Source organism: Rhodococcus sp. OS5 (assembly GCF_056837585.1).
The window spans coordinates 3,237,880-3,295,550 of record NZ_CM166368.1; the positions used below are offsets into that span (position 1 = coordinate 3,237,880).

57 protein-coding genes and 1 riboswitch (2 of these 58 only partly in view) are annotated in these 57,671 nt (G+C 63.5%); of the genes, 21 read left to right on the top strand and 36 right to left on the bottom strand.

Going from position 1 to position 57,671, the window contains the following annotated elements; genetic code table 11:
- Positions 1-774, bottom strand: the start of a protein-coding gene (locus ACVZUB_RS15110; RefSeq protein WP_482627489.1) for a non-ribosomal peptide synthase/polyketide synthase. Its footprint begins 25,803 nt before the window's first position; only the first 774 of its 26,577 coding nucleotides appear in the window; its start codon is at positions 772-774; the stop codon falls past the left edge of the window.
- Positions 775-1,068: 294 nt separating this feature from the next.
- On the bottom strand, positions 1,069-1,425 hold the full coding sequence (locus tag ACVZUB_RS15115; RefSeq protein WP_042450945.1) for a hypothetical protein: 357 nt from the start codon (positions 1,423-1,425) through the stop codon (positions 1,069-1,071).
- A gap of 189 nt (positions 1,426-1,614) precedes the next feature.
- Here ACVZUB_RS15115 and ACVZUB_RS15120 point away from each other — a divergent pair, with 189 nt between their 5' ends.
- Positions 1,615-1,953 (top strand): RNA polymerase-binding protein RbpA, encoded by a 339-nt coding sequence (locus ACVZUB_RS15120; protein ID WP_003944971.1) that lies wholly within the window; start codon positions 1,615-1,617, stop codon positions 1,951-1,953.
- Between the two features lie 429 nt (positions 1,954-2,382).
- On the opposite strand, the gene ACVZUB_RS15125 is transcribed toward ACVZUB_RS15120, so the two are convergent.
- From ACVZUB_RS15125 to ACVZUB_RS15150, 6 genes are all read right to left on the bottom strand, one after another.
- Positions 2,383-3,561 carry a PrsW family intramembrane metalloprotease gene (locus ACVZUB_RS15125; RefSeq protein ID WP_003944910.1) on the bottom strand — a complete coding sequence of 393 codons (1,179 nt, stop codon included), beginning with the start codon at positions 3,559-3,561 and terminating at the stop codon, positions 2,383-2,385.
- Positions 3,558-4,211 (bottom strand): hypothetical protein, encoded by a 654-nt coding sequence (locus ACVZUB_RS15130; RefSeq protein ID WP_482627490.1) that lies wholly within the window; start codon positions 4,209-4,211, stop codon positions 3,558-3,560. The genes ACVZUB_RS15125 and ACVZUB_RS15130 overlap by 4 nt, the downstream gene beginning before the upstream one ends.
- Positions 4,212-4,347: 136 nt before the next feature.
- Complete coding sequence (locus ACVZUB_RS15135; RefSeq protein WP_007729819.1) at positions 4,348-5,178, bottom strand: hypothetical protein; 831 nt, start codon at positions 5,176-5,178, stop codon at positions 4,348-4,350.
- Positions 5,179-5,270: 92 nt separating this feature from the next.
- The gene (gene lnt / locus ACVZUB_RS15140; protein WP_276116978.1) at positions 5,271-6,839 is read right to left on the bottom strand and encodes an apolipoprotein N-acyltransferase; all 1,569 of its coding nucleotides are present in this window, start codon (positions 6,837-6,839) and stop codon (positions 5,271-5,273) included.
- A gap of 37 nt (positions 6,840-6,876) precedes the next feature.
- Positions 6,877-8,511, bottom strand: a complete 1,635-nt coding sequence (locus ACVZUB_RS15145; protein WP_003944830.1) for an amidohydrolase — start codon at positions 8,509-8,511, stop codon at positions 6,877-6,879.
- Between the two features lie 12 nt (positions 8,512-8,523).
- A complete protein-coding gene (locus tag ACVZUB_RS15150; protein ID WP_003944915.1) occupies positions 8,524-9,084 on the bottom strand; it encodes an FxsA family protein in 561 nt (186 codons plus the stop codon).
- A gap of 250 nt (positions 9,085-9,334) precedes the next feature.
- Between ACVZUB_RS15150 and ACVZUB_RS15155 the strand changes: the two genes are divergently transcribed.
- Positions 9,335-9,994 carry a hypothetical protein gene (locus ACVZUB_RS15155; RefSeq protein ID WP_003944837.1) on the top strand — a complete coding sequence of 220 codons (660 nt, stop codon included), beginning with the start codon at positions 9,335-9,337 and terminating at the stop codon, positions 9,992-9,994.
- Between the two features lie 37 nt (positions 9,995-10,031).
- Here the strand turns inward: ACVZUB_RS15155 and ACVZUB_RS15160 are convergent, their stop codons facing one another.
- Positions 10,032-10,691, bottom strand: coding sequence for a response regulator (locus ACVZUB_RS15160; protein WP_003945024.1), 660 nt, complete (start codon positions 10,689-10,691; stop codon positions 10,032-10,034).
- 57 nt (positions 10,692-10,748) lie between these two features.
- Positions 10,749-11,912: a sensor histidine kinase gene (locus ACVZUB_RS15165; RefSeq protein WP_482627491.1), complete on the bottom strand. Its 1,164-nt coding sequence runs from the start codon at positions 11,910-11,912 to the stop codon at positions 10,749-10,751.
- A 38-nt stretch (positions 11,913-11,950) separates the two neighbouring features.
- On the opposite strand from ACVZUB_RS15165, the gene ACVZUB_RS15170 reads away from it, so the two are divergent.
- The 4 genes from ACVZUB_RS15170 to ACVZUB_RS15185 are packed head-to-tail and all read left to right on the top strand — an operon-like array spanning position 11,951 to position 16,529.
- A complete protein-coding gene (locus ACVZUB_RS15170; RefSeq protein WP_003944875.1) occupies positions 11,951-12,718 on the top strand; it encodes a TSUP family transporter in 768 nt (255 codons plus the stop codon).
- Between the two features lie 30 nt (positions 12,719-12,748).
- Positions 12,749-14,269 carry a TldD/PmbA family protein gene (locus ACVZUB_RS15175; protein WP_003944822.1) on the top strand — a complete coding sequence of 507 codons (1,521 nt, stop codon included), beginning with the start codon at positions 12,749-12,751 and terminating at the stop codon, positions 14,267-14,269.
- A complete protein-coding gene (locus ACVZUB_RS15180; RefSeq protein WP_003944802.1) occupies positions 14,266-15,624 on the top strand; it encodes a metallopeptidase TldD-related protein in 1,359 nt (452 codons plus the stop codon). The genes ACVZUB_RS15175 and ACVZUB_RS15180 overlap by 4 nt, the downstream gene beginning before the upstream one ends.
- The gene (locus tag ACVZUB_RS15185; protein WP_482627492.1) at positions 15,624-16,529 is read left to right on the top strand and encodes a TIGR01777 family oxidoreductase; all 906 of its coding nucleotides are present in this window, start codon (positions 15,624-15,626) and stop codon (positions 16,527-16,529) included. Before ACVZUB_RS15180 ends, ACVZUB_RS15185 begins: the two co-directional genes overlap by 1 nt.
- A gap of 7 nt (positions 16,530-16,536) precedes the next feature.
- Here the strand turns inward: ACVZUB_RS15185 and ACVZUB_RS15190 are convergent, their stop codons facing one another.
- Positions 16,537-16,917: a PPOX class F420-dependent oxidoreductase gene (locus ACVZUB_RS15190; protein WP_042450954.1), complete on the bottom strand. Its 381-nt coding sequence runs from the start codon at positions 16,915-16,917 to the stop codon at positions 16,537-16,539.
- A gap of 203 nt (positions 16,918-17,120) precedes the next feature.
- Between ACVZUB_RS15190 and ACVZUB_RS15195 the strand changes: the two genes are divergently transcribed.
- On the top strand, positions 17,121-18,776 hold the full coding sequence (locus tag ACVZUB_RS15195) for a GMC oxidoreductase (RefSeq protein WP_275231647.1): 1,656 nt from the start codon (positions 17,121-17,123) through the stop codon (positions 18,774-18,776).
- Positions 18,777-18,815: 39 nt separating this feature from the next.
- On the opposite strand, the gene cobN is transcribed toward ACVZUB_RS15195, so the two are convergent.
- Positions 18,816-22,436 carry a cobaltochelatase subunit CobN gene (gene cobN / locus ACVZUB_RS15200; protein ID WP_275231646.1) on the bottom strand — a complete coding sequence of 1,207 codons (3,621 nt, stop codon included), beginning with the start codon at positions 22,434-22,436 and terminating at the stop codon, positions 18,816-18,818.
- 39 nt (positions 22,437-22,475) lie between these two features.
- Positions 22,476-22,608, bottom strand: a riboswitch (cobalamin riboswitch).
- Between the two features lie 51 nt (positions 22,609-22,659).
- On the opposite strand from cobN, the gene cobG reads away from it, so the two are divergent.
- The 7 genes from cobG (at position 22,660) to ACVZUB_RS15235 (ending at position 27,623) form a co-directional block, all read left to right on the top strand.
- Positions 22,660-23,802 (top strand): precorrin-3B synthase, encoded by a 1,143-nt coding sequence (cobG, locus tag ACVZUB_RS15205; protein WP_275231645.1) that lies wholly within the window; start codon positions 22,660-22,662, stop codon positions 23,800-23,802.
- Positions 23,803-23,821: 19 nt separating this feature from the next.
- Positions 23,822-24,448, top strand: a complete 627-nt coding sequence (locus ACVZUB_RS15210) for a precorrin-8X methylmutase (RefSeq protein WP_007729839.1) — start codon at positions 23,822-23,824, stop codon at positions 24,446-24,448.
- A complete protein-coding gene (gene cobJ / locus ACVZUB_RS15215; protein ID WP_030536355.1) occupies positions 24,445-25,932 on the top strand; it encodes a precorrin-3B C(17)-methyltransferase in 1,488 nt (495 codons plus the stop codon). Before ACVZUB_RS15210 ends, cobJ begins: the two co-directional genes overlap by 4 nt.
- A 26-nt stretch (positions 25,933-25,958) precedes the next feature.
- Positions 25,959-26,318, top strand: coding sequence for an HNH endonuclease (locus tag ACVZUB_RS15220; RefSeq protein WP_065455757.1), 360 nt, complete (start codon positions 25,959-25,961; stop codon positions 26,316-26,318).
- Entirely contained in the window at positions 26,315-26,719 is a 405-nt protein-coding gene (locus ACVZUB_RS15225; RefSeq protein WP_482627493.1) for a nuclear transport factor 2 family protein, read from the top strand. Before ACVZUB_RS15220 ends, ACVZUB_RS15225 begins: the two co-directional genes overlap by 4 nt.
- Positions 26,716-26,955, top strand: a complete 240-nt coding sequence (locus tag ACVZUB_RS15230; protein WP_054188254.1) for a PLDc N-terminal domain-containing protein — start codon at positions 26,716-26,718, stop codon at positions 26,953-26,955. Before ACVZUB_RS15225 ends, ACVZUB_RS15230 begins: the two co-directional genes overlap by 4 nt.
- A 77-nt stretch (positions 26,956-27,032) precedes the next feature.
- A complete protein-coding gene (locus ACVZUB_RS15235; RefSeq protein ID WP_116056728.1) occupies positions 27,033-27,623 on the top strand; it encodes a dihydrofolate reductase family protein in 591 nt (196 codons plus the stop codon).
- Positions 27,624-28,036: 413 nt separating this feature from the next.
- Here the strand turns inward: ACVZUB_RS15235 and ACVZUB_RS15240 are convergent, their stop codons facing one another.
- The 9 genes from ACVZUB_RS15240 to dprE2 all read right to left on the bottom strand — a co-directional run bounded on the left by ACVZUB_RS15240 (position 28,037) and on the right by dprE2 (position 35,330).
- Positions 28,037-28,819 (bottom strand): alpha/beta hydrolase family protein, encoded by a 783-nt coding sequence (locus ACVZUB_RS15240; RefSeq protein WP_007729845.1) that lies wholly within the window; start codon positions 28,817-28,819, stop codon positions 28,037-28,039.
- Positions 28,820-29,020: 201 nt separating this feature from the next.
- A complete protein-coding gene (locus ACVZUB_RS15245) occupies positions 29,021-29,536 on the bottom strand; it encodes a DUF1990 family protein (protein ID WP_007729847.1) in 516 nt (171 codons plus the stop codon).
- Positions 29,536-29,895: a VOC family protein gene (locus ACVZUB_RS15250; RefSeq protein WP_482627494.1), complete on the bottom strand. Its 360-nt coding sequence runs from the start codon at positions 29,893-29,895 to the stop codon at positions 29,536-29,538. Before ACVZUB_RS15250 ends, ACVZUB_RS15245 begins: the two co-directional genes overlap by 1 nt.
- A gap of 10 nt (positions 29,896-29,905) precedes the next feature.
- Positions 29,906-30,547: a ScbR family autoregulator-binding transcription factor gene (locus ACVZUB_RS15255; RefSeq protein WP_019748499.1), complete on the bottom strand. Its 642-nt coding sequence runs from the start codon at positions 30,545-30,547 to the stop codon at positions 29,906-29,908.
- 159 nt (positions 30,548-30,706) lie between these two features.
- A complete protein-coding gene (locus tag ACVZUB_RS15260) occupies positions 30,707-31,627 on the bottom strand; it encodes a HAMP domain-containing protein (RefSeq protein ID WP_007729850.1) in 921 nt (306 codons plus the stop codon).
- Positions 31,628-31,772: 145 nt separating this feature from the next.
- Positions 31,773-32,546, bottom strand: a complete 774-nt coding sequence (locus ACVZUB_RS15265; RefSeq protein WP_162113644.1) for a cobalt-precorrin-6A reductase — start codon at positions 32,544-32,546, stop codon at positions 31,773-31,775.
- Positions 32,543-33,292, bottom strand: a complete 750-nt coding sequence (gene cobM / locus ACVZUB_RS15270; protein WP_003944967.1) for a precorrin-4 C(11)-methyltransferase — start codon at positions 33,290-33,292, stop codon at positions 32,543-32,545. Before cobM ends, ACVZUB_RS15265 begins: the two co-directional genes overlap by 4 nt.
- Entirely contained in the window at positions 33,289-34,572 is a 1,284-nt protein-coding gene (gene cbiE / locus ACVZUB_RS15275; RefSeq protein WP_162113513.1) for a precorrin-6y C5,15-methyltransferase (decarboxylating) subunit CbiE, read from the bottom strand. The genes cobM and cbiE overlap by 4 nt, the downstream gene beginning before the upstream one ends.
- Positions 34,569-35,330, bottom strand: coding sequence for a decaprenylphospho-beta-D-erythro-pentofuranosid-2-ulose 2-reductase (gene dprE2 / locus ACVZUB_RS15280; protein WP_083291701.1), 762 nt, complete (start codon positions 35,328-35,330; stop codon positions 34,569-34,571). The genes cbiE and dprE2 overlap by 4 nt, the downstream gene beginning before the upstream one ends.
- A gap of 30 nt (positions 35,331-35,360) precedes the next feature.
- On the opposite strand from dprE2, the gene ACVZUB_RS15285 reads away from it, so the two are divergent.
- Complete coding sequence (locus tag ACVZUB_RS15285; RefSeq protein WP_007729859.1) at positions 35,361-35,786, top strand: PPOX class F420-dependent oxidoreductase; 426 nt, start codon at positions 35,361-35,363, stop codon at positions 35,784-35,786.
- On the opposite strand, the gene ACVZUB_RS15290 is transcribed toward ACVZUB_RS15285, so the two are convergent.
- Complete coding sequence (locus ACVZUB_RS15290) at positions 35,787-36,923, bottom strand: M24 family metallopeptidase (protein WP_064114375.1); 1,137 nt, start codon at positions 36,921-36,923, stop codon at positions 35,787-35,789.
- Positions 36,924-36,960: 37 nt separating this feature from the next.
- Between ACVZUB_RS15290 and ACVZUB_RS15295 the strand changes: the two genes are divergently transcribed.
- Positions 36,961-37,926, top strand: a complete 966-nt coding sequence (locus ACVZUB_RS15295; RefSeq protein WP_162113511.1) for a 5'-3' exonuclease — start codon at positions 36,961-36,963, stop codon at positions 37,924-37,926.
- Between the two features lie 4 nt (positions 37,927-37,930).
- On the opposite strand, the gene ACVZUB_RS15300 is transcribed toward ACVZUB_RS15295, so the two are convergent.
- From ACVZUB_RS15300 to pafA, 7 genes are all read right to left on the bottom strand, one after another.
- Positions 37,931-38,755, bottom strand: a complete 825-nt coding sequence (locus ACVZUB_RS15300) for a DUF4333 domain-containing protein (RefSeq protein WP_003944884.1) — start codon at positions 38,753-38,755, stop codon at positions 37,931-37,933.
- Positions 38,756-38,807: 52 nt separating this feature from the next.
- Positions 38,808-41,519, bottom strand: a complete 2,712-nt coding sequence (locus tag ACVZUB_RS15305) for a DEAD/DEAH box helicase (RefSeq protein ID WP_064074799.1) — start codon at positions 41,517-41,519, stop codon at positions 38,808-38,810.
- A gap of 48 nt (positions 41,520-41,567) precedes the next feature.
- Positions 41,568-42,596, bottom strand: coding sequence for a twin-arginine translocase subunit TatC (gene tatC, locus ACVZUB_RS15310; protein ID WP_124568552.1), 1,029 nt, complete (start codon positions 42,594-42,596; stop codon positions 41,568-41,570).
- A 73-nt stretch (positions 42,597-42,669) separates the two neighbouring features.
- The gene (tatA, locus tag ACVZUB_RS15315; protein WP_003944836.1) at positions 42,670-42,945 is read right to left on the bottom strand and encodes a Sec-independent protein translocase subunit TatA; all 276 of its coding nucleotides are present in this window, start codon (positions 42,943-42,945) and stop codon (positions 42,670-42,672) included.
- Positions 42,946-43,079: 134 nt separating this feature from the next.
- A complete protein-coding gene (locus ACVZUB_RS15320) occupies positions 43,080-44,057 on the bottom strand; it encodes a helix-turn-helix transcriptional regulator (protein WP_030536343.1) in 978 nt (325 codons plus the stop codon).
- Positions 44,057-45,067, bottom strand: coding sequence for a helix-turn-helix transcriptional regulator (locus ACVZUB_RS15325; protein WP_003944939.1), 1,011 nt, complete (start codon positions 45,065-45,067; stop codon positions 44,057-44,059). The genes ACVZUB_RS15320 and ACVZUB_RS15325 overlap by 1 nt, the downstream gene beginning before the upstream one ends.
- A gap of 110 nt (positions 45,068-45,177) precedes the next feature.
- Positions 45,178-46,536 (bottom strand): Pup--protein ligase, encoded by a 1,359-nt coding sequence (gene pafA / locus ACVZUB_RS15330; RefSeq protein ID WP_007729869.1) that lies wholly within the window; start codon positions 46,534-46,536, stop codon positions 45,178-45,180.
- A gap of 144 nt (positions 46,537-46,680) precedes the next feature.
- Between pafA and ACVZUB_RS15335 the strand changes: the two genes are divergently transcribed.
- A complete protein-coding gene (locus ACVZUB_RS15335; RefSeq protein ID WP_197487743.1) occupies positions 46,681-48,099 on the top strand; it encodes a bifunctional phosphatase PAP2/diacylglycerol kinase family protein in 1,419 nt (472 codons plus the stop codon).
- 37 nt (positions 48,100-48,136) lie between these two features.
- Here ACVZUB_RS15335 and prcA read toward each other — a convergent pair whose 3' ends face one another.
- The 4 genes from prcA to dop form a co-directional block, all read right to left on the bottom strand.
- A complete protein-coding gene (gene prcA, locus ACVZUB_RS15340) occupies positions 48,137-48,904 on the bottom strand; it encodes a proteasome subunit alpha (protein ID WP_003945006.1) in 768 nt (255 codons plus the stop codon).
- On the bottom strand, positions 48,901-49,779 hold the full coding sequence (gene prcB / locus ACVZUB_RS15345) for a proteasome subunit beta (RefSeq protein WP_054187394.1): 879 nt from the start codon (positions 49,777-49,779) through the stop codon (positions 48,901-48,903). The genes prcA and prcB overlap by 4 nt, the downstream gene beginning before the upstream one ends.
- Positions 49,776-49,970 carry a ubiquitin-like protein Pup gene (locus ACVZUB_RS15350; protein WP_003944925.1) on the bottom strand — a complete coding sequence of 65 codons (195 nt, stop codon included), beginning with the start codon at positions 49,968-49,970 and terminating at the stop codon, positions 49,776-49,778. Before ACVZUB_RS15350 ends, prcB begins: the two co-directional genes overlap by 4 nt.
- Before the next feature lie 148 nt (positions 49,971-50,118).
- Positions 50,119-51,618, bottom strand: coding sequence for a depupylase/deamidase Dop (gene dop / locus ACVZUB_RS15355; RefSeq protein ID WP_003944852.1), 1,500 nt, complete (start codon positions 51,616-51,618; stop codon positions 50,119-50,121).
- A gap of 58 nt (positions 51,619-51,676) precedes the next feature.
- On the opposite strand from dop, the gene ACVZUB_RS15360 reads away from it, so the two are divergent.
- Positions 51,677-52,234 carry an NUDIX hydrolase gene (locus ACVZUB_RS15360; RefSeq protein WP_007729886.1) on the top strand — a complete coding sequence of 186 codons (558 nt, stop codon included), beginning with the start codon at positions 51,677-51,679 and terminating at the stop codon, positions 52,232-52,234.
- 51 nt (positions 52,235-52,285) lie between these two features.
- Here the strand turns inward: ACVZUB_RS15360 and ACVZUB_RS15365 are convergent, their stop codons facing one another.
- Together ACVZUB_RS15365 and arc are read right to left on the bottom strand one after the other, a co-directional pair.
- On the bottom strand, positions 52,286-52,963 hold the full coding sequence (locus ACVZUB_RS15365) for a TIGR00266 family protein (protein WP_003944961.1): 678 nt from the start codon (positions 52,961-52,963) through the stop codon (positions 52,286-52,288).
- A gap of 118 nt (positions 52,964-53,081) precedes the next feature.
- Entirely contained in the window at positions 53,082-54,857 is a 1,776-nt protein-coding gene (gene arc / locus ACVZUB_RS15370) for a proteasome ATPase (protein WP_003944870.1), read from the bottom strand.
- A gap of 195 nt (positions 54,858-55,052) precedes the next feature.
- On the opposite strand from arc, the gene ACVZUB_RS15375 reads away from it, so the two are divergent.
- Positions 55,053-55,577 (top strand): WKL family lipoprotein, encoded by a 525-nt coding sequence (locus tag ACVZUB_RS15375; protein ID WP_003944789.1) that lies wholly within the window; start codon positions 55,053-55,055, stop codon positions 55,575-55,577.
- 64 nt (positions 55,578-55,641) lie between these two features.
- On the opposite strand, the gene ACVZUB_RS15380 is transcribed toward ACVZUB_RS15375, so the two are convergent.
- Positions 55,642-56,565 carry a tRNA (adenine-N1)-methyltransferase gene (locus ACVZUB_RS15380; protein WP_225320401.1) on the bottom strand — a complete coding sequence of 308 codons (924 nt, stop codon included), beginning with the start codon at positions 56,563-56,565 and terminating at the stop codon, positions 55,642-55,644.
- Positions 56,566-56,703: 138 nt separating this feature from the next.
- Between ACVZUB_RS15380 and ACVZUB_RS15385 the strand changes: the two genes are divergently transcribed.
- The gene (locus tag ACVZUB_RS15385; RefSeq protein WP_371748328.1) at positions 56,704-57,594 is read left to right on the top strand and encodes a RecB family exonuclease; all 891 of its coding nucleotides are present in this window, start codon (positions 56,704-56,706) and stop codon (positions 57,592-57,594) included.
- 1 nt (position 57,595) lies between these two features.
- Positions 57,596-57,671 carry the beginning of a thioesterase family protein gene (locus ACVZUB_RS15390; protein WP_065352494.1) on the top strand. 734 nt of this gene lie beyond the right edge of the window, so the window shows 76 of its 810 coding nt (coding positions 1-76); it begins with the start codon at positions 57,596-57,598; its stop codon lies off the right edge, out of view.

The following is a 57,671-nucleotide window of genomic DNA, read 5'->3' on the forward strand; positions in this document are numbered from 1 at the left end:
TGCACCGGAACGTGAATTCCACTCGTCCAAGGCAGCAAGGCTGTTCGCCGACATCGCGGCACTGACGAGTTCACTGCGTGCAGTCGGGGGTCCCTCACGGGTGGCCAACGTCGAACCGTGTTCGACGCCCGACACACGCTGGGCCCAGTACTCGCGGTCGGCTTCGAATCGGCTCGATTCGCGGTACTTCTGGTCGAGCTCGGACAGCGTCGTGACGTCGAGCGCCTTGTTCACCGCAGGTTCTCGACCTTCGACGGCTGCGGTGTAGATCGCCGCAATCCGATTGACGATCGTCATACCGCTGTAACCGTCGAGAGCGACGTGATGAATCCTGGTGTACCACAGGTAATCCCGATCACCAGTTTGAAGAATTGTCATCTCGACGAGACGATCGCGAGTCAGATCGAGCGTCGTCGCGTAATCGTTGTCCATCCACTCCGAGGCAGCCTGCCGAGGGTTCTCACGCTCGCGGAAGTCGAAGTAGTCGATGCCCGGGTCGATCGTGAAGTCCACGATCTGGCAGGGCTCCCCATCCGGGTACATCAACCGTAGAAACGGAGATTCGAACTCGTGGGCAGCCTCCACCGCGGCGCGACTGAGCAGTTGCATGTCCAAATCGCCGTGGAACTCGATGTACTGCGCGATGAAGTACGGGACCGTCGGGTGAAGTTGCTGCGCAAACCACATGCTGCGCTGCACCGCAGACAGGGGGAACGCTCCTGCCGGCAGGCTTCGCGATCCGGTGAGCGGGTCGATCCTCTTGTCGGTATCCATCACGACCACCCCCACACAGCGTTGTGACGATCAGCGTTGTCACGATCAGCGCCGGGAAGTGTGGCTCGGGGATTGAAGAGAAACATCGCACCGCCTCGATATCGAGTGGAAACCATGTGGCGATCCTGAGAGAGCGCAGCCGAAGGTCATCGACCTCGACGAAGGGTCGCTTCGAAGTCCGAACCTCCCCGAAGGTCCGAACTCAGGATCAAAATTTGTCGTCGTCAGGCGTCAGGAGCACCGCAGTGTTGCAGTGCTCGACGCAAGGCTAGAAACCGGTTGCCCACACCTGCTCTACCGGAAACGTTCGGCTTCGCGGGCAAGCTCGGTCAACCGTTCACACAACTGTGTGAGCTCTGAACTCTCTGCGCCCTCGGCAACTGCTGTCGCCACATCTTCGGCAGCGCATCGGACCTCGAACATCCGATCCACGAGTTCGACCGCTTCGACTGCGGTCAAGATGACGGCGTCAGCCGGGATCGACGTGCCCTTGACGGCATTGCGCTGCTCGTACGCACGCTGTCGACAAGACTGGCTGCAGTACCGGCGTCGACGACCGACACCGGTCACCGCGACCTCTCGACCACACCACACACACGGGTTTCCCGAACGCGCAGACTGCGGTGATCCGACGCGTGTGCTCTCAGCCATGAATCGACACTGTACTCGAGATTCGGACGCCTTCGATGAACGCGCACGGTACCCGGTAAGATGGAGAGGTTGCGTCTTCTCGCCACACGGGAACCAATCGGGTGCTCGTGGCGTTGTAGATGAGTGTGAGCGTCTACTCCCCAAGTCAGGGCGCCCACCAGCGGTGACGAACGAAGAGAGGACACCACCATGGCAGATCGCGTACTTCGAGGTAGCCGACTCGGAGCTGTGAGCTACGAGACCGACCGTGACCATGACCTCGCGCCCCGTCGTATGGCCAAGTACAAGTGCGAGAACGGCGAGATCTTCGACATCCCGTTCGCGGACGAAGCCGAGATCCCCGGCACCTGGTTGTGCCGAAACGGCCTCGAAGGCACCCTCATGGAGGGGACTGCTCCCGAAGCCAAGAAGGTCAAGCCTCCCCGCACCCACTGGGACATGCTGCTCGAGCGTCGCTCGGTCGAGGAACTCGAAGAGCTCCTCAAAGAGCGTCTCGATTTGCTGAAGGCCAAGCGTCGCGGCGCATGAACTAGCACTTCGATCAAGACCGTCCGGTTCTACACCGGGCGGTCTTTCTCGTTCTTCGGGGAGTGATCGTTCACAAGTCGACGTCATACTTCGGCCCTTCTTCGACGTGGCAACTTCAGGATGCTTCGCGGTCCTCAAAGACACTTCAGGGCAACGTCATTGAGCATCCAGGCGCACTTGCGGGCCGACAGTGCGCACATCCTGGACTTGCGCTGAAGAACCATCGGCACTGCGTCGTGCACCAGTGTGAGCTGTATCCCCCACCCCGCGACACACCAAACTTCGGTACACCAAACTTCGATACGGAGTGAACTGGTAGCCCAGTCACTCGGCCGGGTTGCTTGCCAAGTGACGATGGCAAGCAACCCGGCCGACTGGGGTGTGGGTGAATGATTTGCGGTGCTGAACGGTTCTTCCGCTACTTCCCGGTCAGCGAGTGATGCTCTGTGCCGCGGTTCCTTGGCGGAGGCGGGTGATTTCGTTGCGTGATTCGACGACCTGGGGGCTGTCGTCGCCCTTGCTGACAGCTAGGTCGCTGCACAGATCCAGCGCGGCACGAACGATATGTCGTCGTTGGCGACGTTCGGTACGAGTGGGTGCGGCTTTCGCGTAAGTGCGTTGTTGTCGCCATCCGCCGGCGGCTGTCACCTCGGCGTCGGTCAGGACGCCGGACTCGATTTCCGGGGCGAGAATGTCACGGACGAAGTGGGATTCACGTGGGTGCGCCCAGACGAACGCGATCCACAAGGCAGTGAACGCGAAGACGATGTCGCCGATCATGATGACGAACACGAGCGAACTGCTGCCGCCGGCGATCGCGAGCATGGAATCCCACACGCCGTGGATCAGGATGGGTGCCACGATCAACGCCAATCCGCGTCCGATCCGCCGGGGCTGGGCCGGGGTGCCGATCAGATAGATCACGCCGGCGCAGAAAAGGGCGGTGAAGAGGGGATGAGAGACGATGTCGGAGTAGGTGCGGGTGGCGATGGAACCGAGCAGGCCGTCGGTTTGGTGGGCGCCGAAGCCCTGTGTTGCGCCGGCAATCGAGTACAGAAAGTCTTCGCTGGTCTGAAATCCCAAGCCGATGAAAGCACCGAGGAGCAGGCCGTCGGTTGCGGTGCGCACCAGGCGTGGTGCAAGCGCGAGGAGGACTACGATGCCGATGCCTTTGGCGGTTTCCTCCACGAAGGGTGCAGAGAGGCCCGCATGCCAGTCCTGAGCCCATACCTGCCCGAAAATCTTCGAGTAGAGCGAACCGACTGCTCCGTTCGCGGGTACTGCGATAGTGAACGTTGCTGCGGTGGCGCCCCAGATGAAGCCGGTGACCACTAGTCCTACGGGTTGGCGTTCGTAGCGGTCGATGTGCCGGAACCACCATGTCCAGACCGCGGCGCTGATGACGCCGACGATGCCGGCCACGAGGAGTGCGCGCCCGAAGTATCCGGCGAAGGGAGCAAACATCTGCCAGCCTTTGACGAGGCCGAATCCGCACATCCACAGGTATATCCAGAACACGACGTTGCGTGGCTGGAAGAAGTGAAATTTCTCGCCCCAGGCCGTCGTATCGAATGCGCGGGAGCGGGTTTCGAGGAGATCGGTGCTCACTTGGTGTCTCCCTCGTGTGTGCCGATAGAGGCGATCATGTCGGTGATTTCTCGACTGCGGGCGGCGATCTGATCGGGTGGGCCGACTACCTGTACCCGAATTCCCTTGCCGTCGACGACGAATGTGGTCACCGATCCGGCGGACCGCGGAGTGTCAAAGCTGACCTGGACGCCGCTCAGACCCCCGGCGGTGCTGATCGGCTGGCGCGCACCGGAGACCGCAAGCACGGAACTGCCGTTCGTCGCAAGACTCACGGCATCTGTTTGGGAGAGGAGCTCGTCGGCAGTTCCACTGAATGTGTCGGCGTCGACGCTCAAGGTGACGGTGCCATCGGTCAACGTCACACGTGGGAGCGAATCGGACGCGCCATGTTGGTCGGTTCGGAAACCACTGTCGACATTCCAGCCCGCAGGTGCGGCGAAGGAGACCGTTTCGGTCACGGCCATCCGGTCTCCGGCGCCGGTTGGATCTTCGGAGGAGACAGCGGAATCGATGGCGGGCACGATCACGGTCCAGAGCATCCACACCGCCAAGATCGCGAGGGCGTGTGGGAAGACTCGTGTGTCGAATCCGAGGAAGCGGTGATCCGCTGGTGGACGTCTTCCGTGTAGGGGCTCGTGCTTGTGTGCAGTACTCGAAGTAACGCTCAACTTCCCTCGTTTCCATTGCACGGCAGGTGCACTGACTATCGCAGAAACGGACAAATTCCGTGCATCAGCTGGCACCTGCCGGTCATCGAGACGATCGTGCACCAAGTTCCCGTAGGCGCGAGATCACCGAGAGCTCCTAGTCGACGGTGAACCGTCGCATCGCCAGATGTCCGAACACGCCGACCAGAATCAACGTGACGCCTGCGGTCACGGAAACGGAGTCGGTCACCAACCCCGCGATGCCGGTCACGGCTACGAACACCGGCAAAAAGTCGAACAGCCTGAAAATCGACTGCGGTGGTTCGGTTTCGAGGCCCTGAGCCTGAGCGGCCTTGTTCGGCGCATACTCGGGGTACCACTCGGTGAAGGAGATCGCGAAGAAGGTTCCGAGCAACTGCAGAATCCATCCGGTCCAGAAGTTGTCACCGTCGTGCAGCAGTGCGTCTCCGAACAGGCCCACTACGGCCGACCAGGTGAAGGCGAGAGCCCACACCGCCGTAATGACGTAGTTGATGTGCAGAAACAGAGGCGTCGCCCAATACTCCTCGGGCGTCGACTCTTTCGCGTACTGCAAAGTGAAAGGATTGCGGAGCAGGATCGATCCGAAGGCAAAGACCACCAGCGCGATGTTGGTCAGTTCGCCTCCCCAGAGTTCGAACCACCGAATCGTGTTCGCCGACGCGAGGAGGCCGATGGCCGCCAGAACGCCGAAGAACACGACGTCGAAGACCTCCAACAGCTTCACGGTGCCGCCGCGCCGGTGACTGGCCGCCAAGATCAGCAGCGACAACCCGAGGGCTGCGGCCGCGGATTCCTCGAACCTTCCCGGCCCGGAGAGCAAGGACAGCAAGATCCACGGTGACAGGCCGGCGAGCGGTGACTGCAGAACCGCGTCGACGACACTGGTTTTGTGAACTGCATCCCGGGGCTCGGACTTGTCTGGCTCGGTTTTCTCAGGCTCGGTCACAAGAAGCCGCCTTACGCAGGAACGGGTGGCACAGCGAGTACCCGCGTAGGCGCTCCTCGGAACATCGGCAGCCCTAATATCCGATGCTCGGCTCAGATTGCCGCAGTCTCCTCGGGTGAGTGCTCAGCCTGATCTCGGCGCCGGGCCAGCACTGCCATGGCAATCGCGCCGACCGCGATGATGCTGAGCACGATCTCCGGCACCGGACCTACTCGGCTGGCAAGGGTGGAGCTGGTCGAGAGCGGCACCTTCGCCACCAGGGCCGCCGGCACGAACAGGTCGGTTTGCGAAGTCACCGCACCGTCGGGAGCGATGATGGCGCTGACACCACTGGTTGCGGCGACAACGACGGCGCGGCCGTGCTCGACTGCCCGCACACGCGACATTGCCAGCTGCTGATAGGTCATCTCGGTGTCCCCGAAAGTGGCGTTGTTGGTCGGTACCGCCAGCAACTGTGCACCGTTGCGCACCGATTCCTGGAACGCCCGGTCGAACGCCACCTCGTAACAAGTCGCGACACCGATGGGTACCCCCGCTGCACGGACAACGCCGTTGCCCTCGCCGGGAACGAAATTGCCCGCGCGATCGGCGTACGAGGAGAAGTTCCGGAAGAAGCTTCGGTAGGGCAGGTATTCGCCGAACGGCTGAATGATCTTCTTGTCGTGCTGTTCCTGAGGACCGTTGGCGCCGTCCCACACGATCACCGAATTGGTGGTCGTACGATCGGCGTTCACGAGTACGGTGCCGACAAGAATCGGCGCTCCGATCGCTTCGGAGGCCCGGGTGATGTCGGCAGCGGCATCGGCGTTTCGCAGGGGGTCGATGTCCGAGGCGTTCTCCGGCCAGATCACGACGTCAGGCTGATCGACGCGGCCCGCGTCCACCTCGGCAGCAAGTTTCACGGTTTCGGCGACATGGTTGTCGAGGACCTGCTTGCGTTGCGAGTTGAAGTCCAAGCCCAACCTCGGAACGCTTCCCTGAATGGCGGCGACGGTGATCGTTCGATCACCGGAATCCATGGTGGACAAGAACGGCGACACCACGAGAGCAATGATCACGGGCACGAGGGCAGCGGCAACAGCTCCGAAGAATCCTCGGTCCCATCGTTTGGCCGCGACAGCGACTGCAACTGCTGCCAAGCCGGTACCGGTCAGGGCCACCGCGAAGCTGAGCAGCGGCGCACCGCCGACACTCGCAAGAGGGAGGAGCCACCCTTCGGATTGACCGAATGCGAGCCTGCCCCAAGGAAATCCGCCGAAAGGAACGCTGGAACGAAGCCACTCGGTGAGCGTCCAGGTCGCAGCAATCCACAAGGGTGCCCATGGCAACCTCGCCACCAGAACCGCAAGCAGCCCGAACAGTCCGATGAACAACGACTCCACCGCGGCCAACGCGATCCACGGGACCGCACCTACGAACACACCGATCCACGGAAGCAACGGCACCAGAAATCCGAGACCAGCCAAGTATCCGTAACCGAAGCCGGCACGAAGGCGCAGTCCGCCGCGCCCGAAGTTCGTCAACACACACGTCAGAAGAGCGATCCCGACGGGCGCCAAGAACCACAGCGGGCGGGGTGGGAACCCTGCGAAGATCAGGAATCCACCTGCGGCCGCGTACAGCGAACGTAGCCATGCGGAACCGGTGAGCACAGCGCTCACACGGGAGCGATCACCGACAGACGCCTCTGCGCCGGCCTCACTCACTCGACGAGCCGCGCTGATAGACGACGCGTCCGCGATGCACCGACTTGATGCAGACCGGAATCGGCGCATCTTCCGCCAGCCTCGGCAGAGCGGGTACGCGCGAGCGCGGATCGGTAGACCATCGCTGAACCGAGTCGGCGGGTGCGCTCACTTCGAGTTCGCCTGCCTCCCACAACACGTAGGAGGCCGGTGCGCCCGGATTGAGGGTTCCCGCGGCGCCGTCCCGCACTCCGCCCGCGCGCCAGGCGCCGCGAGTTGCCGCGGAGAAGGCCGCACGCGGCGAGATTCCACTTCCGTCGGTGCGGTGCTGGACAGCGGCGCGCAGCATCGCCCACGGCTCGATGGGGGTGACCGGGGCGTCGGAGCTGAATGCGAGCGAGACACCCTTACCGGCAGCAGGTGCAAACGGATTCAACGCTGCTGCGCGCTCTACTCCCAGGCGCGTGGCGTAAAGACCGTCGGTGCCACCCCACAGTGCGTCGAACACCGGTTGGACGCTAGCGATGACACCCAAGGCGGCAAAGGTTTCCGCGTCGGCCATAGACATCATTTCCGCGTGCTCGAGGCGGTGACCCAACGCGGCGACCTTGGGGCCACCCAGTTCGTCGGCGACCCTGCGGAACGCGGCAGCTGCCGACGAGACGGCGCCGTCACCGATGGCATGGAACCCGGCCTGGACGCCCGCGAGGGTACAGGCCCGGATGTGTGCGGCGATCGCGTCGACGTCGAGGTAGGCATTGCCCGTCGAATCAGGTTGGTCTGCATAGGGTTCGAGCAACCACGCGGTATGCGAACCGAGCGAGCCGTCGATGAAGAGATCCCCGCCGAGTCCGTCTGCTCCGGTTTTGTCGAGGAGCGCGCGAGCATCCTCTTCGCTGTCGACACGCTCACCCCAGTAGCCCCGAACCTCCACGCCGTGATCGTGGGCCAACAGTTCCTGGAAATCGGTCAATCCCGAGATGTCCGGTCCCCCGCACTCGTGAACGGCCACGATTCCGCGTGAGGCGCAGAGATCGAGCGCAGCGGTACGAGCAGACGCGCGCTGAGTTTCCGTCAGCAGATTCCGAGCGGCATTGCGCGCCAGGTGGTGTGCGTCGAACGTCAACGGGCCTTCGGCTGAGTATCCAGCGGTGTCGGCGAGGCCGGAGATCCCGTCGCGCAGTGCGCTCGAGCACGCGGCCGAGTGAACGTCGATCCGCGAGAGATACACCTTGCGGCCAGGGGCGGCCGCGTCGAGATCTGCGGTCGACGGCGGGGTCTGCTCGGCCCACTCGGTGTCGTCCCAACCGTGTCCCCAGATGACTGCGTCGGGATGGGCAGTTTCGGGGTTCGCGGCTGCGAATGTTCGTACTCGCGAGAGACATTCGTCCAGAGAGTTCGCGCCCACGAGATCGAGGCCGACGAGATTGAGTCCCAGTGCGGTGATGTGGACGTGGGTGTCGACGAACCCGGGAGTGACAAACGCACCACCCAGGTCTTCGATCTCCGCGGCGGGGTGCAACGCCCGTCCGGCGCGCTCGTCGCCGACCCACACGACGGTGCCGTCGGTGATGGCGATCGAGGTCGCATCAGGTGCAAATGAACTGTAGATCCGGCCGTTGACCAGCAGACGAGTAGTCACGAGCACCCAGTCTGCCTGTTAGTACTGCGGCCCCCGCGAACGGGTGGGTGTATCCGTGTCCAGAATCTCACCCTCGAGGACGAGTTCCTTGCCGTTGCTGGCGACGTACTCGGTGGTTTCGGGTGTCTCGACGATGATCTCGCCGTCGATCACCTCGCCGTTTCCGCGCATCCGCGCCGCGTAGCCGACGGTTCCGGCGAAGGCGTCACCACCGGCGGCAAATGCTGCTGCGCGCTTACCTGCCAGGAGCACTGCAAGCGGGCGCAGCGCCCAGCGGGTCGGCGGAATCAGAAGCAGCAGGCCCAGAACCGAAGTCACGAGTCCGGGTACGAACATCAACGCGGAGCCCGCCGCGACCAGGGCGCCGTCGGCGACCGCCAGTGACGGCGATCCCTCACCCCGCGTGGCCTTACGGAACCCGTCCATGACCCGTCGCCACTGCGAGCGCATGAGGATCAATCCGACAAGCGATCCGGCGAGAAACAGCAGCACTGTCCAGGCGACACCGATGGCGTTGCCCACGATGACCAAGGCTGCGATCTCGACGATCACGTAGAGGAGAAATACGGCGGCGATCATGACGTCCCCTTTCAGACGGTCTATTCGTTCAACGCTCGAGGGGCCGGTTTTTCTCCCGACAACGACGCAGAGGTGCAAAACAGGTGGGTGCCGTGAGTCACACGGGCCTTCTCTCACGCACGTGCGACTTGCCTGGCGTTAACTAACGCTCCGCTAACGATTCTAAACCTCAAGTTGACGTTGAGACTCTGCGCATGGTCAAGTCACTTCGGGCCGCATTTCCCGGCCTCATGAAATGAAGGAGCCCGACATGAGCCGACTCCCCGGCAAGACACTCGCCCGACGCATTCCCGCTGCCATCGCCGGCACTGCCGCCGTCGTGGCACTCACCGCCGGCAGCGCGATGATCAGCGCGGGAACCGCGGCCGCAGAACCGGTGGTACCCGAAGGAATTGCCGCACTGATCGCGCAGGCCGCAGCCATCTCCCCCGAAGCCTCTGCTGCCGTTCAGCAGTTGATCGGCACGGCAGGCGCTGATCAGATCACGACCGCTCTCGATCTCCCGGACATCGGCGTCACCAAGCCGCAGTCGTTCATGTACCCCGCACCGACGGTCGGGTGTGGCGTGGCCGGTGAACCCGTCACCGTCACCCTCAGCTCCGCACAGGCCGGTCCGAACTTCCCGTTGCCGCCGTGGGTCGAGGCCGACCATCTCCGGTTCCAGGCAATCCCGGGTTACGTCGGCATACCCAAGACCTCCGGGTTGAGTGTTGCCTGGATCAACGTCGGCACGTTCAAGGGCGGCATCGTCCCGTTGGACGAGAAGTTGCCCGTACTCGATACGCCGTTGCTCTCGAAGGTCGTCGACACCGGTGACGGCAAGGTGTTTGCCGCTCTGTTCGGCAATGTCGATTACGCAGACGGGAAGACCTGCATCGTGCTGCCAACAGTGGGCGCTTTTGATGCTTGAGCAGAGCGAAACGCTCGCTGCCTGACAGGCGGCTGGCCTACGCGCCCGGAGTCACCAGTCCGGTCTCGTAGGCCAGCACCACAGCCTGCACACGATCACGCAGATCGAGTTTGGTCAGAATGCGTCCGACGTGCGACTTGATCGTCGATTCGGACAGGTACAGCTGCTGTGCGATCTCGATGTTCGACAGCCCCGTGGCCACGTGTCCGAGGACTTCGCGTTCGCGTTCGGTCAGGACGTCGAGAACCACCGGATCGCGTCGCGGCGCCGGACCGTCCACGATGAACCTCGACAGCAGACGACGTGTCACCTTCGGGGAAACAACCGCGTCACCGGCTGCCACGCTGCGGATAGCCGACACGAGATCCTCGGGCGGGGTGTCCTTGAGAAGGAAGCCGCTGGCTCCGGCGCGCAAGGCACCGAGAGCGTGTTCGTCCAGGTCGAAGGTCGTCATCACCAGGACCCTGGATTCGATCCCGGAGGCAAGAATCTGCTCGGTCGCTTTCACCCCGTCGACAATCGGCATCCGCACATCCATCAACACGACGTCAGGCTTCAGCGCCACCGCCGCTGCGACCGCCGCGGCCCCGTCGCCGGCCTCACCGATAACCGAGATGTCTTCATGTGCTTCGAGCACCATGTTCAGGCCCATCCGCATGAGTTCCTGGTCGTCGACTAGCAGCACGGTGATGGGCACGGCGTAAACCTATCGGGCCTGAGACGTCGGTGCCAATGCGATTGCGGCGAGCCGGTATCAATCGTGGATCTCGAGCGGCAGCTCTGCGTACACACGCCAACTGCCGTCGGGGCGTCGTCCGGTCTCGAGCGTCCCGTGCAGTACCGCCACCCGCTCACGCATTCCGACCAGTCCATTCCCCGAACCGTGGGAGAAGGTCGAACTCGACGTTCCGTTGTCGACGACCTCGAGTAGTACCGCGGTGTCGGTGCGGCGCACGGTGACTCGTGCCTTCGGGTTTGCGCCGGCGTGGCGGAGGACATTGGTCAGTGATTCCTGAACGAGGCGATGAATTCCCAGGCTGACTGAAGGACTGACGTCGTCGAGCTCGCCGGTCAGCTCGAGGCGCACGCCGAGACCAGCGGCCCGCATCATCTCGACGACCTTGGCGATGCCGGCAGTTCCGTGTTGCGGCATCGCATCACTACTGACCTCGGTGCGCAGCAGCGAGACGGTACGGCGAAGCTCGGCAAGGGCGTCGCGTCCGGTGCTGGAGATGTTGCCGAGCGCCTTCTTGGCCAACGCGGGATTGGAATCGACCGCATACGACGCGCCGTCCGCCTGGACGATCATCACGCTGACCGCGTGGGCGACGACATCGTGGAGTTCGCGGGCGATTCGGGTTCTTTCCGTGGCCACCGCATCCTCGGCACGCCGATCCCGTTCGTATTCGGCCACTTCGAGTCTGGCGGCCACTTCCTCGTCGTAGGCGCGGCGGGCGCTCAAGAACTCGGCGGTGATCCAGGCCAGTGCATAGAGCAGGGTCGCAATGATGATCGTGAGGATCACGTCTTCGCGGATGACGAGCAACGAGAGTGTCATGTCCAGGGCAAGGAAGCACGCGAAAATCGCCCCGGTGCGTCGATCGACATACGCAACGAGTGTGTAGAGCAAGACCCCGAGCGCCAACAGGCCTGGATGTTCCGCAGCCGGATCCCCTGTCGCCCACATCATCAAGGTTGCGAAGTACGACATCGACAAAATCGACGCGGCGGAGATACGCGGATACTTGCGACGCCACACGACGGGAAGGCAGATCAGAAATCCGACGACGAGCTGAGGCCACCGCTCCTCACGCGGCGAACTGACAAACGTGACTACCTCGAGCGCGAAGAACACGAGCGCCAGCGCGCTGTCCGCGATCATCGGCTTTCCTCGCAGCCACAGGCTGAACCTCCGCATGTGCTCAAGAGTGTCACAGCTGTGAAAGAGTCACCGCCGTGGATATTGCTGATTGGGGACTGCTGATGACGGCAGCGACGGCGGCGGGTTGGGTCGACGCCGTGGTCGGCGGCGGTGGATTGATTCTGTTGCCGGCGCTCTTTCTGGTCGCCCCGCAATTGACCCCACAGGCGGCACTGGCCACCAATAAATTGACGGCATTCACCGGGACGAGTGCTGCGGTGTACACGTTCTCCCGTCGAATCCCGATGGAGTGGCGGCAGATGGCGCCGGCAGCCGCGTTGGCTGCGGTGACGGCCGCGTGCGGGGCGGCGGCCGTTTCGCTGATCGACAAGAAGTACTTCATTCCGATCGTGATGGTCGTCCTCGTCGCCGTCGCCGTCTTCGTGACCATGCGTCCGACGCTGGGCACCACGATCGCGACCCATCGTCCGACGCAGCGCAAGACCGTCCTCGTCCTGCTGCTCTCCGCCGGACTCATCGGCCTCTACGACGGTCTGCTCGGACCCGGCACCGGCACCTTCCTCATCATCAGCTTCGCGACCTTCCTCGGAACCGAATTCGTTCGGAGCGCAGCGATGGCGAAGGTGATCAATCTCGGTTCCAATTTCGGCGCGCTCGCCTACTTCGCCGTCACCGGGCATGTCTGGTGGAGTTTGGGTTTGGCGATGGCGGTGTGCAACATTCTCGGCGCGGTGATCGGTTCGCGGATGGCGCTGAGCAAGGGATCCGGATTCGTGCGGATCACGCTGTTGGTGGTCGTGATCGCCATGGTGATTCGCCTCGGATGGCAGCAGTTCGGCTGAGATCGGCGGTCGTCGGCTAGCGTCGTGAGCGTGACCGTCACCCGAGATGTCGATGCAGATTTCCTCGCCCTCCCGCTGCGAGCTGTCGCTGATGCGGCGCTGTCGGCAGCGAGAACGGCCGGCGCCCAGCACGCCGATGTTCGTGTCCACCGCGTGCTCACACAGTCGATCCGCTTGCGCGACGGCGTAGTTCAGGCGGTGTCCGACGGAGACGAGATCGGGGTCGCCGTCCGTGTGATCGTCGACGGCACGTGGGGATTCGCCTCGCACGCCGAGGTGTCCCCCGATGTCGCTGCTGCGCTGGCACGCCAAGCGGTCGAGGTCGCGAAGGCATTGCGCTCGCTCAATCGGGATCCGGTCACCCTCGCCGACGAGCCCGTCTACGCCGACGCGACGTGGGTGTCGCCGTACCTCGAAGATCCCTTCGCGACACCGACGGCCGAGAAGGTAGGCCTGCTGGTCGACTACTCCGGACGGCTTCAAGCCGCCGACGGCGTGGATCACGTCACGGCGAGTGTCCTCCAGGTCAAGGAGCAGACCTTCTACGCGGATCTGGCCGGTTCGTCGATCACCCAGCAACGGGTGCGTCTACACCCCGAGTTCGAGGCGACTGCCGTCGACAAGTCGGCCGGCAGCTTCGAATCGATGCGTACCTTGGCGCCGCCGGTAGGCCGCGGATGGGAGTACCTCGGGGCGGAGAGCACATGGAACTGGGGCGATGAGCTCGCGCAGATCCCGGAGTGGCTGGCCGAGAAGACCAAGGCACCGACCGTCGAAGCGGGTCCGACCGACCTCGTGATCGATCCGACCAATCTGTGGCTCACGATCCACGAATCCATCGGACACGCCACCGAATACGACCGCGCGATCGGCTACGAAGCGGCCTACGCCGGTACGTCGTTCGCGACGCCGGACAAGCTGGGAACGCTGAAATACGGAACGCCACTCATGCACGTGACCGCCGACCGAAACGAAGAGCACGGCCTGGCCAGCGTCGGATTCGACGACGACGGCGTCGCCTCTCAACGGTGGGATCTGGTGGCAGAGGGAACACTGGTCGGGTATCAACTAGACCGCGTGTTCGCGCCGAGGCTGGGGCTGACGCGTTCCAACGGTTGCTCGTACGCAGACTCCGCACATCACGTTCCCATCCAGCGAATGGCCAACGTCTCGCTCTCCCCCGACCCTTCTACGGACACCTCGACTGCAGACCTGATCTCGCGAGTCGAGAACGGCATCTACGTCGTCGGTGACAAGTCCTGGTCGATCGACATGCAGCGCTACAACTTTCAGTTCACCGGTCAGCGGTTCTTCAAGATCCGTGACGGAAAGCTCGACGGTCAGGTGCGCGACGTGGCGTATCAGGCGACGACGACGGATTTCTGGGGCTCGATGGAAGCCGTTGGCGGTGAGTCGACCTGGCGCCTGCAGGGGGCGTTCAACTGCGGCAAGGCGCAACCCGGTCAGGTTGCGGCGGTCAGCCACGGCTGCCCGTCCGCTCTGTTCCGCGGAGTCAACATCCTCAATACTCGTTCGGAGGCTCAGCAGTGATCGATCCGCAGCAGGTCGTCGAGCGTGCATTGGCCGCGAGGACGGTAGACGAATCGTTGGTGATCGTGACCGATGCGAGTGAGGCGTCGCTGCGGTGGGCCAACAATTCGATGACCACCAACGGAGTTTCGCTGTCCCGGACGTGGACGGTGATCTCGATCGTGCGCGAGGGTGACATCGCGAAGGTGGGCACTGTCAGTTCCAGCAGTGTCGATCCGGAGCAGATTTCCGTACTCGTACAGGCAAGCGAAGAAGCTGCGCGCACAGCCACTCCGGCTGACGACGCGTCCGACCTGATCACGCAGTCGGCGGCAGAGACCGACTGGGACCTGCCGGCCGCCCTGACCGACATCGGTGTCTTTGCTCAGTTGGCTGCCGACCTGGCGAAGGGCTTCGACGGCGGCGACCAGTTGTTCGGCTTCGCTCACCACCAGTTGCACACCACCTGGCTCGGCACCTCGACGGGCGTGCGACGTAGAACGGCTCAGGCCACCGGCTCCGTGGAAATCAACGGCAAGCGCGGCGACGCCAGCGCCTGGGTCGGATCCGGAACTGTCGATTTCAGCGATATCTCGATACCGAAGCTCTTGTCGCAGTTGACCACTCGACTCGACTGGGCGGGTAACTCCGTCAGTCTGCCTGCCGGCCGCTACGAGACAATTCTTCCGCCGTCGGCTGTGGCGGACCTGATGATCTATCTGATGTGGACCATGGAGGGTCGCGGCGCCGAAGAGGGCCACACCGCACTGTCCACCACCGGTGGTACCCGGATCGGCGAGAAGCTCGGATTGCCACTGACACTCACCTCCGACCCCGGCGCCGAGGGCTTGCAATCCGCGCCGTTCGTGATCACGACGTCGTCGAGTGAATCCGTCTCACTGTTCGACAACGGTATGGAGATCGAACCCGTCGACTGGGTCCGAGACGGCGTCGTCAATGCGCTGGCGTACCCGCGCCACGCTGCACGAGAATTCGGTCGACCTGTCGCAGTTCCCGGCGACAATCTCATCCTGACCGGTGGTGACGACACCTCGATCGAGGACATGATCGCAGGTACCGAGAAGGGTCTACTGCTCACAACCCTCTGGTACATCCGTGAGGTGGATCCCACGACGCTGCTGTTGACCGGACTCACCCGTGACGGGGTGTATTTGATCGAGGACGGCAAGATCGTCGGCGCCGTCAACAACTTCCGTTTCAACGAGAGCCCTCTCGATCTCCTGCGGCGGGTCACCGAGGCTGGACGTACCGAGATCACGCTTCCCCGGGAGTGGAAAGACTGGTTCACCCGCACGGCCATGCCGCCCATGCGGATTCCCGACTTCCACATGTCCTCGGTCAGCCAGGCGCAGTGATGACGAAGGTCGTGATCGCCGGCGGCACCGGCGCTCTCGGCCGCCGGATCAGCGACGATCTCGCCGACCGTGGGTATGACGTCGTGGTCCTGACTCGCTCACCGAAACCCGGCAGGCACAGGCAGGTTCAGTGGGACGGTGTCACGGTGGGTGACTGGGCAGGAGAACTCGACGGCGCCGCGGTGATCAATCTGGCCGGCGAGTTGGTCGATCGCCGACCCACCCCGGCAAACATCGCACTACTCACCAGTTCCCGAGTCGATCCGACCCGCGCGCTGGTTGAAGCGTCGAAACTACTGGCGAACCCTGTTCCGGTGTGGATCCAGGCGAGCACGCTCGCGATCTACGGCGATGCGGGTGAGGCACGATTGGACGAGGATTCTCCCCTCGCTGACGGGCCACCTCAGATGACCGACGTCGCAAAGGACTGGGAGGCAGCGGTCGAGGGAGCAAACACGTCACGAGTAGTGATCCTGCGAACCAGTGTCGTGTTGGAGAAGGGCACACCGGCGCTCGAGCGACTGCTGTTGCTCGTGCGTCTCGGACTGGGCGGACGCGTCGCCTCGGGTAGGCAGTGGACCAGTTGGATTCACATCGAGGACTGGCTGTCGATCGTTCGTTGGGCACTCGAACCCGATTCGGCTGCCTCGGGCGTGGTCATCGCGACGGCTCCGGATCCCGTCCGCAATTCAGAACTGATGGCCGGGCTGCGCAAGCACCTTCACCGGCCACCTGCGCCGCCGACGCCCGCTTTCATGGTCAGAATCGGCGCGTTCCTTCTTCGCAGCGACGCTGCCCTGGGCCTGACGGTTCGTCAAGCCGTATCGAAAGTGTTGGCGGACAAAGGCTTCACATTCACCTATCCGCGCTTCGACTCAGCGTTGGACGATCTGCTCGGCAACTGACGCGCGGTCAGGCTGCAGTGACGGCAAGTCCGATCGTTCCGGTCTTGCCGCGGCGAAGGAGACTGCCCTTCATGGTGATCCAGCCGAGGATTCCGTACCGACGTGCTATCGCGTCGCGAGCATGATCGGTGCCCGGTCCGTCGAGGATCTCGGCGACGGCGGCCACCGGTTCACCCTTGGGATTTCCCCGAGCGTCACACGCAGCGACGGTGACCGACGGGTTTCGCCTGATCCGCTTGACCTTGTAGGAATCGGTGACGGTCCACATCAGGAGCTTGTCGCCGTCCGGCGCGGCCCAGAGCGGAGTCGCCACCGGCGTTCCGTCCTTGCGGAAGGTCGTGAGTAGGACGTACTTGGCCTCGGAGACGCGCTTGAAGTCGGAGTTCACTCCTCGAGGATAGGTGCGAGCGCCTCTCGCTGAACATCGACAGGTTTCCGCGACTATCTGGCGACCGATCAGTACCACCCAGGAAGTGCCACTTATGCACGTTTTATCCGGTTCTTCTTGACGTCGGACACGCCGTTTCGTCCCCGAACTCCATCTCGAGTTATTCTGAGGCAAACCGTCGAACTGGGGAGTCGAACTTACACATGCAGCGCCGTGACATGCAGCGTCGTGACTTTTTCAAAGCCGCCGGGGCGGGGGCGGCAGTTGCAGCCGCGACACCGCTCATGTCGACGTCGACCAGCCACGCCGCCCCCGCACCACTGCGGGCGCTCCCGATGGGTGCTGATCACTACCGCGCGCTCGTCCCCGAGTTGTTCGCACCATCTCCTACTCCCCCGGAGCATTCCGAAGCCATCGTCATCGGGTCCGGATTCGGCGCAAGCGCCACCGCTCTCCGGTTGGCGCAGAGCGGCACCCAGGTCACCATCCTCGAACGCGGACTTCGGTGGCCGCATGATCCGCAACGGGAGATTCACACCTCCGACATGCTGGCCGACGGCCGCGGAGTCTTCCGGCGAACATCGTTCACCAACCTCACCGGACTCCCCGTGGCGTGCGACTACTTCAGCGGCGTCCTCGATGCCACCGACTACCAACACATCTCGGTCTGGCGCGGCGCTGCAGTCGGCGGTGGTTCCATCATCTTCACCGGCGTGATGATCGCGCCCGAGCGCCGATTCTTCGACGCAGTCTTCGGCAACTCCCTCGACTACGACGAGATGGCGTCCACCTGGTACCCCAAAGTGCGCCAGATGCTGCGTCTGAGCCCGTTGCCCGAAGACATTTACCAAACCCCGAACTTCGGTCACTCGCGTCGTTGGGATCAGGACGCTCGTCGTGCCGGATTCGATCCGCAGCGGATCGACGGGATCTGGAACTGGGACGTGGTGCGCTCAGAACTCGACGGCCGAACCCGAGCCTCGGCCACTGTCGGTGACAGCAACATGGGTAACTCCAACGGCGCGAAGTTCGACCTCACACAGAACTACATTCCTGCCGCCGAAGCCACCGGACGAGCCACCGTCTGTTACGGACATCAGGTGCTCGCGATCAGTCGCGAACGTGATGGACGCTACGTCGTCGACGTCGAATCGACGGATCCGACGGGTGGCGTTCTGGCCCGGAAGACTCTTACCTGTGACCGTCTGTTCCTCGGCGCCGGCTCGATCGGCACCTCCGAACTGCTGGTACGCGCCCAGGCGACGGGCGCGCTGCCCAACCTCAACGAACACGTCGGTAAGGGCTGGGGAACGAACGGCGACGCCGGGATGGTGCGCTCGTTCGGCTTCAGTGACGGCACTGCGCAAGCCTCACCGTCGGCATCACGCATCGTCGACGAGTCGGGAATGCCACTCTCCCTGGAAAATTGGTACGTCCCCGGCCTACCCGTCAACATCGGCATGCTCGGAACATTGGGGATGACCCTCGACTCGCAGCGCGCCGACTTCGCCTACGACGGCGGCTCCGATCGGGTGGTGCTGAACTGGCCGAAGAACGGCAACGACGCCACCGTCGAGGCACTACGCGCCGTCCAGAACAAGATGGCCTTCGCCGGCACCACGCTGCCGTCGGCATTGCCGTTCGCGAAGGACGTCAATTCCTCGTTCACCGCGCATCCCCTAGGCGGTGCGGTTCTGGGCAAGGCCACCGACGGTTACGGGCGAGTCAAGGGCTACGACGACCTGTACGTGATGGACGGCGCCGCTATTCCGGGCAGCACCGGCACCGTCAACCCGTCACTGACCATCACTGCTCTGGCGGAGCGGAACATCGCTCAGATCATCAAGTCCGGACGCTGACTCACTTCAGCGCCCGGATCTGCCGGTGATGCTCGAGGTCTACTCCCCCTCGAGCTCGCCTTCGGTTTCGAGGTACACCTGACGCAAGCCGTCGAGTGTCTTCTGCTCGGGGTGCTCCCACATGTTGCGCTCGGCGGCTTCGAGGAGCCGCTCGGCGATTCCGTGCAAGGCCCACGGGTTGGACTGCGTCATGAACTTCTGGTTCTGCTCGTCCAGAACGTAGGTCTCGGCGAGCTTTTCGTACATCCAGTCCGCGACCACGTTGGTGGTGGCGTCGTACCCGAAGAGGTAGTCGACCGTGGCCGCCATCTCGAAGGCACCCTTGTACCCGTGACGGCGCATCGCGTCGAGCCAGCGGGGATTGACCACGCGCGCCCGGAAGACACGTGCGGTCTCTTCCGAAAGTGTGCGTGTGCGAACCGATTCCGGCCGAGTGCTGTCGCCGATGTACGCCTCGGGCGACTTTCCGGTCAGCGCGCGCACGGTGGCAACCATGCCGCCGTGGTACTGGAAGTAGTCGTCCGAATCGGCGATGTCGTGCTCACGCGTGTCGGTGTTCTTGGCCGCCACGTTGATTCGACGGTATGCACTGCGCATGTCGTCGGCTGCCGGGATTCCGTCGAGCCCACGGCCGTACGCGAAGCCGCCCCAGTTGGTGTACACCTCGGCGAGGTCGTCGTCACCGCGCCAGGTCTTGGAGTCGATGAGTTGCAGCAGGCCGGCGCCGTAAGTTCCGGGCTTCGAACCGAAGATGCGGGTGGTCGCACGCCTGGCATCGCCGTGCTCGGCAAGGTCGGCCTGCGCGTGGGCGCGCACGTAGTTCTGCTCGTCCGTCTCGTCCAATGCGGCGACCAACTGAACAGCGTCGTCGAGCAGTGCGAGCACGTGCGGGAACGCATCACGGAAGAATCCGGAGATGCGGACGGTGACGTCGATGCGCGGGCGGCCGAGCTCTTCGAGATCGATGACTTCGAGGTTGACCACGCGTCGGCTTGCTTCGTCCCAGACAGGGCGAACACCGAGGAGCGCGAACACTTCGGCGATGTCGTCGCCGGAGGTACGCATGGCGGCGGTGCCCCACACGGACAGACCCACCGAGCGCGGGTACTCGCCGTGATCGGCGAGATATCGAGCGGCGAGCGACTCGGCCATCGCCTGACCGGTCTCCCACGCCAGTCGTGAGGGAACTGCCTTGGGATCGACGGAGTAGAAGTTACGACCGGTGGGAAGCACGTTGATCAGGCCGCGCAGCGGTGACCCACTCGGGCCGGCGGCGATGAAGCCGCCGTCGAGCGCGTGCAGGACCTGCTTGATCTCGTTGTTCGTCTGCCGGAGGCGTGGAACCACTTCGGTGGCCGCGAACTGCAGGATCTTCACGACGGTCTCGTCGTCGCTGAGTTGTTCTGCCGCAGCGGGGTTCCAGTCGGCGTCGTACATGCCGCGAACCAGTGCGTGCGCCTTTTCCTCGACGTCGTCGACACGGTTGCGGGACTCGTCGCCGTCTTCGCTGAGCCCGAGAGCTTCGCGCAGACCAGGGACGCTCTGTTCGCCGCCCCACATCTGACGGGCACGGAGCATGGCCAGGACCAGTTCGATTTCGGCGTCGCCCTCGGGTGCGCGGCCGAGAATGTGCAGGCCGTCGCGGATCTGGACGTCCTTGATCTCACACAGCCAACCGTCGACGTGCAGGAGCATGTCGTCGAACACGTCTTCTTCGGGACGCTCCGCGAGGCCGAGGTCGTGGTCCATCTTGGCTGCCCGCATCAGCGTCCAGATCTGCTGGCGAATGGCCGGCAGCTTGGACGGGTCGAGTGCGGAGATGTTGGAGTGCTCGTCGAGCAGTTGCTCGAGGCGGGAGATGTCGCCGTAGCTTTCGGCGCGGGCCATCGGTGGGATCAGGTGATCGACGAGTGTCGCGTGGGCGCGACGCTTTGCCTGTGTTCCTTCACCCGGGTCGTTGACGAGGAACGGGTAGATCAGCGGCAGGTCGCCGAGGGCTGCGTCGGTGCCACAGTTGCTCGACATGCCGAGTGTCTTGCCGGGCAACCATTCGAGGTTGCCGTGCTTGCCGAGGTGCACAACGGCGTCGGCGCCGAATCCGCCGTTGTCCGGTGTTGCAGCGATCCAGCGGTAGGCCGCGAGGTAGTGGTGGCTCGGCGGCAGATCCGGGTCGTGGTAGATCGCGACGGGCTTTTCACCGAATCCCCGCGGCGGCTGGACCATGAGGACGATGTTGTTGAATCGCAGTGCCGCGATGACGATTTCGCCGTCGGGATCCTGCGAGCGGTCGACGTACAGCTCTCCGGGCGCTGCGCCCCAGTGCTCTTCGACACCGCTGCGCAGTTCCTCGGGCAGGGTGGCGAACCATTCGCGGTACTTCGCTGCCGAGATGCGGATCGGATTGCCCTCGAGATGCTCGGCAGTGAGCCAGTCGGGATCCTGTCCGCCGGCCGCGATCAGGGCATGGATCAGCGCGTCGCCGTCCTTCGCCGCCAGGCCGGGAACTGCGTCCGGACCGTCGACCGGACCGAGATCGTAACCGGCAGAACGCATTTCGGTGAGCAGGTCGATTGCGCTCGCCGGAGTATCGAGACCGACGGCGTTGCCGATGCGGGCGTGCTTGGTCGGGTACGCCGAGAGCATCAGAGCAACGCGACGCTCGGTGGTGGGAATGTGGCGCAGCTTGCCGTGACGGACCGCGATCCCGGCGACACGGGCAGCGCGCTCGACGTCGGGGACGTACGTGGACAGTCCGTCGGAGTCGATTTCCTTGAAGGAGAACGGGACGGTAATGATGCGGCCGTCGAATTCCGGCACCGCGACCTGGGTCGCGACGTCGAGAGGCGACAGTCCGTCGTCGTTCTCGTCCCAGGTGGCGCGGCTACTGGTCAGGCACAGGCCCTGCAGGATGGGGACGTCGAGCGCAGCGAGTGCGGCGACATCCCAGGCTTCGTCGTCGCCACCGGCGGACGCGGTCGCGGGCTTCGTGCCACCGGCAGCAAGAACTGTCACGACCATGGCGTCGGCGCGGCGGAGCGTGCTCAGAAGTTCGGCTTCTGCGGTTCGCAGAGATGCGCAGTAGATCGGCAGCGCGGTGCCACCGGCCTCGGCGACCGCGTCGCACAACGCCTGGATGTACCGGGTGTTTCCGGCCAAATGCTGGGCGCGGTAGTACAGAACTGCGATGACCGGACCGCTCGCCGAGTCGAGATCGGGCGCGAAATCAGCGATGCCCCAGGAAGGCAGGTGGGCCGGCGGTTCGAACCCGTGGCCGGTGAGCAGGACGGTGTCGGACAGGAAGTGGTGCAGCTGTGCCAGATTCTGTGCGCCACCCTCAGCCAGGTAGTTGTGCGCCTCGGCAGCAACACCGGCGGAAACCGTCGAGCACTCCATGAGGTCGGCGTCCGGCGCGTGCTCGCCGCCGAGAACGACTACGGGGAGTCCGGAGGCGAGGACCATGTCCAGGCCGTCTTCCCAACTGCGACGGCTACCGAGGATACGAACGATCACGAGGTCGACGCCGTCGAGCAAGGGCGGCAAGTCCTCCGAGACCAGCAAGCGTGAGGGGTTGGCCCAGCGATAGGAAACTCCGTCGCCGGCTTCCTGGCTGGCGCGGGCGCTCAGCAGATCGGTGTCGGACGTGGAGAGCAGAAGAATCACGGGTGAAGCCTTCCTGGGGTTTCGCGCCCCGTGGCACAGATCTGTCATCGACGGCGGTTGAGGGTCTGACTCGTGTTTCCGAGCGGAAACACGTCCCGCTCGAGCAACACTCACAGTGGCGCGACCGCACCGGACTTTCACCGGTTTCCTCAACTGCCGTCACTGGTGGTGGTGATGCTACCGGTCCGCAGAAGGCACTCATGACAGGTCGTACCCTGGAGCCATGCCCACGGACCGTTCACAGCCAGACGCGTGCCCGGGTGCACTGCAAGTTCACCACGCCGCCGACGGCGCATTGGCACGCGTGCGCCTACCCGGCGGACTCCTCACCCCCACCCAGTTGCAGACGCTCGCCGACGCGGCGCGCGATCTCGGCAACGGGCAGATGGAACTCACCTCGAGGGGCAACGTACAACTGCGCTCGGTCTCGGACCCCGAAGCCTTCGCGGCGCGAATCGCGTCGGCCGGTCTGCTGCCGTCAGCGACGCACGAGCGAGTGCGCAACATCCTCGCGTCCCCACTGTCCGGCCGTATCGGGGGCGTCGCCGACATTCGCGAACTGGTCCACCGTCTCGATTCGGCGATCCAAGCGGATCAAGCATTGGCAGATCTGCCAGGGCGAACCCTGTTCACCCTCGACGACGGGCGCGGAGACATCACCGGGCTACGGGGCGATTTCGGACTCCATGCGCGCAGCGCCACCGAGCATTCACTGGTGCTCGCCGGTCACCACACCACTCATCTCGTCCAGGCGGACGACGCCGTCGAATTGCTCCTCGAGGCGGCTCGATCATTCCTCGACGTTCGCGACAAGCACTGGCGCCTGGCCGAGGTTCCGGACGGAATCGAACGCACCCTCGAGCAGCTGGGTCTGACCGCCGAGTCCACCGTTGCGGCGGACCTCACGCCGGATACGCGGCCCACTATCGGCTGGCGCGAGCAGCGCGACGGGACCGTAGCTCTGGGCGGCGGCCTGCGATTCGGGCTGCTGGACGCTCGGCTGGCCGAGTTCCTCGCAGCCGTCGACAAGCCCGTCGTCGTGACGCCGTGGCGATCGGTGCATATCTTCGACCTCGACGAATGGGCAGCCGAGCAGGTAGTCCGGGTGCTGGCACCCATGGGGTTGATCTTCGACGAGAACTCACCGTGGCTCGAGGTCACCGCCTGCACCGGAAGTCCGGGATGCGAGAAGTCGCTCGCCGATGTGCGCGCCGACGCGATCACCGCGGTCGAGCAGGCAGAACTTCCGGTTGTCGGGCGCCAGCACTGGGCCGGGTGCGACCGCAGTTGTGGACGTCCCCGCGGGGACGTAGCGGATGTGATCGCGACGGGTGACGGTTACCGGGTGAATCCGCCCGATCGGTGATGCCTCTATCGTGTGGCACATGATCGAGTACATCCGTGACGGCGCGGAAATCTATCGCCAGTCCTTTGCCACCATTCGGGCCGAAGCCGACCTGAGCCGTTTCCCGGCGGATGTCTCGCAAGCTGTAGTGCGCATGATTCATGCAAGTGGCCAGGTCGATCTCGTCGACGACGTCGCCTTCACACCCGGTGTCGTCTCGGCTGCGCGCGCAGCTCTGCGCGACGGCGCGCCGATTTTCTGCGACGCCCAGATGGTGGCTGCCGGCATCACGCGCAAGCGTCTGCCCGCCGGCAACGACGTCATCTGCACCCTCGGCGATCCGCGGGTTCCCGTGCTGGCGTCGACCATCGACAACACTCGCTCGGCGGCTGCTCTCGAACTGTGGGGAGCCAAGCTCGAGGGCGCTGTTGTCGCGATCGGAAACGCACCCACCGCACTGTTCCATCTCCTGAACCTCATCGAAGCCGGAGCGCCCCGTCCGGCCGCGATCGTCGGAGGTCCGGTCGGCTTCATCGGCGCTGCCGAGTCGAAGGAAGCCCTCATCGAACACGCCAGCGGGATCGATCATCTGGTGCTCCGCGGCCGACGCGGCGGCAGCGCGATCACCGCGGCCGTCGTCAATGCGATTGCGAGCGAAGTCGAATGAGTGCAGGCAAGCTCTGGGGTGTCGGTATCGGCCCCGGCGATCCCGAATTGGTGACCGTCAAGGCAGCCCGCGTCATCGGCGAGGCCGATGTGGTTGCGTTCCACTCCGCGCGGCACGGCAAGAGCATCTCCCGCGGAGTTGCAGCGCCGTACATGCGCGAAGGACAGATCGAAGAACACCTCGTCTACCCCGTGACCACCGAGACCGTTGATCATCCCGGCGGATACCAGGGCGCGATGGACGAGTTCTACGAAGCAGCTGCCGAACGGCTGGCAGTTCACCTCGCGGCCGGTCGAACCGTCGCGTTGCTCGCCGCCGGCGATCCGCTCTTCTACAGCTCCTACATGCACATGCACAAGAGACTGGCCGATCGCTTCGACGCCGAAGTGATTCCCGGCGTCACCTCCGTCAGCGCGGCATCTGCTGCACTCGGAAAGCCGCTGGTCGAGGGTGAAGAGATCCTCACGATCCTGCCCGGAACGTTGCCGCAGGCCGAGCTGACCAGGCGGCTCAAGGAAACCGACGCCGCGGCCATCCTCAAGCTCGGACGTACCTTCCCACCGGTCCTCCAATCGCTCGAGGATTCCGGTCGCCTCGGCGAGGCCCACTACGTCGAGCGCGCGAGCACCACACGTCAACGCGTCGAATCCGCTGCCGAGGTCGACCCGGACGGAGTTCCGTACTTCTCGATCGCCATCGTTCCGAGCCCGTCGAACAACCCTCGACCTGCGACCGAGTCTCGCGGCGAGGTGGTCGTGGTCGGACTCGGGCCGGGCGACACCGCCTGGACCACACCCGAAGTGGCGCATGAGCTTTCGTTGGCAACCGACCTCGTCGGCTACGGCCCGTACGTCGATCGCGTGCCGACGCGTCCGGGCCAGCGTCGCCATTCCAGCGACAACCGCGTCGAAGCGGAACGCGCCGCGATGGCGTTGGACCTGGCGAAGAACGGCGCCCGTGTAGCTGTCGTCTCGTCTGGAGATCCCGGCGTATTCGCCATGGCTGCAGCAGTTCTCGAAGTTGCCGCCGAAGACCAGTGGCGCGGCGTGCCGGTCCGCATCCTTCCCGGCATGACGGCGGCAAACGCTGTCGCCAGTCGCGTCGGTGCTCCCCTCGGGCACGACTACGCGGTGCTCTCGTTGTCTGATCGCCTCAAGCCGTGGGATGTCGTCGCGCGCCGTATCTCGGCAGTTGCAGCCGCGGACATGGCGTTTGCGGTCTACAACCCGGCGTCCAAGTCTCGGACGTGGCAGGTCCAAGCCATGAAGGACCTCGTGCTCGAGCACCGCTCCCCCGAGACTCCCGTCGTCATCGGCCGCGATGTTGCCGGTGCCGAGGAATCAGTTCGCGTCGTGACCCTCGGAGAGCTCGAGCCTTCCGAGATCGACATGCGGACTCTGCTGATCGTCGGCTCCTCGATGACGACGGTCGTCGAAACCGGTTCGGGCCGTCAGGTGTTCACCCCGCGGCGCTACCCGGAGTGAACATCGCACAGCGATAGCATGGCCTCATGCCCGTCAACCGGACCCGGAAAGCCAGATACGCGCGTAGGCGCAAACGCCGAATGGATCTGATGGAGCACGACCTGTCCGTCGAGCAGTGGTCCGCGCTCAAAGCGGCCTGGGGTGGCTGCGCGTACTGCGGCGAGCCGGACGAGTCGCCGCAGCGTGACTGTGTGCTGGCGATCTCCCGCGGTGGGCGCTACACGCTCGACAACATCGCACCGGCGTGCCGCTCGTGCAATGCGAGCAAATGCAACAGCGAGGTCACTCTCTGGTTGCGGCGCAAGGGGTATGACGAGAAGGCCTTCCTCCTGCGCCACGCGGAGATAGGTATCGAGATGAGGGCGCAGTTCTCGGAGCAGTCGTGACGACTCCGCACGAGTTGCGCCCGATCCTCGACGAGTTGATGGAGTTCGAACCTCTGTTTCACCGAACTCGAGTAGCGATGTCACGAGACGAGTTCGATGCGGTCGTCGACCCGGAGTTCCGGGAGATCGGAGCCTCGGGTGCGCGGTACACCCGCGATTACGTGCAGTCCGTAGTCGAGACCCGGCGACTCCGCGGCGAAGTGAACGACGCGGCCGAACTCGGATGGAGGGTTGACCGACCCGCGCTGAGCCGGATTGCACCTGACATGTATCTGGTGACCTACCGGCTGGCGCAAGCGCAACGAGTTACCGAGCGATCATCCATCTGGCGGTTCACCGAGAATCGGTGGACCGTGATATTTCATCAAGGCACAGTCGTCGAAAGTGGTTTGGAAGCGTGAACGAATCGACCCACAACCCCACCATTCCGCTTTGGATGGACATCACCTTCACCGCCTTCGTTCTTGCCTGGATCTTCATCACGATTAGCGCGCTCGTGGCGATCGTGCGCACTGACTTCGAACGCTCGGGCGGCAAATTCTGGTGGTCGGCACTGGTGATCGCGGTGCCTGTACTCGGTGCGCTCGTCTGGTTACTGTTCGGTCGACCCCCGCGTGACTCCAGGTCCCGAACCTGATCTACACCGACCGCCCGGCAGTAGTCTGAGTACGGTCCGGTGCTGTCACTCTGCGCCTATCAGGGGAGAACAACGAGATGAGACCACTTCGATACTCGATCAACGTCACACTCGACGGCTGCTGCCATCACGAGGCGGGGCTCCCACCCGACGAGGAGTCGATGCGCTACTGGACCGCTCAGATGGAACGAGCCGATGCCTTGCTGTTCGGCCGGGTGACCTACGAGATGATGGAGTCGGCGTGGCGGCGGCCCGCAACGGGCACATGGCCTGACTGGATGGACGAGTGGGAGATCCCGTTCGCCCAGGCCATGGACCGGGCGAAGAAGTACGTCGTGTCGAACACGCTGAGCGGGGTCGATTGGAATGCCGAACTCGTGCAAGGCGACTTGGGGCCAGTGATTCAACGGCTCAAGGAGCAGCCCGGCGAAGGCCTGTGGGTTGGCGGCGTAACACTCCCCCTGGCATTGGCAGACCTGGGACTGATCGACGAGTACGAGTTCGTTGTGCAACCGGTCCTCGCCGGACACGGACCGACGTTGCTCGCCGGTCTGCGTGAGCGCATCCAACTCGAACTCGTCGATCGCCACGAGTTCCAGTCGGGTGCAGTCGCCGTGCGATATCGGCCCACTCAAGTACCGCCCCCGGGTCAGGTATCGGACGGTTAGTCGACGCATGGCTGGAAATGCGCGGTTGAAAGACATGTCGTCGCCTCAGGTCGGACACGAGAAAGTTTCCAGTCTTGTTCGATGTTCGGTATTGACCGGACACTCGGCACAGCACGAGCATTAGCCACCGAAGTCTCCGGACAACCCTCGACGAGATCGAAGCATCGAACTGGATCACGAACAAGTTCGTTCCGCCCGGCGGACCGTAAGGACCACTTGTCGCTATCGAACACTCTGGCCCCTTATTCCACGGGCACTGCACCTCGAGCTGTAAGCACCCCCGGTCGAGGGCCATGCTTGCGCGCACCCTCGCGCGCCTCAGCAAAAATGGCCAAGCTGGACGGCTACTAGCGAGCGAAGGATCGAGATCGTATCGGCGTCCGACACAGGCCGGACGCCGATACGAGTTCACGTCAGCTCACAGGAGCGCCACCGCTCCCGCCGAGGTGGCGGGCGAAGAACCGAGCCGAACTGTCTCGCTCGTAGTCGGGCACCGGATAGTGCCTGCCCGAGTAGGCGTGCAGCGTCTTCTCCTTCGAGCCGAAGGCATCGAACAACGCTATCCCCGACGTGCGGTCGTAATCCTTGTCGTCCCAAGGGATCCGGTACTCGACCGGGACCGCGAGCTTTCGTGCCGCTTCGATGAGGGAGTCGTCCACAAAAACTCCCCCGAAGCTCACAGCAGCGATCCTGGATTCGACCGGGGCCAACATGAGCCCGGTCACGACCCCTAGCGACACGCCGCCGAAGCCGATCGGAGCGTCGGCGTTGACGTCGGGCAGCGTTTGCAGAGCGTCGATGGTCGCCTGCCATTCCGGCACTGCACGCTCCGCCAACGATCGGTTGTACTCGACGACGATCGGGGCGATCGGCTCGTGGGCCGCCCTAGCCTGGTGGATCGCCTCGACCCACTGTTCGTCCTGTGTGTTCCGCGGGCGGTCGCCGTGTCCGGGCGCGTCGATCGCGGCGACTGTGAACCCGTGGGAGCTCACACTGTGGAGTGCGCTGGCAACCAGTCCTGGTGCCTTCTTGTGCATGCCGCCGGAGTGCCCGGACAGCAGAAGGGGTGATTCGACAGATCCGGACGCGGGTGACCAGAGCACACCGGTGATGTCGTCCAGAATGAAATGGCGTTCGACGACCCCGTTCGACGTTGTCTCGGAAGTGAATTCGATGGTCTGAGAATTGGATTGCATGGTGTTACCTTTCGGGATTGCCTACTCGAGGCGCTCCCGGCGACACCTACGTCAATCGCCGATCCGTGAACACGAGTGGGAGCACCCACATGGTTACAGCGTTCATGGGTCTCACCTCCTGGCGTGTTGTCACGGTCTCGCACAAGCTATCAACCCGAACCGAAGCTCGTCCAATCATTTTTCCAGCGCGCCCGGCAGCGGTCATACCCGCGATCGGGCGACGCTCTGGCGGACGGCACGGATGTAGCGGCGCGTGACAAACGCCTGTACTCGACGTCCGATCGGAGCGCCGAGACGCACCCACCACGTTCCGGGCTTGGAGAACGCAACGATCTCGATACGAACCGCTTGGCTGGCCTCGTCGAACTGGACGACAAACAATTCCTCCCCGCATTCGGGGTGACCGGCGCGGGTTCCGTACGCGAAGCCCTTGCGATTGGGTTCGTCGACGACATAGACGATCCGAACGGGGATAGTCACCGGACCGAGTCCGAAAGTCGCATCCTGACCCGCCACGGCGGTCGGGGCTGCCGTCCGTACGGCCAGTCCGGCTCCGCGGTGCATTCCCCAATTCGCGACGGTTCGAGCGGCAACCTCGAAATCCTCCCGTCCGGATCCGACCGTCGCGCTCTCGTGAACGTGGTGATAGCCGGCGGGGAGAACGCCTGACGTTGCGCCCACCTCGAGGTACGTCAGCCCGCCCGGGCGGGACGCCATCATTGCTCGCGTCGGTGGCTGAGGATGTTGATCACGTGGCCGTCGGGGTCGGCAGCGAAGAACCTGCGGACACCCCACGGCTCCTCGGTGACGGGATAGACGATGGTGTCGCCGCGCTGCACCGCGGCCTCGTACGCCGCGTCGAGATCGTCCACCTCGACGGAGACGTCCGGTACTACGGGCGCATGAGCGTCGTGCGTCATGACGCTGATCTGCAATGACGGATCCGTCGGCGAAGCCAACGTCACGATCCACCCGTGATCCATCACAACTTCGAGGCCCAGCACATCGGTGTAGAAGCGCTGCGCGGCCTCGAGCGAACTACTCGACAGATCCGAAACTATCCGCGTGACGGCCATGTCCCGCAGGCTACGCCGCCGCCGGAGTCCACCGCGACTTGACGAGGCGCTCGATGTCACCGGAAAGTTCGTCGCTGACGATCCCCGGAAGCAGGATCTGCCACATCTCGTCGACACGATCCGGAAGATCCGAGCGTCGGGTGAGAACGTTCGAAACCAGCTGTACCCCCGTGAATGCCGAGGGCATGAACCTGCCGAACGATTCTGCGCTGACCGATTTTCGGATTTCACCTTCCGCCTGAGCTCTGGCGGTGAGATCGGTGATTGCCGAGATCCATTCGGCGTACGGTTCCACCGGCCCCTCGTACGTGCTCAGTTCCAGCGTGAGGCGAATGCCCGCGCGAACGATCGGCTCGTCGACAATCTGGCGTGCCATTTCGTGCGTGAGCATGATCATCTGTTCCAACGGGTCCTTGCCCGTCGCGGAAATCGCCTGCACCGACTCGATCGAGAGCCGATGCTGTTCGGCAATGATGAATTGCGCGAGCTCGTCCTTCGACGCGAAATGGAAATACAACGCGCCCTTGGTAGTACCGGCCCCCGAGACTATGTCGGCCATGCTGGTGCTGCCGTAACCAGTCTTCTCGAACTGCGCGGCCGCGCCGGCAACGATTTGCTGCCGAGTCAGCTCGGCGCGTGCTTGCTTGACCACTGAATCCCTCTCGTCCTCCAAAGGCCCCCGCCCAGCAAACCCCACGGTTCGCGCCACACTCCAGCTATACCCAAAAACTTCACAATTGCCCCACATTACCAGCGCTCCTTCCATTGCTTCAATTACGAATGCAACAAAGTCGCTGGTCAGACGTCCGATTTAGAGGGAATCTCCTCTCCCCAACGTGCTTTCGTCAACCCGCGCACGGTCCACCAACTCTCCGACGAGGAGCGTCAACTCCATCATCTGGTCGGTGATTTCCTCACGCAACTGCGTTGCATCCGCCTCGGAAATCGCGCCGGACTTGGTATCGAAAGACATCAACAACTCGATATTGGTGCGAAGTGCAGTCAAAGGAGCCAGAAGGTCCTGGCCCGCTTCGGTGATCAGACTTCTCTGGCGTGCCCGCGATTCCGACAACGTCCCGAGCATCCGATTGAAACTGACTGTCAACGACGCCAACTCGTCGTCACCGGTCACCGGGATCGGCGCAAGATCATCCGTTTCGGCGACCCGCCGCGTCGCCGCAGTAAGTCGCGCGATCGGCCGTAATCCTGTGCGTGCCACAGCATCTCCGGCCGCGTAAGCTAGGGCGATTCCGGCCGCCCCGAGTGCCGCCAACACCACTGCCAGTCGCTTGAGTACCGAACGCGTCGGCCCCAGGGATTGCGCGACAACCAAAGTCTGGCCCGCAACCGAGGGCTCGACAAGAATTCGATACGCATCAACGGTCGCGATTGTCTGCGACGAATTGCCGTCTGCGATCGACCTGATGGCGTCTGCGCTCGTACTGAACGGCGGCAGACCGGGAGTCGCCGTCACCAAGGCGCCGTCGGCAGTGAGAAGCCCCACTGCCTGGATGACCGCTGTATCCGCGCCGGCCGTCAATCCCAGAACCGGTGTGACACCGCCGAAATTGACGGTGTCGGTGATCGCGTCACTCGTGCGCTCGAGTTGTCGATCGACGTTGCCTTGCAAATACGCGTTGAACACTATGTACACCGCCGACGCCGACACGATCACCGCGATCGCCACCAGGCCTGCAGTCAGCAATTTCACGCGAGCATGGAGCGTCCGCACGTGAATTCCCGATGGTTTTCGACGGCTCATTCCGGGAACCGACACTCTCATGCGCGGTCCCGCAGTGCGGCGTCGAAAAATCCCAACATCCCTCCAGTATGGTCACGGAACCTTAGACGAACCTGAAGCGAACGAGATGTCGGCCTCACAGCGCCGTTCCACGACCGAAAGCCGTGAGCCAGTCCATCGCCTCGGCTTCGGTATCGAATGCCGGGACGGTCGCCGGGATCGGTGGTCGTTCGACGACGATCACCGGGATCGACAATTGCCTGGCTGCGGCGATCTTTGCGTACGTCTGCTCGCCGCCACTGTTCTTGGTGATCACGACGTCGATGCTGTGAGTTCGCATCAGATCCACTTCCGCTTCGATGTCGAATGGACCACGTGCGAGCAGCAATTGAGAGTGAGGCGGCAATGTCCCCGAAGGCGGATCGATCGAGCGGACGAGAAACGAGACGCTCTTCACGCGGTCGAACGCCGAAACTCCTTGCCTCCCGATCGTCAGAAAAGCGCGTGAGCCGACCGTCGGCACCAACTCTGCGGCGTGATCGAGATCGCGTGCCGGAAGCCAAGTGTCACCGGGTTGCTCGTGCCAGGGCGGGCGTCGGTACATGGCGTACGGCACGGAATTCGCAAGGCACGCTTCGAACGCATTCTGGGTGATGCGAGCGGCAAACGGATGCGTGGCGTCGAGCACTGCACGAATATCATTGGCCGACAACCACTCCGACAGCCCTTCGGCTCCCCCGAACCCGCCGATACGCACTTCCCCCTCCGGCCATCGAGGATCACGAACCCGGCCGGCCAGCGATGTGACAACCTCGAGGTCGGCTGAACCGGCCAAGCGAGAAGCGATCACTCGACCTTCGCCTGTGCCGCCGAGCAGGAGTACGCGGCGACGAGTACCTGTCGAGGTCAGTGTGTGCTTCTCTCGCGCGCTGCCGAGTAGAGGTAGCTGTCCGGAAACCCCTCCGCAGTCAACACTCGGCCGACGATCACGACGGCCGTCTTCGTGATGCCGGCCGCATGAACAAGTTCGACGATCGTCTTCAAAGTGCCTCGAACAACGATCTCCTCGGGCCGTGAGGCGAAGGCGACCACCGCGACCGGGCAGTCCTCGCCGTAATTGTCGGCCAACTCGGATGCGATCTGTTCGATGCGATGAGCGCCGAGGTGAATCACCATCGTCGCGCCGCTGCGGCCGAGGGACCGCAGATCCTCGCCCTCCGGCATCGCCGTCGACAAGGTGGAGACTCGGGTGAGAACAATGGTCTGCGAGACGCCTGGGACAGTCAGCTCGCGCCCCAGCGCGGCTGCAGCCGCGGTAAATGCAGGAACACCGGGAATCATGTCGAAATCGACTCCTGCGGCGTCCAGGCGACGAGCTTGCTCTGCCACTGCACTGAAGATCGACGGATCACCGGAATGCAAACGCGCGACGTCCAGCCCAGCGGAATCCGCTTCGACAAGAATCGCGGTGATCTCGTCCAGGCTCAGCCGAGCAGTGTCCACGACCTGAGCTCCGACCGGGCACCACTCGAGCAACTCCGCTGGAACAAGGCTGCCTGCGTACAAGCACACAGGGCTCGCAGCGATGATCCGTTGCGCGCGGACAGTGATCAAATCTGCCGCACCGGGACCCGCACCGATGAAATGAACGGTCATTGTGTGGATTCCTCCGGCGTATCTGTGTCTGCGCCTGCAGACGGCTGACGTTTTGTGACGGACCATTGGACCACCGGAAGTTGCGGTCGCCAAACGTTGAACATTCCCAACGGCTCGGCGCGCTGCACCTGAAAGCGTCGAAGCGTCCCACCCTGGCGACTCATCCAGCCGAGCAGCAACGATTCGGACTCGGCGGTCACGGCGTTCGCGACCAGACGACCACCCACGCTCAACTGCTCCCAGCACGCTTCGAGCATTCCCGGTTGCGTGACGCCGCCGCCGACGAACACCGCATCGGGACGTCGAGTTTCGTCCGCAAACGCCTCCGGCGCGGCCCCTTTCACGTTCAACGCGGGCACGCCGAGATTGAGTGCATTGGCACCGATCTGCGACACGCGGCTCGCCACCTTCTCGAATATTGTTGCAGTGCAACGTGGGTGAGTTCGCATCCACTCGATGGCGACGGTTCCCGACCCACCGCCCACGTCCCAGAGGTGTTCTCCCGGCGCCGGGGCAAGCGCGCACAACGTCAACGCACGGATCTCCTGCTTGGTCATCTGACCGTCGCCGACAAAAGCAGCATCCGGTAGCCCCGGGATTCGAGTCAGCCGCAAGAGAGGATCGGCCGCGATGCACTCGACGGCCAGAACGTTCAACGCGTCCACGTCCTCGTCCGCGTGATCCCACTCGTCTGCGACCGTGACGGTCCGCGATTCCCCGGCCCCGCCCAGCTGGGCCAGCACGGTCACGATCGATCGACCGAAGCCCGCGCCGGACAACAGACGTGCCACCTCCCCCGGTGTCGAGCGCCCGTTGCTCAACACCAGCAGTCGCGCACCGTCAGTCACGGAAGCCAATACTGTCGCCGAGTCTCGGTTGACCAGGCTCACGACGTCGATCTCGGCCGATGCCCATCCCATTCGCGCGCTCGCCAACGCCGCCGACGACGGGTGGGAGATCACTCGCACGTTGTCCGCGCCGAGCAGCCTGACCAATGTGACACCGAGACCGTGGAACATCGGGTCACCGCTGGCGAGCACGCATACTCTGCGGTCCGCGTTCTCGGCGAACATCGACGGCAACGCCGGAATCATCGGAGACGGCCAGGTCAGCCTGGTGGGCGCACGCCGTGCCCCGAGATGTGTCGCCGGGACCAAGTCCAATTGGCGCGGCGACCCCATCAGGACCTCCGCGCCCAGGATTGCGCCCTTTGCGCTCTCGGACAGCCCATCCCAGCCGTCGGCGCCGATGCCGACGATCACCACCGGGTGTGTGGTCATCGCGGCATCCGGCGCCAGATCGTCTGAGGCAGAAGCCGCATGACGAAGAACACCGGCTGCAGAATTCGCGGTACCCACACACGCGTCGCCCCGGAGTTCAGTCCCCGCACGACGGCGTCCGCGACCTGCGACGGAGTGCTCGACATCGGGGCAGGCGACATTCCCTCGGTCATCTTGCCGATGACGAACCCTGGCCGTACCAGCATCAATTGGACGCCCGAACCGTGCAGCGCGTCGCCCAGACCGCTGGCAAAACCTTCCAAGCCGGCCTTTGCGCTCCCGTAGACGTAGTTGGCGCGGCGAACCCGGACGCCGGCGACGGACGAGAACACCACGATCTTTCCGGTTCCCTGTCGGCGCATGATCTCCGCGAGGTGCGTGAGGATGCTGATCTGCGCCACGTAGTCGGTGTGCACCACCGCGACCGCATGCGCCGCGTCGGTTTCGGCACGCGCCTGATCGCCGAGAATTCCGAAGGCCAGCACTGCAACCGAAATCCGACCGTGCTCGGCGACTACGGCGCCCAGGAGGTCTCCGTGCGTGTCGACGGCGTCGGCGTCGAACTCGACGGTGGAGACGTCGACAGCGCCGGCATTTTTGAGCATCTGCTCCTGGTCCGACAGCTCTCCGCTGCGTCTGGCAGCCAGAACGATGTTGCGGCCCGGCGCGAGCCTGACCGCGATCTCGAGGCCGATCTCACTTCGTCCGCCGAGGAGCAGTACCGTCTCGATGTCATTCACGTTCGCACCCGCAGTCACCGCTCCAGTGTCCTGGATTACCGTCGTGGCATGACGCTCACCCCCTCCACCACGCCATCGTCACAACAGACTCTCACCGAAGACGGGCTGAAGTTCGTCGGTGAATACCACCTCGCGACACTCACGACGTTGCGTCCGAACGGCACCCCACACGTCGTTGCCGTCGGGTTCACCTGGGACCAGGAAGCCGGAAAGGCGCGCGTGATCACCAGCGGTGGCTCACAGAAGGCGATCAACGCAGCGCGTGGCGGATACGCCGCCGTCAGTTCGGTCGACGGTGGCCGCTGGCTCACGCTCGAGGGGCCGGCACGCGTGCTCACCGACGCGGACTCCGTGGCCGACGCCGTTCGGCGCTATGCCGAGCGGTACCGCCAGCCACGGGTCAATCCCGCGCGCGTGGTCATCGAAATCGACGTCACACGCATACTCGGGTCCGCTGCGTTCAAGAAAAGCTGATCAGGCGAGGACAGTCAGGCCGTGCGGACGGTTGTTGAACGACTCGCAACCGTCGGCGGTCACGACGACGATGTCCTCGATACGGGCACCCCAACTGCCGCGGAAGTAGATTCCCGGTTCGATGCTGAAGGCCATACCTTCGACGAGTTCGATGGTGTTGCCCTCGACGATGTACGGCTCCTCGTGCACGGACAGCCCGATACCGTGACCGGTGCGGTGAACGAATACCTCTGCAAGCCCTTGTGCGGCAAGCACTTCGCGGGCTGCAACGTCCACGGATTCTGCGGAGACTCCTGGCCGCACCGAATCGACCGCAGCCTGCTGCGCCGCCTCGAGTACCGCGAACTGTGCGGCAACCTCCGCGGACGGCTGCCCCATGCTGTACGTGCGAGTGGAGTCCGAGTTGTATCCGGGCTCGACCGGTCCGCCGATGTCGATGACCACGATATCGCCGCTCTCGATCACCCGGTCCGAAACCTCGTGATGCGGATCGGCGCCGTGCGGGCCCGAACCGACAATCACGAACGCGGCCTCGGTGTGCCCCTCTTCGAGAATCGCCGCCGAAATCGCTTCGCCTACTTCAGCTTCCGTACGTCCGACGACCAAGAACTCGGCCATGCGGGCGTGAACACGGTCGATGGCCGCACCGGCTCGCCGCAACGCCTCGATCTCGGCGCCGTCCTTGACCATCCGCAATTCGCGCAAGACGCCGGTGGCGAGAATCGGCAACGCGCCCAAGGTGTCTGCGAGCGGGATCAGATGCAGCGCAGGCATCGCATCCGTCACCGCCACCTTCGCGCCGGTCGGGAGTTGCGCCGCCACAATCGCATACGGGTCGACACCGTCGACCCAGTCGAGGACGGTCAACCCGAGATCGCCCACTGCCGATTCCTTCAGCGACGCCAACTCCAACCGAGGAAGTACGACGGATGCCTTCGCCGTGTCCGCGGCGATGACCAACGCGGTCAAGCGCTCGAACGAGTCAGCCCGAGAACCCGTCAGGTACCGCAGATCCGGACCGGGAGTCACCACCAGACCGTCGAGACCTGCTGATCGAGCCAACTCGGCGGCACGAGCGATACGTGCGCCGTACACGGCGCTGGAGAATCGGGAATCCTGTTCGGCTGGAGACGTCATGGCTTACAGGTTAGTGCCGACTGGCAGGATGGTGACCATGAGTGGGCCATTGCTTCTCCTCGACGGTGCCAGCCTGTGGTTTCGTGCGTTCTACGCACTGCCCGAGTCATTCGTCGACCCCGACGGCAGACCTGTCAACGCGGTGCGCGGATTCACCGACATGGTTGCTTCCCTGATCACCAAACACCAGCCGAGTCGTCTCGCGGTGTGCCTGGACTTGGACTGGCGACCGCAGTTCCGCGTCGACGCCGTTCCGACGTACAAAGCACATCGCGTCGAGGAAGGCTCTGACGGTGCGTCCGAAGAAGTTCCGGACACGTTGACGCCTCAGGTCGACATGATCATGGACGTGCTCGCTGCAGCGGGTATCGCGACGGCGGGTGCAGTCGGACTCGAAGCCGACGACGTACTGGGAACGCTTGCCGCCACCGAGCGCGAAGATCTCACCGTCGTCGTCAGTGGTGACCGAGACCTACTGCAGGTCGTCACAGACGAGTACGTGCCCGTCCGTGTCCTGTACGTGGGCCGTGGCCTGTCCAAGGCGGAACTCTTCGGACCGGTCGAGGTTGCGGAGAAATACGGAGTACCCGGTGACCGTGCGGGCGAGGCTTACGCCGAACTCGCGGTACTTCGCGGAGACGCCTCCGACGGTCTACCCGGCATCAAGGGTGTCGGTGAGAAGACTGCGTCGACACTGATGCTCCGTTACGGCTCGTTGGCCGGACTTCGGGCGGCCGCAGCTGATCCTGAATCGGATATGGCCAAGGGGATTCGCGCAAAACTGACCTCACCTGAGGCAATGGCTTACCTTGATGCTGCGTTGCCGGTCGTACGAGTGGTTCGCGACGCGGACGTTCAGTTCTCGAAGGACGACCGACTCCCGGCGACCCCCCTCGATCCCGCACGCCTCGAGGAAGTGGCGGCCTCGCTGAACATCGAGCGCTCGGCCGGCCGGCTTGCCGCCGCGCTCGAGGCTGCGGCGGCAAGCCGTTCCGACCAATAGGGCGTCAGCTCGGGCGGCTGACCTCGTACGTGCCGTTGTCGTCGACAAACGTCACGGTCACGTTCGACTTCACACCCGCGATCGAAAGCGTGCAGGTGAACTTGTTGCCTGACTTGACTTCCTGGTCCGCGGGGCACTGAACGTTGCTCACGTTCTTCGCCCCGTAGGACTCGGTGACGATCTTCTCGACGCCGGCCTGAGCCGCGCTCTGATCGAGTGTGTTCTTGCCGAAGACTCCGAACACCAGGGCCACCACGACAGCGGCAAGAACGACGAGAACGCCGATCGCACCGAAGATCAGGGGCTTCTTCGACTTACCCGACTGGTTTCCGGGCGCACCGGGACTCGGGAACGGCTGAGCCTGGTTCCACTGGTTCTGCTGTCCCGGAGTCTGCCCGGGGGCCGTGGCGCCCCACGCCTGCTGCGGTGCGGCAGCCGGAGGCTGACCCCACGCCTGGGTTGCGTCAGGTGACTGCTGTTGCCCGGGCTGACCCCACGGCTGTGCGGGAGGTTGTTGCTGGGGTTGTCCCCACGGCTGTTGCTGGCCGGGTTGTCCTTGTCCAGGTTGCTGCGGCTGACCGTACGCAGGCTGACCACCCGGCTGGCCGTAGGCAGGTTGTCCCCACGGCTGTTGCTGGCCGGGCTGCTGACCGGGCTGCGGTGTTTGACCAGGCTGACCCCACGGCTGTTGCTGGCCGGGCTGCTGACCAGGCTGCTGTTGTCCGCCCGGCTGCTGAGGATTCTGCCCCCACTGCTGCTCGTTCGGCTGCTGCTGATCACCAGGACCCCATTGCCGATTCGGATCGTTCGGTCCGTAAGGCCCGCTCATGTTCGCCTCCCACTCGAAATACCAGTCTGCGAATCAAACCACATAGTTGCGGTCATGCTGCGTCGACAGCAACTACCCCGCGACGAATTGCAGCTACCGCCCGCGCCGCAGTCTTCGCGACGTCGGCATCCGTCGAAGTCAGGCGGACCTGATCGAGGAGATCGATCACCTGACGACACCAACGTACAAAGTCACCCGCAGACAGCGCACGACCCTGCACTCCAGCCGCGATCAGTGCGTCGACAAGCGAGTTCTCGCTCGCCCAGTGATAAACGGCAGTGACGAATCCGAGATCCGGTTCCCGCGTCGGCGGCAGCTTGTGGCGAATCTCGTCCGACCGCAGTTCGCTCCACAATCGTTGAGTGTCGTTGAGGGCGTGACGAAGCGCCGCTGTCGGCACCCGATCCACGGTGTCCCCGTCCCGACGTGATTCGTAGACCACCGAGGACACGACGGCCGCCAACTCAGCCGGGCTGAGACCTGTCCACGCCCCCGTCCGCAGGCATTCGGCGACCAGAAGGTCGCTTTCCGAGTAGATGCGGCTGAGTCGTCGTCCGGATTCGGTGACTTCGGGCGCTGCTTCGGCAGTCATGTACTCACGCTCTTTGAGTAGCGCAATGATGCGGTCGAACGTCCGCGCCAACGAGTTGGTGGTGGCCGCAGCCTTTTCCCTCATCGACTGCGTTTCCCTGGCCAGCCGGTTGTAGCGCTCACCGATCCGGCTCAGATGTTCACGATCGGGCCAGCTGTGGCACGGATGCGAGCGAATAGCACGTCGCAAAGTAGCGACCTCGGCATCTTCGGACGCGCCGGCCTTGTGGCGCTTCTTTCGCCGGGGGGCACTGATCCCGGTACTACGCAACGCCGAGGCCAGATCGCGCCGGATCCGGGCGGTGTGGTGATCGACATGCTTGGGCAGTCGCATCTTTCCCAGAACGTCGGCTGCTTCCGGGAAATCACCCGAGGAGAGTCGGCCGGCCCACTGATCGGCCGTCAGAACCAGCGGACGCGGGTCCTTCGGATCGTTGTCCGGGACGAGGACCACTGCCACCCCGGAATGACGACCGATGGGAATTGCGATCACGTCACCGCGGGCGAGTGCACGAAGGGACTCCACCGCATCTCCGCGTCGGTCTTCGCGGCCCTTACGTTCGAGCGCGCGCTCGCGCGCACTGAGCCGCTCACGCAACGACGCGTATTCGAAGTATTCGCCGTCCGCACCGCCGAGTTTCTCCTGCAAACCCTTCAGTGCTTCTTCGTTCCGCTCGATGCCACGCACCAGGCCGACCACCGAGCGATCCGCTTGGAACTGCGCGAAGGAACGCTCGAGCAGCTTCCGTGAATCCGCCGCGCCCATGCGCTCGACGAGATTGATCGACATGTTGTACGAGGGGCGGAACGAACTGCGGAGCGGGAACGTCCGTGTCGACGCCAAGCCGGCGACATCCGTCGGCTCGACCCCGGGCTGCCACAGGACCACAGCGTGGCCTTCGACGTCGATGCCGCGTCGGCCGGCCCGACCCGTCAGCTGCGTGTACTCCCCCGGCGTCAGTTCGGCGTGCGATTCACCGTTGTACTTGACCAGACGTTCGAGCACCACCGTGCGTGCCGGCATGTTGATGCCGAGGGCCAGCGTCTCGGTCGCGAAGACCGCCCGCACGAGCCCCTTGACGAACAGTTCCTCGACTGTCTGGCGGAATGCCGGCAGCATGCCGGCATGGTGAGATGCCAGTCCGCGTCGTAGTGCCTTGCACCAGTCCCGATATCCGAGAACTTCGAGATCCTCTTCGGGTAGTTCCCCGGTGTGTTTCTCGATGATGGTGTCGATCTCGCGGACCTGCTCCGGCGAAGTGAGATCCAGTCTGGACCGCAGGCACTGTGCAAGAGCCGCATCACAACCGGCGCGGCTGAAGATGAAAGTGATGGCCGGGAGCAGTCCGGACTGATCGAGCTGAGCGATGACGTCAGGTCGTGGCAAGGGCCGGAAATCGTTGGAACTCTGGTAGCTGCCGCGTCGTCCGCGGCCACGCGGCTGCCAGCTCTCGACGCGTTCGAGAGCCTGACGCTGCTTGACGTGGCGAACCAGATCCTGGTCGACGAGCACGGTCTTCGGCCCGGCAGCAGGATGACTACGACTGTCGAAGAGATCGAAGATTCGCCTACCGACCATGATGTGCTGCCACAGCGGGATCGGCCGAGTCTCGTCCACGACCACAGTGGTGTCGCCGCGGACGGTTTCCATCCAGGCACCGAATTCTTCGGCATTGCTCACGGTCGCCGACAAACTCACCAGGCGTACGTCCTCGGACAGGTGCAGGATCACTTCCTCCCACACCGCCCCACGGAACCGGTCGGCCAGGTAATGCACTTCGTCCATGACGACGTGCGAAAGCCCGCGCAGTGCCTCGGAGTTGGCGTAGAGCATGTTCCGCAGGACTTCGGTGGTCATGACGACCACCGGTGCGTCGGAGTTGATACTCGAATCACCCGTCAGCAGACCGACTTGGCCGGGGCCGTACCGCTCGACGAGTTCAGCGTACTTCTGATTGCTCAACGCCTTGATCGGCGTCGTGTAGAAACACTTGCGGCCCGCCGCGAGAGCCAGGTGGACAGCGAACTCGCCGACCACGGTCTTGCCTGCACCGGTCGGCGCGCAGACAAGGACGCCGTGGCCCGCTTCGAGCGCAACGCATGCCTTCACCTGGAATGGATCGAGTTCGAACTTCAGGCTGGACGCGAACGTGCTCAGTTCACTCTTGTTCATAACCACCTCGTCAGGGTTTCACACGCCGCCGACGTGGTGGCACGGCGCTCAGAGAGTGTCAGTGAAATCCTGGCCGGGCGCGTTGTCGCCGGCGGTGTCGGATTTCTCCGCGACCGAAGCCTTGGACTTGGACTTACGTCCGAACAATCCACTCGATTCGGCCTTGGGTTTGGTCGGATTGTCGAAAGCCTCGTTCAGATCGGACGGAGCCGAGATGGAGGAAGCTTCCTCGTCGGACAGTGCGCCCCAGTCTTCACCGGCGCGCTTGGCCTTACGTTTGTCGTTGAGGCGAGCGATCTGTACCGCGACCTCGAAGAGAAGCGTCAGAGCCAGCGCGAGCGCCAACATCGAGAACGGATCCGACCCTGGCGTGGCAACTGCAGCGAATACGAAGAGCCCGAAGATCAATCCTCGACGCCAGGCCTTCAAACGCTCGTACGTCAGAATGCCGGCAAAGTTCAACACGACGACGAGCAGTGGAATTTCGAAGCTGACGCCGAAGATGAGCAGCAGATTGATGATGAAGCCGAAGTACTCCGAACCACTGAGCGCGGTGATCTGGACGTTGTCACCGATGGTCAGGAGGAAGTGCAAAGCCTTCGCCACGACGAGGTACGCCAGGATTGCGCCGAGAATGAAGAGAGCGGCACCTGCGGTGACGAATCCGACCGCGTAGCGACGCTCTTTGGCGTAGAGGCCCGGGGTGATGAATGCCCACAATTGGTAAAGCCACACCGGGCAGGCAAGAACGATGCCGGCGGTGAGCGCCACTTTGAATCGCAGCATGAACTGCTCGAACGGCCCGGTCGCCAGCAATCGGCACGCGTCGTCGGTGCTGAGGTTGGCGCGACTCTCGGACGGAAGCTCACAGTACGGTCCGCGAAGCAGATCGCCCAGACTTTCGAGACCGAGTATCGAGTGTGAATACCAGAAGAAGCCGAACGCCGTGGTGATGATCACGCCGAGGAATGCGAACAACAAACGAGTCCGCAATTCGTACAGGTGGTCGACCAACGACATGGTGCCGTCTGGGTTGACCTTCCGCTTGCGGTTACGCGGGTCTAACGGAATACGCACTGTGCATCCTGGTCTTGGTCAGCAGACAACCGGGGTGAACGAATATTTCACCCCGGCTAGAACGCAGTGTGTACTAGAGCGGCTTGACTTCGGTCGGCTGCGCAACAGGTGCTGCTGCACCGTTTGCGACCACCGCGGTGTTGGCCGTCGGCAACTGTGCCGGAGCAGGCTGTGCGACCGGCGCGCTTGCGGGCGCCGCATCGTCGTTCTGCATTTCCTTGACTTCGCTCTTGAAGATGCGGAGGGAACGACCCAGACCGCGTGCTGCATCGGGAAGCTTCTTCGACCCGAACAGAATTACGACGACAACAGCGACAATCAGCCAATGCATCGGCTGCATTGCACCCATAACGACCTCCCATGATCAGATTCCTCGATGCTACCGGACACAACCGGCGCTCGGAGGTGCCAAAGCACTTACTTCAGCTACCTTTTACCTGTTTGTTTCCTGCGAACTCACTGAACGTGAAGTTTCCCGAAGTTTTACGAACCGATTACGTCATAGGCGTCGAGCGCCGCAACGGCTCGATCATGGACTTCGGAGACCAGTTCCGGCGGATGAAGGACCCGAACGCCCTCACCGAATCCCAACACCAGCCTTGCCATCCATTCAAGTGTTCCGAAACTCATCGTCGCCTCGACCGACCCGTCGTCGTTCACGTGCTCGACGTCCAACGGGTAGTAGTCGAGCATCCACACCCACTCTTTGGTGATGAACAACCGCGCTTCCGGAAGGGAACCGTCGCCGCTGAACAATTCGAGATTCGAATCCTCCTCGAGGGCCTGCGGCGGCGGGTCGGCGGGCTCGTCGAGTTGGACGGCGGCGTCGATCCGATCGAATCTGAACAACCGCACGCCCTCGGCTTGACGGCACCACGCCTGGAGGTAGCTGTAGTTGTCGACCAACACGATACGAACGGGGTCGACGATGCGCTCGGAGACCGCGTCGCGCGAGGCGGAGTAATACGTCAATCGCAGGGCGGTCTTGTCTGCGAGCGCGGCTCTGACCGTCGCTGCTATCGGGTCTTCGGCGATGTCCGGCGCCGGCGATGTGTCCCGGTCCTGACCGATGGCTCGTGCCGCGGCCGAGCCTGCTGCGTCCTCGATCTTCGCGATGGCACGCTGCGCCGAGGACGGATCGACCATGCCGGGCATTTCCACCAAGGACCGCAGGGCGATCAGCAACGCCGTCGCCTCCGTCGAGGTGAGGCGCAACGGGCGATCGATCCCGGCCGAGAACGTGACCTCGATACTTTCCTCGGAGAAGGACAGGTCGATGAGATCACCGGGACCGTAACCGGGCAGTCCGCACACCCACAGTTGATTGAGGTCGGTCATCAGTTGAGTGGTGCTGACACCGAGCTCCTCGGCGGCCTCGGCGGGACTGATGCCAGGATTTGCGATGAAGTACGGCACGAGGTTGAGCAGCCGTGCCAACCGCGACGACAGTCGATTGCTCATCAGTGGTCCCCCTGTCCATTGCCAGTGATCGGGCTCGCCGCGGCGGCGCGCAGCTTCGCGACGACCTCAGCACGCAAATCCGGTGGGTCCAGCACCAATGCGTCCAACCCGTGACCGGCGATCAACCGAGCGGTCCATTCCCAGGATCGGACGGGGATGGCCAGCACGCTGCCGTCGCGATCGGTCAACCGCCGTTCGGACGACGACGTCGCAAGCCGCCGAAGCTCATGGGCGCGGCCGTCTGCGACCCACACCGTAGCCGTCCCGGTCACGACGCCCGAACCGGTCACGCGATCGACGACCTCGCGAAGGTCGACACCTTCAGGTTTGTGAACCGAACCGGCCGGGCCGAACTCCCTGACGTCGTCACCGATCCGTGAGAGCCGGAAGGTCCTCACCGCATCGCGGTCGACGTCGTGCCCGACCAGGTACCACTTGCCGTTGTGCGTGACGACGCCCCACGGTTCGACGGTGCGCTCGGTGAACGGTTCGTTCAATGCGCCGCGGTGCTGAAAATGAACTGCTCGGCCGGCGTCGACCGCTGCAAGCAGCTTGCCGAGCGCGGGCTCCGAACCGCGAGTGCGTGCCGGAATCGCGGTGACCGGGGCGGCACTGACTTCTGAGTCGACCTGGACGCCGGCCGCTCGGAGTTTGAGTAGTGCACTCTGGGCTGCCGAAATCAGTTCCGGCGACTCCCACAACTGCACTGCGACGGCGACAGCAGCAGATTCCTCGCTGGTGAGGTCCACGTCCGGAAGCTCGTAGGCATTGCGATTGATCCGATACCCCTCGACGGTCGAGAACCGTCCTGCCAGACCGGTTTCCAACGGGACACCCAGGTCACGAAGTTCGTTCTTGTCGCGCTCGAACATGCGACTGAACGCTTCGTAGTTCGCGGAATCGTTGTACCCGGCCACACTGTCACGGATTTTCTCCGCCGTGAGGAACTGTCTGGTGGACAGCAATGCGATCACCAGGTTCATCAACCGCTCGATTTTTGATGTCGCCACGCCGAAATCCTAGTGGCTATCCGATAACCGAACGCGCGCCGGACACTTTCGTGCCCGGCGCGTCGCCGCAAAACAGACCTGCCGTCTTGTACATCTCGAAATTGAGTGACCTACATCGAAGCGATCAAACGCTCGACACGCTCGTCGACGGAGCGGAACGGGTCCTTGCACAGCACCGTTCTCTGCGCCTGATCGTTGAGCTTGAGGTGAACCCAGTCGACTGTGAAGTCCCGGCCTGCTGCCTGGGCTGCGGTGATGAAGTCGCCCCGCAATTTGGCGCGCGTGGTCTGCGGCGGATTCTCGACGGCGTCGTCGATCGTTTCGTCCTCGGTGACCCGCTTGACCAAGCCCTTGCGCTGGAGAACGTCGAAGACGCCCCGGCCGCGTTTGATGTCGTGGTAAGCCAAGTCGAGCTGCGCGATCTTGGGATCGGACAGATCGAAACCGTGACGGTCCTGGTAGCGCTGGAACAGCTTGCGCTTGATGACCCAGTCGATCTCCGTGTCGACCTTCGCAAAATCCTGAGCTTCGACGGCGTCGAGGGTGCGACCCCAGAGATCGACAACCTGCTCCACCTGCGGGTCCGGTTCGCGGTTACGAAGATGTTCGACCGCCTTGGCGTGGTACTCGCGCTGAATATCGAGGGCACTGGCCTGACGTCCACCAGCAAGGCGAACCGGCTTTTTACCGGTCACGTCGTGACTGACCTCGCGGATGGCACGAATCGGGTTGTCCAGCGCGAAATCGCGGAACGACACCCCGGCTTCGATCATCTCGAGCACCAGTGCGGCAGAACCGACCTTGAGCATCGTCGTCGTTTCGGCCATGTTCGAATCGCCGACGATCACGTGCAGGCGGCGGTACTTCTCGGCGTCGGCATGCGGTTCGTCGCGGGTGTTGATGATCGGACGCGAGCGAGTGGTAGCCGACGAGACGCCCTCCCAGATGTGTTCCGCGCGCTGCGAGAGGCAGAACGTCGCGGCCTTCGGAGTCTGCAGTACCTTTCCGGCGCCGCAGATCAACTGGCGCGTGACGAGGAACGGCAACAAGACATCCGAAATGCGGGAGAACTCACCGGCGCGCGCGACGAGAAAGTTCTCGTGGCAGCCGTACGAGTTTCCGGCCGAGTCGGTGTTGTTCTTGAAGAGATAGATGTCGCCACCAATACCCTCCTCGGCGAGTCTCGCCTCGGCGTCGATCAGCAGTTCTTCGAGCACACGCTCACCGGCACGGTCGTGATTGACCAGCTGGATGAGGCTGTCGCACTCGGCCGTCGCGTACTCCGGGTGCGAACCCACATCCAGGTACAAGCGGGCTCCGTTACGGAGGAAGACGTTGGAGCTGCGACCCCACGACACGACACGACGGAAGAGGTAACGAGCAACCTCGTCGGGGCTCAGTCTCCTGTGCCCGTGAAAGGTGCAGGTAACGCCGAATTCCGTCTCGATACCCATGATTCGTCTCTGCACACTTCGACAGTACAACCAGAATGCGAGGTTCACCCGTGTACTTCGATCGCGTCGTAAGTCACGACTCGACAACGTCGGGCGGCAGCATAGTGTGACGGTGTGAGCCTTATTCGCCGAAAAGTTGTCCGAAGCGACGTCAAAGTCATGGAAAGCACTGGAGCACTGCGCCCTTCCGTGCTCGACCCGACCATGCGGTTTCTCTCCAGAGCCGCCGATCACGGCGTTTTGTGGATGGTTGTCGCCGCCTTGCTCGCGATGATCGGCGGGCGGCCCCGTAGGGCAGCAGCACGCGGGCTGCTCGCACTGGCCGGTTCCAGCGCGCTGGCCAACGGCATACTCAAGCCCCTCTTTCCCCGCCGACGCCCACCGGCACGCGTCTGGCTGAGCCCGAAGCGAGGCGTCGACATTCCGACGTCGTCCTCGTTCCCCTCCGGACATTCGTCTTCGGCCGCGGCATTCACCGCGGCAGTGGCCATGGAGTCCCCGGTTGCTGGAGCTGCTCTCGCACCACTGGCCGCAGCAGTGGCGTACTCACGTGTTCACAACGGAGTCCACTGGCCGTCCGACGTCTTCGCAGGCCTCGCGGTCGGCGGTGCTATCGCTGCCGGCACGCGTCGTTGGTGGGCGGTGCGGGACGAAGAGCCCGCCGAACTCGGACCCGAGTGCGTGGTTCCCGCGCTCCCGCGCGGAGAAGGCTTGTTGGTCTTCACCAATCCTGGTTCAGGCTCCGAGGACGACGGGATCGTGGAATCGATTCGAGAACTACTACCTGCGGCGATCGTCTACGAGTTCGACGCGGACATCGACTTCGACATGCAGATCGATGCCAAGATCCCCGAGCTCTCGCCGAAAGCGTTGGGTGTATGCGGCGGCGACGGAACAGTGGTCACGGTCGCGACCGCGGCGACAAAGCACGAGCTACCACTTGCGGTTTTTCCCGGCGGAACATTGAACCATTTCGCCCGCGACGTCGGGGCGGTGAATGTCGAGGAGACCGCACAGGCAGTCGAGTCCGGTCAGGCGGCATTCGTCGACCACGCGGTGGTGCGCACGGATTCCGGAGTGACTGCACGGTTTCTCAACACAGCCAGCCTCGGTGGATACCCGGATGCTGTGCGCCTGAGGGAAAAGTGGGAACCACGTTTCGGTAAGTGGCCGGCCGCGGGAGCCGCGATGATCCGGGTTCTCGCAGCGGCGGAGCCGATGACTGTCACCATCGACGAAAAGCGGACCACCATCTGGATGCTGTTCGTCGGAAACGGGCGATACTCCCCCTCCGATCAAGTGCCGATGTCGCGTCCGGAGATGAACCGTGGACTACTCGACGTCCGCTATCTGCGCGCGGACAAGAAATTCTCGCGCTCACGTCTGCTGTTTGCGGCTGCCACAGGAACATTGGGCAGCTCGCGGGTCTACGTTCGCGAACTCGTCTCGTCGATGTCGGTCCGAGTCGCCGATTCACCGGTAGCCATCGCCACCGACGGTGAAGTGGTGGCAGACGCGCGCCGGTTCGATTTCGACACCGAACCGGGCGCGGTGGCCGTCTACCGAGTCACTCAGTAACTCCAGACCTGCAGTAACTCCCAGACCTACGGAGTATCTACGAGGGTGCGTCGCCGTTTGCCGGCGGCGCATCCTCGACTGCTGCCGGAGCTGGAAGCATCTCTTCCAAAACCGTTCCAGCGATCCGTTTGAACGCACGGCGTGGACGATTGCTGTCGAGTACGGCAACCTCGAGTGCACTCACATCGAGAGTTCGTGGTTCCGCCTCAGTGGTTCCGGCCGGTGCCGGGCCGCCCTTTTGGAGCGCCCCGACTGCAATCCGCACTGCGGATTCGAGGTCGAGGTCTCGCTGGTACGACTCGCGCATCGCCGTCACGATCGGTTCGGTCGTGCCGCCCATGACCACGAATTCCTGCTCGTCCGCGATGGATCCGTCGTACGTGATCCGGTAGAGCTGAGCCGGCGTACTGCTTCCGAAGCGACCGATCTCGGCAACACAGATCTCGACCTCGTACGGCTTGGGCTGCTCGGTGAAGATCGTTCCCAGGGTTTGTGCGTACGCATTGGCGAGCGAACGCCCGGTGACGTCCCGACGGTCGTACGAGTACCCACGCATGTCTGCGTGGACGATGCCCGCGCGGCGCAGATTCTCGAACTCGTTGTACTTGCCCACTGCCGCGAATCCGAGACGGTCGTACAGTTCGCTGACCTTGTGCAGAGCACGCGACGGGTTCTCGGCGACAAAGAGCACTCCGTCGCGGTAGGTGAGAACGACGACGCTGCGCCCGCGGGCAATTCCCTTGCGCGCCAATTCCGAACGATCGCGCATGATCTGTTCGGCTGATGCGTAGTACGGCATCGTCATAGCGCAGACTCCCCTTCCGGACTCGCGGTCGCCGTGCGAGCCGCGACGATCTCCCTGGCGATCTCGGCAGCCCTGGTGGGCGACAACTCCACAGCGCCGGCCGAGGTGATGGTGACCGCCGTCGGATAGATCCCTCGTGTCAGATCAGGACCACCGGTAGCCGAATCGTCATCTGCCGCGTCGTAGAGCGCCTCGACGGCGAACCGAAGCGCGGTGTCCTCGTCGATTCCCGGTGAATACAGCTTCTTGAGCGCCGATTTCGCGAACAGGGAGCCGGATCCGACTGCGTGATAGCCCGCGCGCTCCTCGTATCGCCCACCGACGACGTCGTAGGAGACGATGCGACCGGCGGTGGACGGATCGACCGCGTCCAGGTCGTAACCCACGAGCAGTGGCACAACCGCCAAACCTTGCATCGCTGCTCCGAGATTTCCTCGAACCATCGACGAAAGTCGATTGGCCTTGCCGTCGAACGTGAGTGGGACGCCTTCGATCTTCTCGTAATGTTCGAGCTCGACCGCGAAGAGCCGGACCAGTTCGATTGCGATCCCGGCCGTACCGGCAATACCCGCAGCCGAGTAGTCGTCCGTGACGTACACCTTCTGCACGTCACGGCTGGCGATGAGATTGCCCATCGTCGCTCGGCGATCACCCGCGAGCAGAACACCACCCGCATAGCTGATCGCGACGATGGTGGTGCCGTGCGGAGCTACGTCTCCCCCGCCCATGACAACACCTCCTGTGTCGGCGAAGCGGTTCTGCGGAAGATGCTCCGGTGCATGCACCCGAAGGTATTCCGAGAATGACGACAGATTCGAGCCGAAGCTCAACCGTGTGTCCCCGTCTGTGATCCGGGGCGCGCGATCCACCGTCACTGGCCGCCCTTCTGGACGTAGGCACGGACGAAGTCCTCGGCGTTCTCTTCCAACACGTCGTCGATCTCGTCGAGCAGGTCGTCGGTTTCTGCAGCGAGCTTCTCGCGACGTTCCTGGCCGGCACTGCCGTCGCCACCAGTGGTTTCGTCGTCTTCGCCGCCACCGGCACGCTGCGTCTGTTCTTGAGCCATCGCCGTCGACCTCCTTGTGTGAAGGGAGCTCTCGCGAGCATCCTGTTCGGCCCAGCAGAGTCGGTAACTGATCCCGCTCGGACCTTCACCCTACCGAGCGGCACCGTCAGGTGTGGAGAGACGCGACGGCGAGCCGCATCGGCTGATTTCAGTGAGTGAGCTGATCAACCAGTTCCGCGGCGCTGTCCACGGAGTCGAGCAACGCTCCGACGTGCGCTTTGGTACCTCGAAGCGGCTCGAGGGTGGGGATACGGATCAACGATTCACCGCCGAGATCGAAGATGACCGAATCCCAGCTCGCGGCCGCGATATCGGCCCCGAATCGGCGTAGGCACTCGCCCCGGAAGTATGCGCGAGTGTCGGTGGGAGGGTTCGTGACCGCGTCGAGAACCTGCTGTTCGGTGACAAGCCGCTCCATGGAGCCGCGAGCAACCAGGCGGTTGTACAGGCCCTTGTCGAGTCGCACGTCGGAGTACTGCAGATCCACCAGATGCAATCGCGGCGCCGACCACGCGAGTCCCTCACGATTGCGGAACCCTTCGAGCAGACGCAGTTTGGCCGGCCAGTCGAGGATGTTCGCGCACTCCATGGGATCGCGCTCGAGGAGATCGAGAACCATCGCCCACTTGGCGACGATATCGTCCGCTCGCGGATCACGATCGGTCTCACGGTCGAGGAACTTCGAGACACGTTCGAGGTAAATGCGTTGCAGCGCAAGCCCTGTCAGTTCACGTCCGTCGGCCAGCGCAACGGTCTTGCGCAGAGTGGGGTCGTGACTGATGTGGTGGACGGCCGTGACCGGACGCGCCAGTTGCAGATCGGTGAGGTCGACACCTGCCTCGATCAGGTCGAGTACCAGCGCCGTTGTTCCAACCTTGAGGTACGTCGACATCTCCGCGAGGTTCGCGTCACCGATGATGACGTGCAGGCGGCGATACTTGTCCGCATCCGCGTGCGGTTCGTCGCGGGTGTTGATGATTCCGCGCTTGAGAGTGGTCTCGAGGCCTACTTCGACCTCGATGTAGTCGGATCGCTGCGAAAGCTGGAATCCGGCCTCGTCGCCGGACTGACCGAGACCCACACGACCGGAACCGCAGATCACCTGCCGGGACGCGAAAAACGGCGTCAATCCTGTCACGATCGAGGCGAACGGGGTCTCACGTGAGCAGAGGTAGTTCTCGTGCGTGCCGTACGAGGCACCCTTGCCGTCGACGTTGTTCTTGTACAGCTGGAGCCGAGGCGCACCCGGCACGCTGGATGCGTGCCGCGCAGCCGCTTCCATGACGCGTTCGCCGGCCTTGTCCCAGATCACGGCGTCGAGCGGGTCGGCGACCTCGGGCGCCGAATACTCCGGATGTGCGTGGTCGACGTACAACCGTGCCCCGTTGGTGAGAATCATGTTCGCGGCGCCGATCTCGTCCGCGTCGATCACCGGCGCGGGACCGCTCATTCGCCCCAGATCGAAGCCTCGGGCATCTCGCAGCGGAGATTCGACCTCGTAATCCCAGCGTGTGCGCTTGGCCCGTGGCACGCCCGCTGCGGCGGCGTAGGCAAGCACCGCCTGGGTTGAAGTGAGAATCGGATTCGCCGACGGCTCACTGGGTGAAGATATTCCGTATTCGACCTCGACACCGATGATCCGCTGCATGACACAAGAGCCTATGTGATTGCGGCGCGGCACCCACAGGCGTGGCACAGTTGGAGGAATGCACCAACCTCTCACCGCAGACCTGAATCCCGCGGACGAGGTAGTCGCCGTGTACGACCGGACGGGTAATCCGATCGGCCGAGCACCACGTTCCGTCGTCTACTCGGGTGGGCTCTGGCACGCGAGTGCGGGCGTCCTGGTTCGTACCGGGGACGGCTCCCGCATCTACGTCCATCGCCGAACCGACACGAAAGCGGTGTTCGGGGGCTATCACGACTGTCTGGCCGGAGGTGTCGTCGATCCAGGTGAGACGCCGCAGGAAACTGCGATCCGTGAAGTCGGTGAAGAACTCGGAATCTTCGGAACGGCAGACCAGCCACTCCGACTGACGGAGATCGCTCGAAAATCCTGGGACGGCGAGTGGAACAACTCTCCGTTGCGCTGTCACCTGTTTGCGTTCGAACTCAGATACGACGGGCCGATGGCACATCAGCCCAGCGAGATCGCCGAAGGTTGGTGGTGGACGCCGAAAGAACTCGGCGCCCACCTGCAGGACCCGTCGTGGCCGTTCGTTCCGGACTCACGCGCGCTGCTGGCCGACTATTGCTGGAGCTGAACACCGCTGGGACTGAACACCGCTGGGACTGAACACTGGTGGGACCTGTGATCAGCCCGGGGTGATCGCCGAGAGCCAAGCAGCGAACGCGCTGGGGTTGCGGGTCTGCGCGAGAACGCGTCCTGGGCCGGTGAAGTCGAAGACAAATCCTTCACCGGACTTCATCGACTGAATGGTGCGCCCCTGAACGGCGCGCCGCATGTTGAAATTCATGCCGAGGTCGTAGGCGACCACGTGACCGGTATCGATCGTGACTGTCTCGCCTGGCTGCAAGTCGATGACGTCGATCGCGCCGTAGACGGCCAGCACTACTTCACCGTCGCCACTTGCCCGCAGGCCGAAGCCTCCCTCACCGCCGAAGAGGTTGGACATGCCGCCCCACTTGGACTCGACCGTCACACCGTAGGAGTTGGCCAACCAGGTTCCACGGTTGAGGAAGAACGGGCGATCAGAAGTGATGGTCAGCGGGATCAGATCTCCGGGAAGCACACCAGTCACGTCGACCCAACCACCCTGCGGCGGAGCGGTATACGTCGTGACGAAGAATGATTCGCCGCTCAGCATCGACCGCTTGAGTCCCTGCAGGACGCCGCCCTGCGCCTTCGCTTCGAGAACTACGCCGGCAGAATGCGCGAGCATCGCCCCGCTCTCCACGCGCAGCGGTTCGCCGGGCGCGAGGTAGCAGCGAGCGACTGTGGACGACGGATTGTGTCGAAGATGTATCTGCACGGCGGGACTCTAAACCAGCGCGACCGACCGGTCCAATCGCAACGAAGTCAACGGCAGCGACGCAGAGATCGGGCCGACAACTCTCGCGGAGTGGCCGGCCCGATCGATGTTCGTTTCGCTACAGGTACTGGCCGGTGTTCGATTCCGTGTCGATCGCGCGGCTTGCACTGGCGTTCTTGCCCGTGACGAGAGTGCGGATGTAGACGATCCGCTCACCCTTCTTGCCCGAAATACGTGCCCAGTCATCAGGATTGGTGGTGTTGGGCAGATCCTCATTCTCGGCGAACTCGTCGACGATGGAATCGAAGAGGTGCTGCACACGCAAGCCCGGAGCACCGGTGTCGAGCACAGACTTGATCGCGTACTTCTTGGCGCGGTCGACGATGTTCTGGATCATCGCCCCCGAGTTGAAGTCCTTGAAGAACAGAACTTCCTTGTCGCCGTTGGCGTAGGTGACCTCGAGAAAACGATTCTCTTCGCTCTCCGCGTACATGCGATCGACGACGCGAACGATCATCGCCTTCAAGCAGGCGGTGCGATCGCCACCGAACTCGGCGAGGTCGTCCGCATTGATCGGCAGACCGTCCACCAGGTACTTCGAGAAGATGTCCTGAGCGGATTCCGCGTCGGGGCGCTCGATCTTGATCTTCACGTCCAGTCGGCCCGGACGCAGGATGGCCGGGTCGATCATGTCCTCACGGTTGGAAGCGCCGATGACGATGACGTTCTCGAGCCCTTCCACACCGTCGATCTCGCTGAGCAGCTGCGGAACGACCGTTGTCTCCACGTCGGAAGAGACTCCCGAACCACGGGTACGGAAGATCGAGTCCATCTCGTCGAAGAAGACGATCACCGGAGTGCCCTCGGACGCCTTCTCACGAGCACGCTGGAAGATCATCCGGATGTGACGCTCGGTTTCGCCGACGAACTTGTTCAGAAGTTCCGGGCCCTTGATGTTCAGGAAGTAGGACTTGGCGTCCTTGCTGTCCTGACCGCGGGCTTCGGCGATCTTCTTGGCCAACGAGTTGGCGACGGCCTTGGCGATGAGCGTCTTGCCGCAACCAGGCGGACCGTAGAGCAGTACACCCTTCGGCGGCCTCAGTGAGTACTCGTGGAACAGATCCTTGTGGAGGAACGGGAGTTCGACGGCATCACGGATCTGTTCGATCTGACGCCCGAGACCACCGATGTCGTCGTAGTGAACGTCCGGAACTTCTTCGAGAACCAGATCTTCGACCTCGGCCTTCGGGATGCGCTCGAAGGCGTACCCGGCCTTGGTGTCGACGAGCAACGAGTCGCCCGGACGCAGTTTCCTGGTCGGAGAATCGGCGTCGTACGCGATGATGTCGGCTTCGGGGTCGGCGAAGACGGCTGCCAACGGCGCTGCGAGCCAGACGATGCGCTCTTCGTCGGCATGACCGACCACCAGTGCGCGCAGTCCGTCGTCGAGTACCTCACGGAGCGTGCTGATCTCACCGACCTGCTCGTAGGTGCCGGCCTCGACGATGGTGAGTGCCTCGTTGAGGCGAACCGTCTGCCCGAGGGCGAGGGTGTCCGTGTCGATGTTCGGTGAGCACGTCAACCGCATCTTGCGACCCGACGTGAACACGTCGACGGTCTTGTCCTCGTGTACCGAGAGAAGGACTCCGTAACCGCTCGGCGGTTGACCGAGTCTGTCGACTTCTTCACGAAGCGCGATGAGCTGCTGACGGGCCTCTTTGAGGGTGTCCATCAACTTGCTGTTTCGGATGGACAACGAGTCCACCTTCGACTCCAGCTCACGCACCTGCTCCGGCGATTGTGCAAGTTGTCGGCGCAGTACTTGTGCTTCCACTCGTAGCGCGTGGAGTTCTTCTGCTGCCGCAACCGAATCCGGGTTCTCTGTCGAGCTCATGTGCGTCTCCTCCCAGTGCGATCCATCAACGCTACCGGCATAAGGCCCCAACTGTCGCCAGACACGGTGCGCGAGTGCGAATTCACACCTGCGCGCGGACCGTGCCGACTGGTCTCGAGCCAGAATTTGGTCATGTTAGCCTTGCCTACAAGATGGAGACAGCGCCTGTCTCTCTTTACAACGAAAGGTAACGCTGTGATCATCCGCAAGACTCTCATCAGCGCTTGTGCTGTCGCTGCCGTCCTGACCATGGGTGCATGCAGCTCGGACGACAACAAGGATTCGACGGCTGCAAGTTCTACTTCCGCCGCCGCCTCGAGCACCACGGCCAAGGCCTCGGCTTCCGCCACGACGTCAGCTGCCGCTGCCGCAGCGGCTCCGACGGCCGAGGAGCTCAACGCTTCGCTCGTCGCTCTGATCGATCCGGCCAAGCCGATCGAGGAGAAGACCGCTCTGGTGGTCGACGGAACCAAGCGTCAGGCCAACATCGAGACGATGAGCGCTGCACTGGGCGGTAACCCGGCCTACGCGATCACGTTCAACGTGGACAACGTCAAGGTCGACGGTCAGACCGCAACTGCAGACGTCGCCGTCGTCAGCCCGCACGGCGCCGCCCCGGCCACCCCGTGGACCTGGGAGCTCGAAGACGGCTCCTGGAAGCTGTCCGACACCTCGGCTTGCGTGCTCCTGGAAATGGGCCGCGCGTCCTGCACCGCATAACTTCCAGCTACGACAAGAGCGGCGATCCGGATACCGGATCGCCGCTCTTGCTGTTTTCGTGTGACTACTTGGCCGCGGTGTTCGAGCCCTTGCCCGCACGCCGCTGCGGCTTCGGGGTGACAGTTCCTTCGGCGAGACGACGAGCGCTCACGAGGAACGCGGTGTGGCCTTGCATCCGATGTTCGGGGCGCACCGCCAATCCGACGACGTGCCAACCGCGCACGATCGATTCCCACGAGCGGGGCTCGGTCCAGCATTCCTGCTCCCGCATCGCCTCGACGACCTTCGAGAGCTGAGTAACGGTCGCGACGTAGACGATCAACACGCCGCCCGGCACGAGTGCCTTCGAGACGGCGGGTAGGACGTCCCACGGGGCCAGCATGTCGAGGACGACGCGATCGACCTTGCCTCCGTGCGCTTCCGGATCGAACTCGGCGAGATCGGCGATGGTCAGTTCCCAGTTCGGCGGACGTTCCCCGAAGAAGGTCTCGACGTTGCGAACCGCATGTTCGGCATGATCGTCGCGGACCTCGTAGGAGATGACCTTGCCCTCGGGTCCGACGGCACGCAGCAGCGAACATGTCAGTGCGCCGGAGCCGGCTCCGGCCTCGAGCACGCGTGCTCCTGGGAACACGTCGCCTTCGTGGACGATCTGAGCTGCGTCCTTCGGGTAGATGACCTGGGCACCGCGCGGCATGGACAGCACGTAGTCCACCAGTAGGGGGCGCAGTGCGAGATAGGGCGTGCCGTTGACCGACTTGACGACGCTGCCCTCGTCGGCACCGATCAGATCGTTGTGAACGATTCCGCCTTTGTGGGTGTGGTATTCGCGGTTCGCCTCGAGAACGATCGTGTAGTGGCGTCCCTTGCCGTCGGTCAGCTGTACTCGGTCGCCGACGCGGAACGGACCTGACGGCCGCTTGCCCGGCGCAGTGAGATCAGTTTCTGGAAGCTCTTGTTCGGGAATCTCGGCGACAGCGGGCTGCACAACCTCATCCACTTCGGTCGTGCCTTCTTCTGGTTGCAGCTCGTTCGCCATGCGCAGATGATCCCTGTTCGCTTGTTTCCGGTGTCCTCGCCACCGGCTCCGACGGAGTTGTCGGACCAACCGCATAGCCTGCCAGGTGTGAGCTCTGTCGAATTGCCAACCCCCACTCCAACGGGTGCAACATCACACGAGCGCCCGCGTAGTCGGCCGGCGCTCTCTCCGTCTCGGGCGGGTGACTACAAACAATGCCCCCTGCTCTATCGCTTCCGAGCAGTCGACAGAATTCCGGAAACGCCAACCAGAGCCCAGGTCAGAGGCACCGTCGTACACGCGGCACTGGAAGCACTGTTTGCACTCCCGACCGGTCACCGGGTTCCCGATCGCGCAGCCGAACTCGTCCGTCCCGCGTGGGAACGTGTCAGTGCCGAGTCTCCCGAGGCCGCTGACCTTGTTCCGGAGGGCGAGGTGGATTCGTTCCTCGACGAAGTCGGCAAGCTCGTCGCGACGTACTACACGCTCGAAGATCCCACTCGATTCGATGCCGAGGCGTGCGAGGTCTACGTCGAGACCGAATTGGAGAACGGCGTTCGACTCCGCGGCTTCGTCGACCGGATAGACGTTGCACCGACGGGTGAGGTGCGGGTGGTCGACTACAAGACCGGAAAAGCGCCTCGCGAGTTCACCGAATCCAAGGCGCTCTTCCAGATGAAGTTCTACGCGCTCGTACTGCTGCGCACTCGCGGAATCGTTCCCGCACAACTGCGCCTGATCTATCTGGCCTCCGGCTCGATTCTCACGTACGCCCCGGATCACGACGAGCTCATCCGATTCGAGCGAACCCTCTCCGCCATCTGGAAAGCGATCCTCGCAGCAGGTGCGACCGGAGACTTCAGACCCAAGCCTGGCAAACTGTGCGACTGGTGCGATCACAAGTCACTGTGCCCCTCGTTCGGCGGAACACCTCCGCCGTATCCAGGTTGGCCGGACCTGCTGAGCACCGAACCTGTTGCCGCAAAGGAGAATTCATAACATGACGGACAGTTCGTACTACCGCTACCTCGGAACGACGGAGGAAGGGCACGAGCGGTTCGCGAGCACGCAGGCAA

What these genes read in the sequence shown, in the direction of transcription:
- ACVZUB_RS15115 (WP_042450945.1), bottom strand. Translation starts at nt 1,425, where the DNA reads ATGGCTGAGAGCACACGCGTCGGATCACCGCAGTCTGCGCGTTCGGGA.
- ACVZUB_RS15120 (WP_003944971.1), top strand. Translation starts at nt 1,615, where the DNA reads ATGGCAGATCGCGTACTTCGAGGTAGCCGACTCGGAGCTGTGAGCTAC.
- ACVZUB_RS15150 (WP_003944915.1), bottom strand. Translation starts at nt 9,084, where the DNA reads ATGATCGCCGCCGTATTTCTCCTCTACGTGATCGTCGAGATCGCAGCC.
- ACVZUB_RS15155 (WP_003944837.1), top strand. Translation starts at nt 9,335, where the DNA reads ATGAGCCGACTCCCCGGCAAGACACTCGCCCGACGCATTCCCGCTGCC.
- ACVZUB_RS15165 (WP_482627491.1), bottom strand. Translation starts at nt 11,912, where the DNA reads ATGCGGAGGTTCAGCCTGTGGCTGCGAGGAAAGCCGATGATCGCGGAC.
- ACVZUB_RS15185 (WP_482627492.1), top strand. Translation starts at nt 15,624, where the DNA reads ATGACGAAGGTCGTGATCGCCGGCGGCACCGGCGCTCTCGGCCGCCGG.
- ACVZUB_RS15195 (WP_275231647.1), top strand. Translation starts at nt 17,121, where the DNA reads ATGCAGCGCCGTGACATGCAGCGTCGTGACTTTTTCAAAGCCGCCGGG.
- cobG (WP_275231645.1), top strand. Translation starts at nt 22,660, where the DNA reads ATGCCCACGGACCGTTCACAGCCAGACGCGTGCCCGGGTGCACTGCAA.
- ACVZUB_RS15210 (WP_007729839.1), top strand. Translation starts at nt 23,822, where the DNA reads ATGATCGAGTACATCCGTGACGGCGCGGAAATCTATCGCCAGTCCTTT.
- cobJ (WP_030536355.1), top strand. Translation starts at nt 24,445, where the DNA reads ATGAGTGCAGGCAAGCTCTGGGGTGTCGGTATCGGCCCCGGCGATCCC.
- ACVZUB_RS15220 (WP_065455757.1), top strand. Translation starts at nt 25,959, where the DNA reads ATGCCCGTCAACCGGACCCGGAAAGCCAGATACGCGCGTAGGCGCAAA.
- ACVZUB_RS15235 (WP_116056728.1), top strand. Translation starts at nt 27,033, where the DNA reads ATGAGACCACTTCGATACTCGATCAACGTCACACTCGACGGCTGCTGC.
- ACVZUB_RS15240 (WP_007729845.1), bottom strand. Translation starts at nt 28,819, where the DNA reads ATGCAATCCAATTCTCAGACCATCGAATTCACTTCCGAGACAACGTCG.
- ACVZUB_RS15245 (WP_007729847.1), bottom strand. Translation starts at nt 29,536, where the DNA reads ATGGCGTCCCGCCCGGGCGGGCTGACGTACCTCGAGGTGGGCGCAACG.
- ACVZUB_RS15250 (WP_482627494.1), bottom strand. Translation starts at nt 29,895, where the DNA reads ATGGCCGTCACGCGGATAGTTTCGGATCTGTCGAGTAGTTCGCTCGAG.
- cobM (WP_003944967.1), bottom strand. Translation starts at nt 33,292, where the DNA reads ATGACCGTTCATTTCATCGGTGCGGGTCCCGGTGCGGCAGATTTGATC.
- cbiE (WP_162113513.1), bottom strand. Translation starts at nt 34,572, where the DNA reads ATGACCACACACCCGGTGGTGATCGTCGGCATCGGCGCCGACGGCTGG.
- ACVZUB_RS15285 (WP_007729859.1), top strand. Translation starts at nt 35,361, where the DNA reads ATGACGCTCACCCCCTCCACCACGCCATCGTCACAACAGACTCTCACC.
- ACVZUB_RS15290 (WP_064114375.1), bottom strand. Translation starts at nt 36,923, where the DNA reads ATGACGTCTCCAGCCGAACAGGATTCCCGATTCTCCAGCGCCGTGTAC.
- ACVZUB_RS15295 (WP_162113511.1), top strand. Translation starts at nt 36,961, where the DNA reads ATGAGTGGGCCATTGCTTCTCCTCGACGGTGCCAGCCTGTGGTTTCGT.
- ACVZUB_RS15300 (WP_003944884.1), bottom strand. Translation starts at nt 38,755, where the DNA reads ATGAGCGGGCCTTACGGACCGAACGATCCGAATCGGCAATGGGGTCCT.
- ACVZUB_RS15305 (WP_064074799.1), bottom strand. Translation starts at nt 41,519, where the DNA reads ATGAACAAGAGTGAACTGAGCACGTTCGCGTCCAGCCTGAAGTTCGAA.
- tatA (WP_003944836.1), bottom strand. Translation starts at nt 42,945, where the DNA reads ATGGGTGCAATGCAGCCGATGCATTGGCTGATTGTCGCTGTTGTCGTC.
- ACVZUB_RS15320 (WP_030536343.1), bottom strand. Translation starts at nt 44,057, where the DNA reads ATGAGCAATCGACTGTCGTCGCGGTTGGCACGGCTGCTCAACCTCGTG.
- ACVZUB_RS15335 (WP_197487743.1), top strand. Translation starts at nt 46,681, where the DNA reads ATGGAAAGCACTGGAGCACTGCGCCCTTCCGTGCTCGACCCGACCATG.
- prcA (WP_003945006.1), bottom strand. Translation starts at nt 48,904, where the DNA reads ATGACGATGCCGTACTACGCATCAGCCGAACAGATCATGCGCGATCGT.
- ACVZUB_RS15350 (WP_003944925.1), bottom strand. Translation starts at nt 49,970, where the DNA reads ATGGCTCAAGAACAGACGCAGCGTGCCGGTGGCGGCGAAGACGACGAA.
- dop (WP_003944852.1), bottom strand. Translation starts at nt 51,618, where the DNA reads ATGCAGCGGATCATCGGTGTCGAGGTCGAATACGGAATATCTTCACCC.
- ACVZUB_RS15360 (WP_007729886.1), top strand. Translation starts at nt 51,677, where the DNA reads ATGCACCAACCTCTCACCGCAGACCTGAATCCCGCGGACGAGGTAGTC.
- arc (WP_003944870.1), bottom strand. Translation starts at nt 54,857, where the DNA reads ATGAGCTCGACAGAGAACCCGGATTCGGTTGCGGCAGCAGAAGAACTC.